Consider the following 57,671-nt stretch of genomic DNA (forward strand, 5'->3'; position numbering starts at 1 on the left):
AATACTGGATGAAGTAAAATATCCTATTGCATAAAGATTATTCAGCGAATCCACATCTATATCATAAGCTTTGTCTGTACCACTGCCACCAAAACTTCTTGCCCAGACATTATTGCCGAGAGAGTCATATTTTGCCAGAAACAAGTCAATATATCCATTATTATAGATTATATGACTATCAAACTTAATAAAAGGACTCTCAAAATACCCGGTAGTATATACACTTCCAAAGTTATCAATAGCCACATCATAAGGATAATCAGGACCAGATCCCTGAACACCCTTGAGCCATTTTTCATCCCCATTACTGTCATATTTTGCAAGAAATATATCATGAGATCCTGTATTGACCAAAGAAAATGGCTCCATGTACATGGTACTGCTTCCAAAATGCCCAGAGACATAAATATTATCCGATTGATCGATAGTCAGGCGCAGCCCCCGGTCATCATTGTCCCCGCCAGCGTCTCTGGCCCATAATACATTCCCTGATGAATCAAACTTAACCACTAACATATCATCGTAACCTTCCTCGTAATTCGTCAAAATGTAATTATCAAAGGTGATGGAATAACCATTGTAATAACCTGTCATCACAATGTTGTTTTCACTGTCAACATCAACCTGAAATCCGAATTCAATAGTTCCATCAGAACCGAAACTTCTCGCCCAGATTACCTCACCATCCGAATTTAATTTGAACAGATAAATGTCTGAGCCTCCATGATTTATAAAAACTGAGTCGCCTATTGTCAATGTTGGACTGTAAAACCTTCCGGCTGATATGATATTTCCTTCAAGATCTGTGCATAGCCCCCTCGGACGGTCTTCATTACTACCACCAACTGTGAAGCACCACTGGGGAATACCATCAGGATTTATTTTCAGAATATATGCATCCATGTTACCATTATTAAAAATGGTATCATTACCAAAATAGATTACTGGACTTGTATATTCGCCTGAAATATAAACATTGCCCAAATCATCACGTGCTATTAACCATCCAATATCACTGGTGGATCCACCAAAAGAAGAAACCCATTCATTGCAAGGAGTCTGGGCATTTAAATGAATGATCAAAATAAAGGGGAAATAGAGTAATATTTTCTTCATATCACATTGTTTTGAATAATTATAGCATCAAATATTAATATTTGTCGCGTGAAATATACAAAATAAATTGATATGATAGGTAATTTTCTAAACATTTTTTTCAAAAGATAAAACGCTCACTTTTGAGGTCCACTTTTAATGATATAATTGTACCTCTTGTAATTATGATCAGGCTAAATGTCTGTCTCAATAAAGCTACGAATAAGTTTTGTATATCTCTGGGCTTAGAGTTCTATAGAGACAATAAAAAAAAGAGGAGATAGTTTACTGACTAACTCCTCTGCATTTTATAGAAAAATAATTAACCCTGTGTGGATTAGCTTGTCAAAGTTTTACTTTTTATCCAGCACTTCATCCGATACGGTCAGTTTTTTACGTCCTTTAGCTCTTCTGGCCGATAATATTTTCCGGCCATTGACTGTCGACATCCTCTCCCTGAAGCCATGCTTGTTTTTTCTCTTCTTCTTTGATGGCTGAAATGTTCTCTTTGGCATTATCTTAAATTTTTAAGGACTGCAAAAGTAGAGTATTTTTTTGAATTGACAAATAGTATTCTGATTTTTGTTAAATCGCAGCTGGTTTTTATCGTTCTTCAAAGGATATTGATCATTGATCATTGATCACTGATCATTCTTTCCCCGGTATGTGCTTCAATGTTTCAACCAGATAATCCCAGAATTTTTGTACGGTGGTGATATTCACCTTTTCATCGGGTGAATGCGGAAAACGTATAGTAGGTCCAAAAGATATCATATCCCAGTGGGGATAGGCTCCAGCAAGAATCCCGCACTCCAGCCCGGCATGAAGGGCTTTTATCTGAGGTGTTTTCCCATATTTATTTTTATAGACATCCGACATGACTTTCAGGATGGGAGAATCAGGATTGGGTTTCCATCCAGGGTAAGTGCCATCGAATGACACATCAGCGCCGGCCAGTTCGAAGACGCTTTCGATCATATTACCAAGGTCTTCTTTGGCTGAATCCACCGAGCTGCGTATCATGCACAAAACGAGTATCCTGCCTTCTTCCATTTTAATGATGCTCATATTCGTGGAAGTCTCTACAAGGCCTTCCATGGCGTCACTCATCCTGATAACGCCATTGGGACAGGCATATAAGGCATTCAGTACCCTGGTCTGGGTGGCAGGATCAATGACGGACTTTGGCTTGTCAGCCTTCTGCAGGTCGATTTTTAAACCTGGTTCGGTAAAGGAAAGTTCTCCCTGGACTGTCTTCTCAAATTTTTTAATACAGACTTCAAATTTCCCGCAGTTGGCGACAGGCACTACCACGTACGCCCAGGCCTCGCGCGGAATGGCATTGCGGACAGATCCGCCTTCGATATGAGCAAGCTGAAGTCCGTGCATCCTGGCAGCATGCCGCAGAAAACGGACAAGTATCTTGTTGGAGTTGCCTTTTCCCAGATTGATATCCAATCCTGAATGGCCTCCTTTCAAGCCTTCTACCCTGATCTTATACGACTGCATTTCACCGGTGATCGTTGCCGGCTTATAGTTAAACCGGATATTGGCGTTGGTGCCGCCCGCGCAGCCTATATATAGTTCACCCTCATCTTCCGAATCCAGATTCAGCAGGATGTCACCCTTCAGCAGTCCAGGCTTTAAGGCAAAGGCGCCCGTCATCCCTATTTCTTCATCCATTGTGAAAAGGGCTTCTACAGGACCGTGCTTAATATCTTTTGACTCAAGAACTGTCATGGCTGCTGCCACGCCCATGCCGTTATCAGAACCCAGTGTCGTTCCCCTGGCCCTGACCCACTCGCCGTCAATATAAGCATCAATAGGATCTTTCCCGAAATCATGGACAATATCATTGTTTTTTTGAGGGACCATATCCAGATGTCCCTGCAGAATGACGCCTTTGCGGTTTTCCATGCCCGGTGTGGCAGGCTTGCGGAGGATCACGTTACCCACCTCATCGACGATGGTTTCCAGCCCCAGTTTTTCTCCAAATGCTTTCATAAACCTTATGGCTTCGCCTTCCTCTTTTGAAGGTCGCGGAATCTGTGTCAGACTGTAAAAATGCTTCCAGATAGCTTTTGGTTTAAGATTTAAAATTTCCTCACTCATGATTATTCCTCCAATATTATTATTGATTGAGCATCACCGGCATGACAAGCATCAGCATATCTTCTTCCGTATTCGGGTTATCGACGGGCAGAAGGATGCCTGCACGGTTAGGGGCCGACATTTCAAGCTTTATTTCATCCGTGTCAATATTGTTTATCATATCCTGGATAAACCTTGAATTGAACCCGATTTCCATATCCTGCCCATTGTAGCTGCATGTCAGCCGCTCCCTGGCCTCATTTGAAAAATCGACGTCCTCGGCCGATATCACCAGTTCTTTACCGGTGATTTTCAGCCGTATCTGGTGTGTAGACTGGTTGGCGAACAGGGCGACCCTTTTAATGGAATGGAGAAATGACAGCCTGTCGATGGTGAGCACATTCGGATTGTCACCCGGTATCACAGCTTCATAATTCGGGTACTTGCCATCAATGAGCCGGCAAACAAGATTTATATTCTCAAACAAAAATGCTGCATTCGTCTGATTATATTCAATTTTCACGAGGAAATCCTGGTTGGCAAGCAATGCTTTCAGCTGGTTCAAAGGTTTTTTAGGGATGATGAAGGATGCCACATCTTCCGATTTGGCATCGGTCCTCTTATATCGCACCAGCTTATGGGCATCGGTGGCGACAAAGGTGAGGTCCTCCGGTGAGAACTGGCAGAATACGCCCGACATCACCGGCCGAAGCTCGTCATTGCCTGCTGCAAATACAGTTTTTGATACAGCTTTTGCCAGCATAGCTGAATTGATCGTCAGAGAACTGGTATTTTCCAGAACCGGTAACTTCGGGAACTCGTCACTGTTATGGCCGGTGAGTTTATATTTCCCTTCACCCGCCGATATTTCAATGCCAAAATTTTCATCATTGATGCTGAAGGTGACCGGAATATCCGAAAAGGTCTTCAGTGTATCCAGAAGGATTTTGGCCGGAATGGCAACAATCCCCGGTTCTTCGGCCATTGTTGTCGGTATCGTGACAGTCATGGTCGTTTCCAGGTCCGAGGCTGTGATCACAAGGTCCTTTTCCTTGAGGTTGAACAGAAAATCATCAAGAATGGGTAATGTATTGCTTGCATTTAAGACCCCACTGATGGCCTGTAAATTCTTCAACAGAACCGTACTTGACACAATAAATTTCATACCCTTTTTTTTTGATTGTTTAATTTTGTTTATTACTGTAAAAATATAAAAAAAAATGTATTTTAAAAATTAAAATCCACTTTCAATCTGGAATTTCCTCCGGCTAACTTCTTAACACGACATATTCGCCGTTTTCATTAATCTTTATTATAGTCGACGGCTTCAGTTTATTCAGCTTATCACGGTTGACATTTACCACGTAATCAACCTTGTTAATGATCTCCTTTGAGACTTTACTGAACATCAGTGGCGCTGCTTCTCCGGCGACGTTGGCCGAAGTGGATACAATAGGTTTATTAAACAGGTTGATCAGTTGCTGGCAAAAAACATCCTTAATGATCCGTATGGCAATTGAACCATCGGCAGCCACGACGTTTTTTGCCAGATTTTTAGCCCTGGGATAGACCACAGTAAGGGGAGATTCAACGCTACTGATAAGATCCCATGCAATATCTGGAACCCTCTCAACATATTTCAACAGCTTCTCTGGTTGATCCAACAGAATGATATAACTTTTAACAGTTTGTCTTCTTTTGATCGCAAACACCTTTTCAACGGCTTTATAATTTGTGGCATCGCAACCGATACCCCAGATAGTATCGGTCGGATACAGGATGGTTCCTCCCTCTTCGAGGATCTTCACAGCTTTTAATAACTCTTCTCTCATCTTAAAAATACATCCAGTAATTGTTTATTTTCGATAGTATAGGCACATTTAAAATGGTCGAGAGGGCATTTTCTCAGGCCATGCAATCCACAGGGGCGGCAATTCAGCAGCTCCCTTGTTTCGATCACGTATGACCTGCCTGAAAGCGGGCCAAAGCCAAAAGCAGGCACTGTGGAACAGAAAATGGCGGCCACAGGAGCATCCACAGCCGATGCCAGGTGCTGCGGTGCTGAGTCATTCACAAAATTCATCACTGCATCCTTCATCATTGCTGCAGTCTGCAGAAATGTTAACCTGCCGGCCAGGGTTTCCGCATGTTCATGGCCGGAGTCCTTTATGATCTGGTCACACAAATCTTTATCCTTGCCTGAACCTATAAGGTAGACATAATATTCTGCCGGAATGACACGTAAAAATTCAATCCACTTTTTTGACGGATACTGCTTGGTGAACCATAATGAAGCCGGCGCAATGCAGACATAGGGCTGGCCTTTCAGTGAAACCGTTGATTTATAATCGTCTTCCGACGGGTAAAGCCTGGGGTATTGCTCGCCATCAGGCACTATCGTACGGATCAAACTGAGATTGCGGTCCACTTCATGGACAAAAGTCCCTCCGGGCGCGATGTCATGCTTAACGGCACGGTCAAAAAAAACAGAAAAGGGATTCTTGCCAAATCCTATCCTCACCTTTGCCTTTGAAAAGGCCGTCAGGAGCCCGCTTGAAGCAAACCTCTGCACATTGATCACATAGTCATACCGCCTTTCCCGGATCAATACGAGTAGTCTGAGAAGATGCAGGTACTTCCGGTGATCCTTATCCCATGTCAGCACCTGATGCAAAAAGGGATGCGATGACAATAACCCTTCATTCCCTTTCCTCACCAGAATGTCGATCTGTACATGAGGAAAGGAACTGTGCAAAGCTTCCGCCAACGGCGTCGTCAATATCACATCCCCGATGGATGCGGTTTGTATTACCAGAAACTGTTCCATCTCCTGTAAATTCACGTGAGGGAACAAAGTTATAATAAACTCCAGCAAAAAATAAAGCAGCGCCTATCAAAGTAATTAACCCATTACCAACAGCTCACACCTGGACATGGTAGTCGCGCAGTGCATCGTTGAGGGAGGTCTTCAGGTCGGTGGCGGCACTTCTCTTGCCGATGATCAGCGCGCAGGAGACATGGTATTCGCCGGCAGGAAATTTTTTGGGATACGAACCCGGTATGACTACTGACCGGGGCGGGATATAACCTTTATATTCGGCAGGCTCAGAACCCGTGACGTCGATGATACGCGTGGAGCCGGTGATGACGACATTGGCGCCGACAACGGCGCTGTGGCCGATATGTGATCCCTCGACGATGACTGAACGCGAACCGATGAAACAATAATCCTCAATAATGACGGGTGCGGCCTGGACAGGTTCCAGCACGCCGCCGATGCCAACGCCGCCACTTAGGTGCACATCCTTGCCGATCTGCGCGCACGACCCAACCGTAGCCCATGTATCCACCATCGTTCCGCTGTCGACCCATGCACCGATATTAATGAACGACGGCATCATGATGACGCCACGTGCAATATACGATCCGTAACGAGCAATGGCCTGCGGCACCACCCTGACGCCAAGCTTATCATATCCCCGTTTCAGTTTTATCTTATCATGAAATTCAAAAGGGCCCACTTCAACCACCTCCATCGCCTGAATGGGAAAATAGAGAATAACAGCTTTTTTAATCCATTCGTTCACCACCCATGATTGTTCCGCCCCTGCTGGCCCCGGGCCACAAGGTTCCGCCACCCGTATGGTTCCCCTGTCGAGCAGGTCTATCACAGCCCTTATGGCCGCCTGTGTGTCGTCCTCTTTTAAAAGGTGCCTGTCCAGCCAAGCCGATTCCACATACTGTTTAAGTTCATCTGTCATAAATATGAGCATTGATACATCAAAGTTAGATAAAAAATGCCTTCATCCTTTTCAGCCTGATAGTTTTTGCTATATTTGTCAGCGGTTCAAAATCGGAATATGGGAAGGATACTGGCTATTGACTTTGGGCGCAAACGTGCCGGCATAGCTGTAACCGATGAACAGCAGATCATCGCTACAGCCCTGACAACTGTTGCGGCAGCGGGCATTATGGAATTCCTGAAAAATTATCTGTCGAAAGAAAAAGTGGATTGCTTTGTCATCGGCGAACCCCGTCAGATGAACAATTTACCGTCGGAAGCTGTTACTTACATCAAACCGTTTATCAAACGGTTGCAGAAAGAGTTCCCCATGATCCCGGTAGTAGAGGTGGATGAGCGGTTTACTTCAAAGATGGCCATGCAAACAATGCTCCTGGCCGGTGCGAAAAAGAAAGACCGGCAGAACAAGGCTTTGCTCGACACCATCAGTGCCACTATCATCCTGCAGTCGTACCTGGAATCACGGGCCATGAATCAACAAAAGGACAAATCATGATTCTTCCGATTATCGCATATGGACATCCGATCTTAAGACAGGTATCCCCAAATATTGATAAAGATTACCCGGGTTTGAAAGAGCTCATCTCTGATATATTCGAGACCATGTATGATTCCAATGGAGTAGGGCTGGCAGCCCCGCAAGTCAACCGCTCCATACGCCTGATCGTTGTCGACGCCTCACCATATGCCACCGACCATCCTGAAGTTCAGGAGTTTAAAAAAGTTTTTATCAATGCCAAGATCATTAATGAATGGGGTGACGAATGGACCTTCAATGAAGGTTGTTTAAGTATCCCCGACATACGTGAAGATGTGACCAGGCATTCAAAAATCAGAATCCAGTACCAAGATGAAGATTTTAATTTTCACGATGATGAATACGAAGGTGTTGCAGCCCGCATTATTCAGCATGAATATGATCACCTCGAAGGTATTCTCTTTGTCGACCGTATCAGCTCTCTCAGGAAAACCCTTCTTAAACGAAAACTTTATGATATTTCAAAAGGGGATATTGATGTGAAATATAAAATGATATTCCCCGTTCAGAAAAAGAAAATGGTTTATAAATAATACATCTGGTATAAACATAAGACTTAAATTTATACGTCATGAAGAGACTTACGTATTTGTCCGTCCTGATAATGGTTACCGTTTTATTCTCCTGCAGCAATATGGAAAAAAGAAAGATGGAGAAGAATATCAAGGTGATGGAAGACAGCCTTTTTTCGGAAAGCAAAGGAATGATAGAGATGGATGAGACACAAAAGCTGGTAGATGCTTATCTCAGGTTTGCCGATAAATACCCTTCCGATACAAATGCTCCCGGCTACTTATTCAAGGCCGGCGATATTTCGATGAACCTGCTCGATCCCAATAAGGCCATACAGATCTTCGACCGGATAATGACCGAATACCCGCAGTTTGAAAAGCTGCCGCATTGTCTGTTTCTCAAGGGTTTTATTTATGAAAATGAGCTGAAAAATCTCGACAAGGCACGGCAGATATATCAGGAATTCCTGGTGAAATACCCCAACCATGACTTTGCCGATGACGTACAGATATCTCTTGATAACCTTGGGAAAAGCCCTGAAGATCTGATTAAACAATTCCAGGAAAAAGCTAAATCCGACTCTATCCAATGATCAATGATTGAATTCCTGCTCCACTATTTCCGCACCAAGGGACGGGGAATTTGACCAGTATCCCGATTTCACTTCGTTCATCGGGATCAATTCGACTAGCAATTTTTTCTTCACTACGTTCGAAAAAATTGAGTCTCATTGATTAAAATTGCAGGTATTCGCACAGCCTGATCACTTCGATGGCTTCCTTGATGTCATGCACTCTCAGAATATGGGCGCCTTTGAGTACAGCGACGGTGTTCAGCACCGTTGTGCCGTTCAAAGCGTCTTCCGGGCTTATTCCCAGAACCTTGTTTATCAATGACTTCCGCGACAGTCCGATCATCAGTGGCCACCCGGGTGCCAGAAACCTGTCGAGGTTGCGGAGGATCTCATAGTTATCCTCCACATCTTTGCCAAAGCCAATTCCGGGGTCTATGATAATATCACCGGCACCCATCTTCTTTAACTGACTCACCCGTTCAGTAAAATGATCCATGATCTCGGCCACCACATCCTTATAGACAGGTCTATCCTGCATGGTGAGAGGGGTACCTTTTATATGCATCAGGACATAGGGCACTTTCATTCCGGCAATGATAGCGAACATTTTCGCATCCATTGTACCGCCGGATATGTCGTTGATAATATCAGCCCCATGTTCACATGCAGACTTTGCAACTGCGGCCCTGTATGTGTCGACAGAGAGAAGGATTTCTGGAAAATGCTTACTTATGGTCTGTAAAGCCGGCAAAAGGCGTCGTAGCTCTTCATCCTCCGTTATGGCTGCTGCTCCCGGCCGTGATGAGGCAGCCCCAATATCAATGATGGCCGCCCCCTCGCCGATCATCCTTTCCGCCTGCCCGAGATAGTCTTTCTCCGTGACATAACGCCCACCATCATAGAACGAATCCGGCGTAATATTTAGTATCCCCATCACCACAGGCCGTTCGAACTTTATAACTTTACTTCTGCAATTCAACGTAAAGTTTGACGAAAAAGAATTATTTTTACGCAATACTTGTTTTGTATTCATTACCTGAGAATGAATATTTTAATCTGCTAAGTTACGACAATGGACAATAGCACATACCAGCAATTTGATCAGGTTATCGAAAAGTGCCGTGAAATTTTTCTGACCAAAATGAAAGATTACGGGATATCATGGCGGATATTGCGTACGCCGTCACTTACCGATCAGATATATATTAAGGCCAATCGTATCAGAAGCATTGACGAAAAGGGCATTCAGAAAGTGAATGAAGGGATCCTTCCGGAATTCATTGGTATTGTCAACTATTCCGTGATGGCCCTCATCCAGCTTGAACTCGGCAGTTCCGACAATCCCGGTATGGATGTGGAAGAAGTCATTGGCCTGTATGAAAAATATATCGAAAAGGCGAAGGGATTAATGCTGGATAAAAATCATGATTATGGAGAGGCATGGCGGAATATGCGCATCAGTTCCTTCACCGATATCATCATGATGAAACTGTTGCGTATTAAGCAGATAGAAGATCATGAGGGTAAAACATACATCTCCGAAGGCATTGATGCCAACTATCTGGATATCATCAATTATGGGGTTTTTGCATTGATAAAACTGAAAGAATCAAAATGACAGCACTTCGTACTATATGCCGATTCCTCATTGGGCTCGTCTTCATTTTCAGTGGTTTTGTGAAGGGGCTTGATCCAACGGGCACGATGTTCAAAATAGAGGATTACTTTATCGCCTTCGGAATGGAATGGGCCATTCCGATGGCTTTGGCATTATCCATCCTGTTATGCACCGTGGAATTCTCCATCGGCATGCTTCTTATCCTGAATGTCAGAATTAAGCTGGTCACATGGGTATTATTCCTGATGATGGCCGGATTCACTGTCATGACATTCTTCGACGCCATCTATAATCCTGTGCCGGATTGCGGCTGCTTTGGCGATGCAATCAAACTGACCAACTGGCAGACGTTTTATAAAAATGTGGTGTTGATGGTTTTTGTCCTTATCATCGTATTTACAGGAAAAAAAGCGCATTCGGTTTTCTCCGGAAGAATCCAGAATATGATGGCAAGCGGCGTTATCGTCCTGTTTGCCTGCTTCTGCATATATTCATACAACCGCCTGCCTGTCATCGACTTCCTCAACTGGAAGGTGGGTCGTGATATGGCTCCCCCTAATGCCCGCCCTGCGCAAACATATCTGGTCTATAAAAATAAGGCCTCCGGCATTACTAAGGAATACCTCACCGGTGATCTGCCCTGGCAGGATACGGTGTGGATGTCGCAGTGGGAATTTGTCGAGTCCAGAACGCAAAGTCCGGGCTCATCCGTTCATGACCTTCAACTCATCGACTCCAGTGGCGCAGATGTCACGAGAAATTTCATCGAAAATCCCGGCTTTCAGTTTCTCCTTGTCTCTTACAATCTGATCAAAGCAAACAGAAAGGCCCTGCTGAAAATGAATGCATTTTATAGACAAGCAGAACAGGACGGCCATTCTTTCATTCTAATCACCAATGCATCGGATGAGGACATCCGCAAATACCGGGAGCAATACCATCCGGAATTTGAGATATACAACGCTGATGATGTCGCCCTTAAGATGATGATCCGTTCCAATCCCGGCCTGTTACTATTAAAAGATGGCGTCGTCATTCAAAAGTGGCATTATCATTATTTTCTTGAATACGGAAAAATCAGAATAAAATATATGGAAGGCCGATGATCCGGTTCATTCTCAAACGGCTCTGGTATGGTTTACTCGTGTTGATTGGCGTTGTCACCATCATTTTCCTGCTTTTCAATGCCCTTCCCGGCGACCCAGCCCGGATGATGCTAGGCCAGAGAGCCGATATAGCATCTGTAGAAGCCATCAACAGAGACCTTGGTCTGGATAAACCATTAGCCACGCAGTTTCTGAATTTCATTAATGATCTGTCACCTGTTTCCTATCATGTGGTGAATGACCCGCATAACTACTGGTACCTGGATACACTGAAGTACACCTCATTCATTAAGATCGCCTCTGTCAAACATAAAGGAGCGGTCATCATGAAAAAGCCCTATTTACGACGGTCATACCAGACAAAAAGAGATGTCACTGAAATTCTGCTGGATGCATTTCCAAAGACATTGCTGCTGGCGACGGTATCCATTGTTTTCGCCATGGTCATCGGAATTTTCATCGGTACCCTCTGCGCCATTTATAAAAACTCGTTTTTCGATAAGGTATCACTTGTGTTTTCAGTGCTTGGCATGTCGCTGCCTTCCTTTTTCGTCGCCATACTCAATGCCTGGATATTTGCTTTTATACTGGCCAGATACACCGGATTAAACATGGTTGGCAGCCTTTACAGTGTTGATGACTTCGGACGCGGTGAATACCTTAACCTGAAAAATCTCATCCTGCCTGCGTTGACATTGGGCATCAGACCTCTGGCCATCATCGTCGAACTGACGCGAAGCTCTCTTTTGGAGGTCCTGTCGCAGGATTACATCCGAACAGCCAGGGCTAAAGGTCTGCGTTATGCACGGGTCATCACCCGCCATGCCTTGCGCAATGCAATGAATCCCGTTGTCACTGCCATATCCGGATGGTTTGCATCACTGATGGCCGGCGCTGTGTTTGTCGAATATGTCTTCGACTGGAAAGGCCTTGGCGTTGTCATCGTCGACGCTCTTGAAAAATATGATTTCCCTGTTATTATGGGTGCTGTACTTTTTATTTCGGCCGTACTGGTGATTATTAATATTTTTGTGGACATCATTTATGGGTACCTCGATCCGAGAGTTAGAGTGATATAATTGATACAGCCTCCCATACAAAAAATAACTGACGTATGAGAAAAAAAATTGTTGCCGGTAACTGGAAGATGAACAAAGATTTCAAGGATGCCGAAGCATTGTTATATGATATTTCAGATCTTCTGGCCGAGAAAAACCAACAGGGCATGGAGGTGATTGTTTGCCCACCGGCCGTGTTCCTGGAATTGGCTGTTGACATTGCCTATGAAGAACAATTTCATGTCGGCGCCCAGAATGTGAACCAGAATGAATATGGCGCCTTCACCGGAGAAATATCAGCGCCCATGCTGAAATCACTGGAAGTTGACTATTGCCTCGTCGGTCATTCCGAACGAAGAAAATATTTCAGCGAAACAGATGCCCTGCTCGCAGAGAAAATCCTTTTACTTCTGAAATGGGAAATTACGCCGGTTTTTTGCTGCGGCGAAGTGTTAGCCCAACGCAAAAAAAGAGAACATTTTAACATCGTCAAAAAACAGCTGAGTGAAGCTGTCTTCCACCTCGATAAGGAGAACTTCAGTAGACTGGTCATAGCCTATGAACCTGTATGGGCCATAGGAACAGGAGAGAATGCCACTCCGGAACAGGCTCAGGAGATGCATGCATTTATCCGGGAGCTTATTGCAAAACAATATGACAGGGATATTGCAGAAGAAATCAGCATTCTTTATGGTGGAAGCTGCAATTCTAAAAATGCAGTGGGGATCTTCTCAAAGCCTGATGTTGACGGCGGACTGATAGGCGGCGCATCACTTGAAGCTGAAGAATTTGTTAAGGTTGTTTGCTCTTACCCGACATAACCTGATATGGACTATATCGAACTCCGTCTTCTTTTTTCACCTCAGGACAATCTATCAGGGATCCTGACAGCTCAACTCATGGAGGCGGGCTTTGAAGGCTTTGAAGAAACTGCTGAAGGATTGCTGTCATACATCCCCTCTGATAAATTTGACGTCACCGCCATCAAACAACTTGCGATATTTAAAAACAAAGGCTCTGACATACATATTGATTGGAGAACAGTCGAAGAAGAAAACTGGAATGAACTCTGGGAAGCCAGCTATGATCCAGTTATTTTTCCCGGAAAATGTGCCATCAGGGCTCCTTTTCACCAAAAAACCAACGGTGTCAGGTTCGATATTATCATTGAACCTAAAATGTCGTTCGGAACAGCCCATCATGCGACGACAGCTATGATGATCACTCTTTTATTTGAATTTCCACCCAAGGATCTCACTGTGGTAGATATGGGCTGCGGCACCGGCATACTCGCCATCCTGGCATCCAGGTTTGGCGCCCGTGAAGTCACCGCCATTGATAATGATATATGGGCTTATGAAAATACCTTATCCAACATAGAAAAAAATAATGCCCCTCCGATAACCGTTTATCACGGTGATGCCACATGCCTCACAAACCGGCATTTCGATATGGTCCTGGCAAATATCAACCGGAATATATTAGTGAATGATATTCCTGCATACGCTGAAAGCCTCAATTCAAAAGGGCTGATGCTGATCAGCGGATTTTATGAAAAGGACCTCCGTGCCATCAGGGATTTGTCGGAACAACATTCATTGAATTTTGTAAAATCCATTGCCGATGGAGAATGGCTAGCTGCCGTCTTTATTAAAAACTTTTGAAAACCTGATTCATAAATTATTTATGGCAAGATTACCGAAAATACTCCTCATCCTTCTTTTATTGAATGCCGGCAATGGTCTGGTATTTTCACAGGGAATAAAGCATTTCACTGCCGATCCTGTCATTTTCCCTCAGGAAATGAAGACATTTTTTGAACAAGTAATCGGCGATAAAAGCCAGGATGTAAAAAAGGTGCTGTCGGAGTTTGAAGATGCCTGGTCATCAGGCACATATAATTCAAACCAGAAGACTCTCATCTATTACCTGTCAAATCTTATGCTTAAATCCCAGTTGAAACCCTACCCTTACTTTTATGAATATCTGCGGACTATAGTGAATTTTGCGGCCTTTCAATTTCCGGCATCCGCTTTCGATGCATTGCATTCCAGCCTGGAACCTTTGATTACCGAACCTGATACACGCAGACTTTCTGATTATCTTGAAAACATCAACATGGTGATTGAAGAGCACTGCCTTTATAACGCTGCAGGAACAACATGGAAGTTCCGCAACGCGGAATATGCCTTCAATTATGATACAGTTCCTGAACTCGCCTTTGCGAAGCTGGATCTGGCATGCTATGCCAGCCGCGACAGTATCGCTATTTTTAACACCCGGGGAATATACTATCCTACACTCGGAATATGGAAGGGCAAAGGTGGCAGGGTCACATGGGAACGGGCTGGCTTTGACCCTGACACGGTATATGCAGAACTGGATTTCTATGAGATAAGGCTTGAACATGCCAGTTATGCCGCTGAATCGGTAAAATATATCAACAAAGATTATTTCAGGCAACCTCTGTTCGGCCAGCTTGAAGATAAAGTGATGGCTAACACCACAGCAGAAAATGCCGTTTATCCGAAATTCACTTCCTATCTCAAAAGGATCCAAATCCTGAACCTCTTCGACAAAATCGATTATGATGGCGGATTTACTATGGAAGGTCATGTCGTCATCGGCTCAGGATATGAAGGAGGGGATGCGAGCGTGATCATCAAAAAAAACAGGCAGGAATTCATGATTCTCGGCTCACAGCGGTTCATGATCCTGAAAGATCGTATTCTGTCGGATGATGCATCGCTCATCATTTACTACGAAACAGATTCTATTTTTCATCCTGATCTGCGCATGAAATACATCGATTCGGAAAAGGAACTTACGCTGATGCGCGGAGAGGAAGGTTTATCCCTGAGTCCGTTTTTTGATTCTTACCATGAAATTGATATGCATTTTGAGGCTCTGACATGGAAACTTGACAAACCGACTATGGATTTTGAAAAAATTAAAAGTATTAATCCTGAAAGTAAAGCCGTCTTTGAATCGAATGATTATTATTCCGAAAACCGGTTCGAGCGGCTGAAGGGAATCGATGAAGTGAATCCGCTGATCATCATAAAAAATCTGGTCAGGAATATTCCGTCAGGTCAGTTTTATGCTGAGGATCTTTCCAATTCCATGGGAATATCTATCGACCAGGTCAGGGCGATCATTATCACCCTGGCCGGTAAAGGATTCCTCGATTATGACCCCAAAACTGAATTGGTTACGGTAAAAGACAAGCTATATAAATACATTGATTCAAAAGGTGGCAGAAGGGATTACGACGTGATACAGTTCCCATCGGATGTCAAAGACCAAAGCAATGCTACGCTGAATATCAACACTTTTGACATCACTATCAAGGGCGTCCCTCAGGTATTTCTGAGCGATTCACAACAGGTTTTCATTTTTCCGCGGGGCAATCAGATCATCCTCAGAAATAACCGGGATTTTATCTTCTCCGGCCGTATCCATGCCGGCCTCCTCGACTTTTATGCCAGCAACTGCTTCTTCAATTACGATACGTTTAAACTGAGCATGCCTGTCATCGATTCCCTGTCATTTATGGTACATGGCAGAATACCTGATAATGAAGGTATATACCCGATTGTTCCTGTCCATTCTGTCATCCGTAACCTGAATGGTACCTTATGGATTGATTACCCTCAAAATAAATCGAGTCTGAAAGATTATCCGAAATACCCCTATTTTACCAGCAAAGACATCTCTTATGTCTACTATAACGATACCCATATCGAAAATGGCATTTATGATTCAAGCAGGTTCTACTACCAGGTTGACCCTTTCACTTTCGACAGTCTGAATACCTTTAGCACGGATAATCTTGAATTTAAGGGAAAACTGGTTTCCGGCGGAATACTTCCTGAGATCGACAGTCCGTTAAAGGTGCAGGATGATTATTCTCTTGGCTTTAAGATAAATACCCCACTGTCGGGTTATCCCCTTTACGGAGGAAAAGGTCTGTTTTACGATACGATCCAGTTGAGTAACAGAGGATTAAAAGGTAATGGACGATTACAGTACCTGAATTCTAAATCAGCTTCCCGTGACTTTACCTTCTACCCAAATTCAGCGAAGGCTGTTCTTGATACCTTCAACCTATCGGAACAGTTTGCCAGGGTTGAATATCCCTCTGTCAGGGCAGGAAAAAGTGACTTATTATGGTTTCCGCATGCTGATTCGATGCTGGTTTCAAATATCGCTCCCTCCTACCTGGGCATGTATAAAGACCAGGTGAATCTGGATGGAACACTCTGCCTGACACCCGACAGGCTAAATGGGTGGGGAAAACTGCACATCATGGATGCCGATCTTGTTTCAACAGCTTTCAGTTTCAAACAACATGTAATTGATGCGGATACAACCAAATTCTCCATCAGGACACCTGATGGCAAGCAGGTCGCTTTTACCGCACTGGTAGGCAATTCCCATATGGATCTCGATGAAAGAAAAGGGTCATTCCGGACTGGCGGACAAGTCTCAAAGGTCTATTTCCCTTTCAACCAGTTTATCTGCTATATGAATGAATTCGACTGGTTTATGGACGAATCGAAAATCTTCCTGAACAATACACTGGCCGTTGACCAGGAAACTATCAACAAAATGAGTTACAGTGAGCTGATCAATACTGACTTGAAAGGATCCGACTTCATCTCACTTCATCCTGGTCAGGATTCTCTGCGATTCTTCTCTACGAAAGCTACGATGGATTTGACAAACAATATGCTCACTGCCGAAGGCGTCAGGATTCTGAAGATTGCCGATGCGGCAATTTTTCCCGGCGACAGCAGGATCATTATTGGCCCGGGGGCAGCTATCAGCCCATTAAGCATGGCAACCATCATGGCTGATACCAGTACAAAATACCACTCCGTCTATAATGCTTCTGTCAATATCCTGTCGGCTAAGAATTATCTTGCCAATGGCTATTATGATTATACCGATGAAACCGGAAAAGTGCAGCAGATCAGATTCGGGAAAATCACCGTTGATACAGCCTTTCAAACAACAGCAACAGGAAACATATCCGATTCAGCCTCTTTCCGGCTCAGCCCGCAGTTTGACTTCATTGGGCAGGCAGTTTTGCATGCCCCCCGCCAGTATCTGGCTTTCAAAGGAGGATACAGGATACGGCAGGATTGTATCTTCGACACCCTCTCCTGGGTCAGATTCACTGCTGAAATCAATCCTGATAAAGTGGTCTTGCCTGTTTCTGAGGAACTGACAGACCTTAATAACAGGAAGCTGTCGGATGGCATATTATTATCACTGGGACAAACGATTTATCCGGCTTTCTTCAGAGTCAGGGAACGGTTTAGTGATGCAGAGATCACATCATCCAAAGGATACATTTTTTATGATAAAAAACTGGAGGAATTCAAGGTTGGCAGCCTCGACAGGCTGAATAAAGTGACACGTGCAGGAAACCTCATTATCCTAAATAACAGGCTTTGCACGCTGTATGGTGATGGGATCATCAACCTTGGTCTGGATTATGGCGAAGTAAAATTGACCACTTATGGCAGCACTATCAATTACCTGATTCCGGATTCCACGATCTTCAGCCTGGTGATGGGAATTGATTTCTTTTTTGCCGATGAGCTTCTCAGCTTTATTTGCGACACGCTGCAACGTGCTAATCTCAAAGCTGTCAATATAACCAGCGAAAAATATATTAAAGCACTTACCGACATCCTTGGCACACAATCTGCCGACAAGCTGATATCAGATATAAACCTTTACGGTAGTTTAAAAAAACTACCCCAGGAACTGGAACATACCCTGTTTTTCTCCGATGTAAACATGGTATGGAATCCGGTGACACGATCTTACATCTCAGCAGGTCCTATTGGAATCGGTAATATCAAAGATAGGATCATCAACAAATATGTCGATGGCTATATCGAATTGGCAAAAAAAAGAAGCGGAGATGTACTGAACATCTATCTTAAACCATCAAACAGGTCATGGTATTATCTCAACTTTACTAACCACACTATGCAGGTTATCACTTCCGATGTTGACTTCAACAATATGCTTATCAACATGAAAGAAAAATACCGGGTGCTTGATCTGGAAGATACAAAAGAGGACTACCAATTCATTATTTCCACGTCACAGAAGGTATCGGAGTTCTTACGCAAGATGCAATCACTCGGCAAATAGACCTGACATTGATCAATATTCATACAATCGCGGCAATATTCATAGCCTACCTGGCAGGATCGATCCCAACGTCTGTATGGGTTGGCAGGCTTTTTTATGGCGTCGACATCCGTGATCATGGGAGCGGTAATGCCGGTGGCACGAATACAATCCGTGTCCTTGGCGTGAAAGCCGGTATTCCCGTTATTGTCATCGATGTCTTCAAAGGATGGTTTGCTGTGTTTCTTTCGCATTTCTTTCATGAAGGTATCACCACGACAGAACAGCTTGTCACGTTCGAGATCATACTCGGTTCTGCCGCCGTTCTTGGACATGTGTTCCCTATCTTCGCAGGATTCAGGGGAGGCAAAGGGGTGGCGACATTATTGGGCGTCGGCATAGCACTTTACCCTTGGGCCAGCCTGATCACGGCTGTGGTATTCGTCACTGTCTTCCTTCTCACCAGATGGGTCTCCCTCTCTTCTATATCAGCTGCATTAATGTTTCCGGTTATAGAAATCATCATCCTTGGCCATCATGACTATCTGTCATTGATGCTGCTTTCGATCGCCGTCGGAATCTTTATCCCCCTGTCGCACAGGAAGAATATTAAAAGACTGCTCAGGAAGGAAGAGCCGAAATTTAGGTTTAAAAAGCAGGATACATCTTAAGTGATTATTCCCGGCTGCAAACAACAACAAATTCCCGCGAATCAGGAACAAGATCTTTACCGCTAAAATCACCATAAATATGTTTAAGCGTAAGCTCAGACCGATGCACTAAATGTTCAATTTCATACCGGAAATAAAACCGCATTGGAAAGCTCCATGTTTCGGTTTTTTCATTGCCACCTTCACCAAGGATAAAAGTCATGGTCACATAACTGATCTGGTCGATCAGGTCAGCATGCATCGATATTACCCGTTTAAGGGGTTTCCCCTGATATTCTCCCTCAAAATCAACTTGTTCGGTAAGGCCCTCCAATAACATTTTCAGGCTGGGGACATACAAGTCAAAAATGAAAATACCACCAGGTTCCAGGTGGTCATAAACCTTGTTTAAGGCGGCAACCTGGTCATCAGGTTGCGTGATATGCGACAAAACACGGAAGGCGGCAAGGATGAGGTGAAATCTTTTATCGAGCTTCATATTCACCATATCCTGGACGCTGACGCGGTCATGATATTTCCGGTCAATCTTTTTCTTCAGCACATCAATCATGCTTTGGCTGATATCGATGCCATAGATGTTAGCACCTGCTGAAAGGGCTTCTGTGAAAAACCGCCCTGTCCCCACGCCTATCTCAAGGACAGGACCTCTTACCTGCAAGATCTGCTTGAGATAAAACTGCTTGTCGGCCCCTGACAATACCTTATCGTACACCACATCATAATAATGCGCCACAAAATTGGGATACTCCATAAAACAAATCGACTATTATATTGTTTAAACTAACTATATTAATACTTGCAAAGCTAATTAAAAATATCCTGTACGGGGGTAAATAATCTCTTCCCAACAGGAATTAATTATCTTTGTGCTCCTTTAATTATCAAGGAATTCAGTAATAATGAGCATAACAAAAGAACAGGTCATCGATGCACTGCGCCATGTCAATGACCCGGATCTGAAGAAAGACCTGATCACGCTGAATATGATCGACGACATCAGGATCGAAGGTGATACAGTCAGTTTCAGGCTTGTTCTCACAACGCCGGCCTGTCCGTTGAAAAACCTCATGCAAAAGAATTCCATTGAGGCGATTCACCAATATGTGGATAAGACTGCACAAGTGGAGGTGGATCTAACATCCAGGGTGACCAGCCGCCGGAAAATAACTGAAGAGATGCTTTCGGGAGTGAAAAATATTATTGCCATAGCCTCAGGAAAAGGTGGCGTCGGCAAATCGACGGTGGCGGCAAACCTCGCCGTTGCCCTGGGAAAAACAGGCGCCAGGGTCGGATTGATTGATGCCGATATTTACGGTCCTTCTATCCCTCTAATGTTTAACCTTGTCAATGAGCATCCTTCTGTTAAAGAAATAAACGGCAAAACCAAGATCATTCCTCTCGAAAAATATGGCATCAGGCTATTGTCGATCGGCTTTTTCGTTGATGCTTCACAGGCGCTGATATGGCGCGGTCCAATGGCATCCAATGCAGTGATACAGTTATTTAACGATGCAGACTGGGGTGAACTGGATTATATGCTTATCGACCTGCCACCGGGAACAGGCGACATACACCTTACTCTTGTCCAGCAGGTACCAGTAACAGGCGTGGCTATCGTCACCACCCCGCAGGAAATCGCACTGGCCGATGCAAGAAAAGCAATAAGCATGTTTAGGCAGGAAAAAATCAATGTCCCGGTTTTAGGCCTGATTGAAAACATGTCGTATTTTACACCGGCTGAACTGCCTGATAATAAATATTATATCTTTGGGAAAGAAGGCGGCAAAAGGCTGGCACAGGAGACACATGTGCCACTGCTGGGGCAAATACCTTTAGTTCAGAGCGTTTGTGAGTCGGGTGACAACGGCAGCCCTATCGTACTGGATGATTTTTCACCGGTGAGCACAGCTTTTAAAACGCTGGCAGAAAATATCGCTCAGCAGATAGCTATCAGGAATGTGTTTATTGAAACCAGCCAGAAGGTTACTATACATGGAATAGATAATTAACAGAAATACTGAAATATGATTAATGAAGCAACGAACCATGATGAGCTGACCAAGAAGGTGAAGAATGTCATTGAACAGATAAGGCCTTATTTACAGGCTGATGGAGGTGATATTCAGTTTGTCAGCCTCACTGAAGAAAATATTGTCAATGTCGAGCTTATCGGTACTTGCGGATCATGCCCCTATAGCAAGATCACATTAAAAAATGGAGTCGAGGAAGCTGTCAGACGGGTATTACCCGAGATCAGAGCCGTGGAGGCTATCGAAACCATTTAAAGTTGCTATTCCGGTAATTCTAAGCTTTTCACGAAAGGTATTTTGCCACGATGGGCATTCGACGGCCCATGCCAAAGGCCTTTGGTGACACACGCAGAATCGGCGGCGCCTGGTGCCGTTTAAATTCATTGCTGTTTACCAACCTAAGGACTGTTCGTACCATTACCTCGTCAAAACCCTGTTTTATAAGATCATCGGGCCCCTGCCGAAGTTCAATGTACTGATACAGTATCCTGTCCAGAATCTCATAATCCGGCAGTGAATCAGCATCTTTCTGATCTGGCCTAAGCTCGGCAGAAGGTGGCTTATTAATAGTGTTTTCAGGGATGACCTCATAATCTTTATTGATGTATCGTGCCAGCCCGAAAACATCGGTCTTATAAACATCACCAAGCACCGAAATACCTCCGCACATATCACCGTAAAGAGTGCCGTAGCCGACAGCAGCCTCGCTCTTGTTGGATGTATTTAGCAGAATATAACCGAACTTATTGGATAAAGCCATGAGGATAATAGCCCTGATCCTGGCTTGCATGTTTTCCTCCGTTATATCAAAAGGCAGATCTTTGAAATTTGGCTTGAGTGTTTCTTCAATACTGTTAAAAGATTCTTCGATGCCGATGATGTCAAAACTCACACCCAGGTTTTCGGCCAGCTTTATAGCATCACTTAAGGAATGATAGGATGAATAACGGGAGGGTAACATAACTCCTCTCACATTTTCCTTTCCTAATGCTCTCTGAGCCAAAACCAATGTTACAGCCGAATCGATACCCCCCGACAGTCCAAGAAGGGCTTTTTTCAGGCCTAACTTCTCAAAATAATTCCTGATCCCCATGATGAGGGCATCATGAATGAGGGCAATTTTAGATGTATCCCTCTGTTCTTTCTTCTCATCACTGACCAGATTAATTTTATATCCATCGGATGACCGGTCACACTCATATATCCTTAAATCCTCCTCAAAGTAATTCATCTCGTCTACAACTTCACCGTCGTCTCCCACCACCATCGAGCCTCCATCGAAAAGCAGCTCAGTCTGTGCGCCAACATGATTCACATAAAACAAGGGCATGTGGTATTTTTTCGCATTACCTCCCAATACCTGTTTTCTTCTCAGGGCCTGCTCATAGTGAAAGGGCGAGGCGGCAATGTTAATCATCAGATCAGGATGCTGGCCACTGAGCACCTCCATGGGCGATACGGTATAAAGGGGTGAATCGCTGATGTCCCATATATCTTCACAGATGGTCAGAGCAATCTTATGATCTTTGAAATCAATAACCTTTATATCTTTAAAAGGCTCAAAATAGCGGTATTCATCGAAAACATCATAATTCGGCAGCAGAGTTTTATGGGTCACTGCTTTCACCTTCCCGTCCTGAAGAAAATAGGCTGAGTTGTGCAGGCGTTTGCCTTTTTTATCGGGATTTATAGAAGGCGACCCCACAATGGCAGCAATGTCAGTACAAACTGAAGCTACATCCAGCACACACCGGTGACACTGTTCGATATAATCGTCAAATTCAAGGAAATCACGCGGAGGATAACCGGAAACAGCCAGCTCAGCGAAAACGACCAGATCGGCATTTTTTTCACGGGATTTCCGTATCGCCTGCTTTATCTTGGTGACATTCGAGTCAAAGTTTCCGATGTGATAATTTATCTGTGCTAAGGCAATCTTCACCTCTTATGATGTTTTCTGAGTAACCGGATGATGATGATAAGCTGCCGGATTTCCTTTAAAAAATGATGCCGACATTAAATTCAATATAGTTGAGTATAGCCCTCTCCTTGATGTTGGGGTCAACTTTATTGTTTCCGGACAAAATATTTGTCAGCCCATTGTTATAATTAAAATTGACCAGTATGGATGTGGAGTTGTTGATGAAATATTCTACTCCCGCTCCTATTACAAATGCAGCCCTGAAAAGATTGATGTTATCCGATATCTTATTTTCCTTCTCTGCAGTTTTCGTAAGTGTACCATCCTGATCAGGATATTCAAACACATCAATACCTTTTGCCGTAATCCTCACATCACCAGCCAATCCGATCTGGCCGAAAATAGCAAACTTGTCAAAATTATCCGTCCTCATCTTGATCATGACGGGTAACTGAAAATACTTGATCCGGTAATTCCTGTTAAGCACGCCGGTAGTATCGATGCCATCCATTTTATATGGAAATGACAGTTTGCCATTGTTGTATTGCAGGTTAAAGCCTGTCGACAGAAAATAATTTCCTGCCATGCTGAAATCGCTGATGAATCCCCATGAGAATCCGGCTTGTATCCCATCAGAGGAATATCCCTCGGCATCGGGATTTAACCAGTTTATATTTGGCCCCACCTTCAAGCCAAACCTGTAAGGTTTCTTTTCCTGTGACAACAAGGGTAGTGATAAGATCAATATCGCTATAGACAAGAGTCCAATTCTCTTCATGGTAGACCAGTTATTTGAAGCCCAAATTTACAAAAATTTGCTTTCGCATGTGGAATTCAATTTCAAAACATAATTTTGCGATATCAAAGTCCATATATCTCAAGCTTATGAAGATCATTCAGAATAGCCTCATAGCCACTGCTCTTATACTTGTCATTGCCTGTAACCATCAAAATAAAAGCTGGAAAGATCCGGATATTTCCGGCGTCCCTATCAGTGATGTCATGATCAAACGTTATGAAAAAGCCCTTTTCACAATCGATAAAAAACAGCTGAAAACTGAACTTTTAAAAATTGCCGGCGATTATCAGGTCTTTCTTAAAGGCGATCTGGATGACACCCTGAATCTTCTCCAGTTATCCAATTATATTACCGATCCTTTGCTGATCAGCATATATGACACAACAATAGAGAGGTATCCGGATATGAAGGATACCGAAAAGCAGCTGACAACAGCCTTCAGATACTATATATATTATTTTCCTGAAAAACCTGTACCGCATGTTTATACTTTCATTTCCGGACTGGATTACGAGATACCGGCTATCTTTCTTGACACGGCGCTGCTTATTGCCATTGACATGTACCTTGGCCAGGATTATAAGCCTTACGGAGAACTGGGGCTGCCGGCATATATGATCAGCAGGTTCAGTGAAAAGTACCTGGTTAGTGATTGTATGAATGAAATTGCAGCCAGTCTGATGCAAAATACGCCCTGTGGCAACAGCATGCTCGACCAGATGGTTTATGAAGGAAAGAGGCTGATGCTGCTCGATGCCTTCCTCCCTCAGGTGGCTGATGATATTAAAATCAAATATACACCGGAACAACTGGAATGGTGCAGGAAGAACGAAGCCAACCTGTGGAAGTTCATCATTGAGAATGAGTTACTCTATTCTACCGATATTCAGGTCATCAACAAATTTTTCGTCGACGGCCCCTTCACCCACGGATTTGAATCCTCACCGCCGCGGCTTGGAGCCTGGCTGGGCTGGCAGATCATCAGGTCCTATATGGAAAAACAGAAGGATGTGAACATGAAAACACTTCTGGATGAGGCTGATGCCCAGAAAATACTTACCACATCGAGATATAAACCCCGGCGATAGGGCTGAATTTACTAACACCAGGGTCACAATAAGTCATTTTAATGATTAATGGTAGAGATGCATCAAACACCTTTACCTTTATGTTAGTCAAGACTTATGGCAGTGCCCTGTATGGCATCAATGCAATCACCATCACCATTGAGGTGAATATTGACGACGGTATCAACTTTTTCATGGTCGGATTGCCGGATAATGCTGTCAAAGAAAGTCACCAGCGTATCGAGTCGGCATTGAAAAATATCGGCTATAAAATACCCGGGAAAAAGATCGTTATCAATATGGCTCCGGCTGATATCCGTAAAGAGGGCTCGTCGTACGACCTGACCATCGCCCTCGGCATCCTGGCAGCCTCCGGCCAGATTAAGACCGACCATATCCATGAGTATATCATCATGGGAGAGCTATCTCTCGATGGAGGCATTCACCCCATTAAAGGAGCATTACCCATAGCCATCGAAGTCAAGAAAAAGGGATTCAAGGGATTCATCCTTCCGCGACTGAATGCAAAGGAAGCAGCAATTGTGAGTGACATTGATGTATATGGCGTGGAGAATATCATCGACGTAATACATTTTTTTAATGAGGAGGCCCGTCTGGAGCCGGTAAGGGTGAATGCACGTGAGGAGTTCGCGTATAGGCTCAATGATTACGAGTTTGACTTTGCCGATGTAAAAGGACAGGAAAACATCAAACGTGCTTTGGAGATTGCCGCTGCTGGAGGGCATAACATCATTCTTATAGGCCCGCCGGGCGCCGGTAAAACCATGCTCGCCAAACGCCTGCCATCAATATTGCCACCCCTCAACCTGCATGAAGCACTGGAAACAACTAAAATTCATTCTGTGGCAGGTAAAATGGCCAGGGACTCGTCATTAATAACTGTCAGACCCTTCCGTTCACCACATCATACCATCAGTGATGCAGGCCTTGTCGGAGGTGGCACCTTCCCGCAGCCCGGTGAGATATCCCTGGCTCATAATGGCGTCCTGTTCCTTGATGAACTGCCGGAATTCAAACATTCCGCCCTTGAAGTCATGCGCCAGCCCATGGAAGATCGTGTGGTCACCATATCGCGTGCTAAATACAGCATGGATTACCCGGCCAGCTTCATGCTGGTGGCAGCCATGAACCCCTGCCCATGCGGTTATTATAACCATCCCGACAAGCCCTGTGTCTGCCCGCCGGGAATGGTGCAGAAATATATTCATAAAATATCAGGCCCCCTTATGGATAGAATAGACCTGCATGTTGAGGTCACACCTGTCCCCTTTAGAGAACTTAGCAAAGAACGAAACTCCGAAAACAGCGTTCAGATCAGAAACAGGGTTGTGGCAGCCAGAAGTATACAAGAACAAAGATATCATCAGGATAAAGGGATTTATTGCAATGCACAGATGACCTCACAGCAGATAAGAAAAATCTGTAAAATAAAAGAAGAAGGGGAACAGATACTCAAGACCGCTATGGAGAAGCTGTCTCTCTCGGCCCGGGCATATAACCGCATACTCAAGGTTTCCAGAACAATAGCCGACCTGGAGAAGTCCGACGACATTGAAGCACATCACCTGGCCGAAGCCATTCAATACCGCAGCCTGGACCGCGAAACATGGGGAATGAGCTAAAGACCTGCAATCCCGACTGCGTCGGGATTTCGCTCGGCTTCGCCTCGCTCAACCTGCAACCTGAAACTTGCAACTTGCAACTTGTATCTTTTATCACTCCAATAATATAACATTATCACAATTCTTTTTAACTTTGACATTCCATAAAAAACGAAAATATATGACTAAGGACTTCATCAAGTTTATCGACGTCACCCGCCATTATAAACTTGGAACCGAGATCGTCAAAGCCCTCAGGGGTATCACACTTGACATAGCTAAGAATGAATATGTGGCCCTCATGGGACCGTCGGGTTCCGGTAAATCGACACTGATGAATATCCTCGGATGCCTCGATACACCAACATCCGGAAGCTATTTACTCAATGGTAACGATGTCAGTAAAATGAATGATAATTCCCTGGCAGAAATACGGAATAAAGAAATTGGTTTTGTGTTTCAGACCTTCAATCTTTTGCCACGCTCCACAGCTCTCGAAAATGTCATGCTGCCTCAGATTTATGCCGGTATTAACAAAGCCAAACGGACGGAAAGAGCCACGGAGGTGCTGACAAGTGTGAACTTGAGCGATAGGATACGTCATAAACCTAATGAATTGTCAGGCGGAGAACGACAAAGAATAGCTATCGCCAGGGCGCTTGTCAACCATCCATCACTGATACTTGCCGATGAACCCACAGGAAACCTCGACACAAAGACGTCGATTGAGATTATGGGACTCCTCGAAGAAATTCACAATGCCGGTAACACCATTATGGTGGTGACCCATGAAGAATACATTGCCCGCCATGCACATCGTATCATCCGTTTAAGAGACGGCATGGTCGAGTCGGATGAAATAAATCCCGATATCATCACTATGGAGCATTATAAAACTGAAGTTACTTCATAATAAGAAATGAAAACTTTTCTCTTTTTACATTGTTTTACTGTTGAATTTCACTAATTTTCTATCCTGATTTATTGACTGTCTCACATGAATGACGGATTTAAAATATACACCAAAAAAGGCGACAAAGGAGAAACATCGCTGATTGGTGGCAAGAGAGTTCCAAAATTTCATGACCGTATTGAAGCCTATGGCACTTTAGACGAGCTGAATTGCTATATCGGTCTCATCCGCGATCAGGACACTGATATGCATACCAGGGAAATGCTCATTGAAATCCAGGACCGGCTGTTTACCGCCGAATCCCTGCTTGCTGCCGATAATCCCACCTCACTTGCATCACTGCCACACCTCTTCGAAGATGATGTGACCCTGTTGGAAAACGAAATCGACAAAATGAATGAACAGTTGCCTGCGATAAAAAATTTCATCCTTCCCGGTGGTCACATCACGGTATCGCATACCCATGTGGCCCGATGCATATGCCGCCGTGCTGAGAGGCTTACCGTAAGGCTGGCTCAGCATTTTGATGTAGATGAACTGATCATTAAATATCTCAATCGCTTGTCGGATTACCTGTTTGTCCTGGCCAGAAAATTCACACACGATTTTAAAGTCACTGAAATCCCTTGGAAGGCTAGAATGACATGACTTTCCGGCAATTTTTTAATAATTTTTCATTTTGTTCTTTGTTTTTAAAAAAAAATTACTTTTGCAAAAATTTACTTATAAAATCTCCTGAATATGTATTGGACTCTGGAATTGGCTTCAAAACTGGAAGATGCACCATGGCCTGCTACAAAAGACGAACTGGTAGATTATTGCATCAGATCAGGCGCACCTCAGGAAGTGATCGAGAACCTCCAGGAAATTGAAGATGAAGGGGAGGTATATGAAAGTATTGAGGACTTGTGGCCTGATTATCCTACTAAAGAGGATTTTTTCTTTCATGAGGACGAATACTAAATAATTGACAATTTCTAAATTTAAGGTTTAACATTAAATCCTTTCCCCTTCTGCCTTCCACTTTACCCGGTACTCTCTTCCTGTTTCTATTGTTGTTTTATCGATGTTTTCACTTTTTAACTTAAATTTGCCTGTCTTTATTAATTCGTGAAATATTAGCTGTATGTCAATGTGACATGATAATTCTAGCGGAATGATACTTGATAAAGCCGAGCTGTTCTATATTTTCTGCATAGTTATTTAAGATTTACACAATGGCGAGTTTCCTTTCAAAGTTCCTGGGCAGTAAATCGGATAGGGATATCAAAATCATCATGCCGGCAGTGCAAACGATCCGGCAGGCATATGAAGCCATCAAGGAATTGAATAATGATGAATTGCGGGCTAAAACCCTTGAATTCAGAACCAGAATTTACGATTATATCAGCGATGAAGAGAATGAAATCAAAAAATTAAAAGAAAAGGCTGAAAATAATCCTGACCTCGATACAGAAGAAAAAGAGAAACTTTACAATGCTGTCGATCAGCTTGAAAAAGACAGTTATCGCAAAACACAGGAAATCCTCGATGAAATTCTTCCCGAAGCATTTGCAGTGATGAAAGAAACTGCACGCCGGTTTAAGGAAAATGAATACATCGAAGTCACTGCCACTGACATGGACCGTGACCTGGCCTCCAGATTCGACAGCATCAACATCACCGGTCAAAAAGCCCGGTATTTTAACAAGTGGATGGCCGGCGGTAATTTGATCACATGGGATATGACACACTATGATGTCCAACTTATCGGTGGCATCGTCCTGCACCAGGGAAAAATTGCAGAAATGGCCACAGGTGAAGGGAAAACGCTGGTAGCCACCCTGCCGGTATACCTCAATGCCTTGCCAGGTAAAGGCGTTCATATTGTCACTGTTAATGATTATCTGGCAAAAAGAGACTCTGAATGGATGGGCATGCTGTATCAGTTCCATGGGCTTAAAGTGGATTGTATCGATAAACATGAACCCAATTCCAATGAACGCCGCGATGCTTATCTTGCTGACATCACCTTTGGAACAAATAACGAATTCGGCTTTGACTACCTCAGGGATAATATGACCGGCAACCCTGATGAACTCGTGCAGCGCCCGCATTATTATTCTATCGTCGACGAGGTCGACTCCGTTTTGATTGATGATGCCCGTACACCTCTTATCATTTCAGGACCAACTCCAAAAGGAGACACCCAGGAATTTGATGTACTCAAACCGAATATCCTGAAACTATATAATGCCCAGAAAACCCTTGTCACCAAGATCCTGGCTGAGGCTAAACAATTAATGCAAAGCAGCGATAATGCCGAAAATGAAAAGAAAGTCGGGGAACAGGTATTCCGGTCTTACCGTGGTCTTCCTAAAAATAAAGCCTTAATAAAGTTCCTGAGCGAAGAAGGGATCAGAACCCTGATGCAGAAAACCGAAAATTTCTATCTTCAGGAACAGGCCAAAAACATGCATATCATCGATGATGAACTGTTCTTCGTAATCGATGAACAACATAACTCCATTGACCTGACGGAAAAGGGTATTGACCTGCTGAATGAAGAATATGATGATCCGAGTTTTTTCATTATGCCGGATATCGGTGCAGAGATTGCTGAACTCGAACGTTCCAGCCTCTCCGAAGCACAACGATTGGAGCGGAAAAATGTAATGATGCAGGACTTTTCAGTCAAATCCGACCGCATCCACACGGTTAACCAACTGCTCAAAGCCTACGCTCTCTTTGAAAAGGATGTCGAATACGTTATCATGGATAATAAGATCAAGATCGTCGATGAACAAACAGGACGTATTCTTGAAGGCCGGCGGTATTCCGATGGATTGCACCAGGCTATCGAAGCAAAAGAAAATGTCAAGGTGGAAGCTGCCACCCAGACTTACGCCACAATCACACTCCAGAATTATTTCAGGATGTATAAAAAACTGGCCGGTATGACCGGAACAGCTGAAACAGAAGCTGGTGAGTTGTGGAACATCTATAAGCTCGATGTGGTGGTTATCCCCACAAACCGGCCGGTCGTCAGGGATGACAGAGAAGACATGGTTTACAAAACAAAAAGAGAAAAATTCAATGCCGTTATTGATGACATTGCGAAACTCATCAACATAGGCCGACCGGTTCTTGTTGGTACCACATCTGTTGAAACATCCGAACTGCTAAGCCGCATGCTCAAAATGAGGGGCATAAAGCATAATGTACTGAATGCCAAGCTGCATCAGAGAGAGGCACAGATTGTCCTGGAAGCCGGCCAGGCCGGTACGGTAACCATCGCCACAAATATGGCAGGACGTGGTACTGACATTAAGCTGGGGCCTGGTGTGAAAGAAGCCGGCGGCCTGGCTATCATCGGCACCGAACGCCATGAATCACGTCGTGTCGACCGCCAGTTGCGTGGCCGCTCCGGCCGTCAGGGTGACCCCGGCAGCTCCCAGTTCTTTGTCTCGCTCGAAGATGACCTCATGCGCATGTTCGGCTCCGAACGTATTGCCAAAATTATGGACCGCCTCGGCATCAAAGACGGTGAAGTCATCCAGCATCCTATGATCACCAAATCTATCGAAAGGGCACAGAAAAAAGTTGAAGAAAATAACTTCGGCATACGAAAACGACTGCTGGAATACGACGATGTGATGAACTCACAGAGAGAGGTCATCTATAAGAAACGTCGGCATGCCCTCTATGGCGAACGATTGTCAATCGATATCTCTAATATGATTTATGATGTTTGCGAAAAAATCGTCATCGATTACCAAGATGAACGCGATTTCGAAGGATTCAGCCTGGAACTCATCAAGCTTTTTGGCATCGAGTCGCCTTTTAATGAAAAAGAATTCTTCGCACTTAACGGTGAAGAGGCCACAGAAAAACTTTTCAACATAGTATATAACAATTATCAGGTCAAACGTGAAATGATAGCCACAAAGGTTTACCCTGTCATCAAAGAGGTTTATGAAACACAATCACGCTATGAGAATATTGCTATCCCGATAACCGATGGACGTAAGGTCATGCAGGTGATCGCCAACCTGAAAAAAGCTTTTGAAACAAATGGGAAAGAAGTACCCCTGTCCATAGATAAAGGCATCACACTGGCCATGATTGATGAAGCCTGGAAAGAACATCTGCGGGAGATGGATGAACTCCGGCAATCGGTACAATCGGCTACCTATGAACAGAAAGACCCTTTACTTATATACAAATTTGAATCATTCGAGCTGTTTAAAAAAATGCTCGACAAGATTAATAAGGAGAGTATCTCGTTCATTATCAAAGGCAATCTGCCTATCCAGGATACAGGGCAGGTGCGTGAAGCAGCACAGGTACGCAGCAGACCTGACATGAGCAAATTGAAGGAAGAACGTACCGACCTGTTGTCGCAGGCATACAGTAATACTCAGCAGCCACAGAAAACGGGACCCGTAAAGGTTGAGAAAAAGGTTGGACGTAATGATCCCTGCCCTTGCGGCAGCGGTAAAAAGTATAAGCATTGCCATGGCATCGGTAAATGACATCCATTCTTATTCGTATGAAAGAAAACTTGAGAAAAAATAATGTAAACCAAATTATTAATGATTAATTCCTGATTAATGAAATTCAAGCGTGTTTTACTCAAACTAAGCGGTGAATCACTGATGAGTGCCGATGAAACTGTCGATCCGGGAAAGTTGGCCGCTTATGCAAATGAAATCAAAAGCATCGCCGATAAAGGTGTGGAAGTGGGCATTGTGATCGGCGGAGGAAATATTTTCAGGGGATCGCTGGGAGAAAATGACGGCATTGACAGAGTACAGGGTGATTACATGGGCATGCTGGCTACTGTCGTCAATGGTATGGCTTTGCAATGGGCATTGGAAAAAACCGGTATCAAAGCTCATGTCCTTTCAGGCCTGAGCGTGGAAAAAGTGACTGAACGCATGAGCCGGCGAAAAGCCATTCAGTATCTTGAACATGGCGATGTAGTAATCATTTGTGGCGGCACAGGTAATCCTTTCTTCACGACCGATTCAGCTGCTGTGCTCCGTGCCCTGGAGATAAAAGCTGATGCAGTATTGAAAGGAACCCGCGTGGATGGCGTATATAACTCCGACCCGGAAAAAAATCCCGCAGCTGCGAAATTTGAACACCTGACCTTTGATGAAGCCATCAGCAAAGACTTGAAAATCATGGACCTGACAGCTTTTACCCTCTGCAGGGAAAACAACATGCTGATCATTGTCTTCAACTTCAATATACCCGGAAATCTGCTGAAAGTTTTAACAGGAGAAAATGTTGGCACTGTCATTAGTAATCACTAGTATATTATTTTTGTAGTCATCTATTAAACCGACAGCTATGACAGAAGAATGTCAGTTTTGTCTCGAAGAAGCCAGGGAAAGTATGTCCAATGCCATCGTACATCTGGAGCGCGAATTCCAGAAGATCAGGGCAGGAAAAGCGACACCCGATATGCTCGACAGCATCAGGATCGAATATTATGGCTCTGTAATGCCACTAAGCCAGGTTTCAAATATCAGCACACCCGATGCACGGCAGATCATTGTCCAGCCTTGGGATAAAAGTTTGCTGGATACCATCGACAAGGCCATCATGGCAGCAAATCTCGGCTTTAACCCCATGAACAATGGTGAAGTGCTGCGCATCATCGTTCCAACGCTGACAGAAGAACGCAGAAAGGCACTCGTAAAACAGGCACATAACGAAACCGAAGCTACAAAAGTCAGTATCCGCTCCATCCGACGCATAGCCAACGAAGATGCTAAAAAACTAAAAAATGATGGCACTCCCGAAGACGATATTGAAAAGCTGGAAGAACTCATCCAGAAAATGACCGATGATTTCATCGCTAAAGTTGATAAAGTATTGGAAGCTAAGGAAAAAGATATCATGACGGTCTGAAATTAGGATTCCGGTGAATGCATTATCCATGGAATCTTTCTAACCCTTCAAGCCCAATCCCCTGTTATAAAAATATTTTTAAAGGAATTAAACCTGTATGATTATATTCAATCTAATACTTTCAACAAAATATCTGAAATATGCCAGGAAAGTGAAAAATCTAATATTTATTCTCTGTTTTATATTTTTCGATTTTATCATTGTTCAGGCACAGCGGCCTGGTAATGCCGATTTATCTCAGCGACCCATGGGCGGTGTGATAAAGGGACAAGTCATTGAAGCGGACCTTGGTACACTGATGGAATATGTCAATATCGTACTTTTCAGGTCAAAAGATTCTGTTATGGTCTCCGGCACTGTCACTTCCGAGGATGGAAAATTTGAGCTCCCCCGCGTAACCTTCGGTATCTGCTACATTAAAATCAGCTTTATAGGTTACGACGATAAATTCATGAATGACATCCAGGTTACACCTAAACAACCAATCGTGGACCTGGGCAGGATCACTTTAAAGGCGACAGCAACAAATCTTGGTGGTGTTGAAATTGTTGCTGATAAGCAACACGTCGTTTACCAGATCGACAAAAAAATAATAAACGTCAGCCAGGATCTTATGTCACAGGGTGGTACTGCTATTGAGGCTCTGGAAAACGTGCCCTCGGTGCAGGTCGACATTGACGGCAACGTAAGCCTGAGAGGCAGCGGCAGCTTTACCCTTCTCATTGATGGCCGCCCCAGTGTCCTCGAAAACAGCGAAGCCCTGCGGCAAATACCTGCATCTTCTATCGATCGTATTGAAATTATCACAAATCCGTCTGTTAAATATGATCCCGACGGCACCGCAGGCATCATTAACGTGATCATGAAAAAAAATATCAAAGCCGGTCTGAACGGAATCCTCAACGCCTCAGTGGGAACAGGTGATAAATATAGCGCCAGCCTTCTTCTGAATTACAGGTTAAAAAAAATCAATTTCTTTGGTGGCATCGACTATAATAACTTCCATTCCACCGGAAAAGGCCATTCCACTACTGAAACCTACCTGATTGACACGACGAATTACCGGAATACCGATTCCCAAAGAAAATCAGCGAGAAAGGGCTATAATGTTAAAGGTGGCATAGATTATTTCGTCACTGATAAAAGCACTGTTTCTCTTTCAGGACGATATGGATATTATGGATCTGACATGAATAACTCATCTAACCGCTATATCTATACCCTACCTGTCACGACAGATGATTATTCCTATTCCGACAATGTATCTGAGAGAAAAGGTAATTTTTACGATGCAACGCTCAACTTCCAGCATAAATTCAAGGAAAATGGCCATACCCTGGAAGCTATGGCATTCTTCTCCAAGCGGATCGGCGATGACAATGAGACTCAGTCGGACTATACCACCGACCAAAACTGGAATATCATCGATTATAATCCCGATATCAACCGCACCTCCGAAGACGACCATTCAAATAATTTCAGGTTAAAGGCCGACTATGTAAGGCCTTTGGGCACAGCTGGGAAACTCGAAGCCGGATTTCAGAGCCGTATCGCAAAAGAAAATGCCACCTATCTCTTTCAGAATTACGATTATGTGTCAGGATCGTGGATTGATAATCCGATGTATAGCAGCCAGATGGATTTCAGGGAATCCATTCATTCTCTGTATGCGATGTTTTCGAGCAAATGGCTTGGCTTTCAGTATCAGCTTGGATTACGCGGCGAATATACTGACAGGCGGATTGAGGACATTCAATCGCCCGATCCCTATGTCCTTTCGCTATGGGATTATTTCCCTACCATCCACCTGTCGCGTGAGTTGCCACTGGAACAGCAGTTGATGCTTAGTTACAGCCGCCGTATAAACCGTCCCCATGGGTGGGATTTGGACCCCTTTCAAAACTATATGGATCCCTATAATATCCGCATGGGAAATCCTGGCTTAAAACCGGAATATATTGATTCATACGAACTGGGCTACCAGAAAAAATTCAGCGAATCGTTTGTCGCCCTGGATTCATATTACCGTATCACCAGGAACAAAATGGATGAGGTAACCACATTGCGGTCCGATGGCATTATGATTCATAAAGATGAAAACCTCAACAAGGATTATTCACTGGGAGCGGAACTGTCAGCAGATCTTGTATTAGCCAAATGGCTTGAGTTGTTTGGAAGCTTCGATATGTTCCATTACCGTCTGGTCGGAACTCTCAATGATGTGCCGGTCGATAATAAAAGTCTCACTTGGGAAGGACGCTTTAATGTCACAGTGAAGCTCAGGGGCGACCTGCGTTTTCAGCTGACAACCCGATATGAAGGACCGCAGGTGGAAGCCCAGGGTACTGAGAAAGGTTCCTTTATGGCTAACCTGGCTGTCAGGAAAGACTTCCTGCAAAGGAAACTCTCTGTTTCCTTATCTGCAAGAGACCTTTTTAAAACGGCTAAGCATGAAATGAGCACTAATGGCGTTGGCTTTTACTCACATGACCGTTTTACCCGTGAAGCCCCCGTTGTTATCCTGACCCTCAGCTATAGGATTAACAACTACAAAAAGGAGCTGGACAAACTGGAGAATGGTGAGGATAGACAGGATAGCGGTGAAGAAACAGAGTTCTAAAGTCTCTTTGTCAGGTTCTGAACCACCTCGAACTTATTTAAAAACTGCTTGGCAATAATGCGCGCCACAGTATAGGCAGGGATTGCCAGTAACATACCGATGATACCGGCAATGCTGCCGGCAAGGAGTATCACAACGAATATCTCCAGTGGGTGTGCCCGTACGCTGGTTGAGTAAATCCATGGCTGTAATACGATATCATCGATGCCCTTGACAACAATAAATGTTCCGATGATCTTCAGGAAAATGGGCATAAGTGCCGTATACTCACCGCTGTTCACGCTGGCCGTAATGCCAATCAGTACACCCAGCGCTGCGGCAATAAATGGACCCAAGTATGGAATAACATTGATCAGCCCGCCAAAAAAACCGATCAGAAAAGCATTATCCACGCCCAGAATAGTTAAAATTATGGAAAGCATCGCTACCATGCAGATCATTTCAACTGAGAGCCCTATAAAGTAACGTGACAACAATTCCCGGATGGATCTTAAAGCATTGGAAGTCTGCTCCTTATATTTTGAAGGAGTGAACAGCATCATGCCATTGTAAAACAGATGATCATCCTTTAAAAAGAAAAACGTCATGAAAACAATGGAAATAATACCGATAAATATCATTCCTGTGAGGCTTAAAATATTGGAAAAAAGGTTTGAAAAGGTGTTGAGGCTGAAAAAAGATTGTAACTGCCTGTTAAGCAATTCCTCGATAGTCTGATCAGGGGGTAGGATACGGTACCTGATCAGAATTTCCTGCAGATTATTTAAAGGCGTTTTGACACTTTCGTGAAGTTGTTCGAGGTTGATACTTGCAATGACATCCAGCTGCCTGACAACTAATGGTATAAAAAGAATAAAAAAACCGATGATGACAGATAAAATAACAATGAGGGTGATAATAGTGCTGAGCACATGAGGCAGAGTGAACCTGCCAATCTTTATCCTGTCGAGTATCCTGACAAGAGGCTGGCCGATGAAAGAGAGTATGGCTGAAATAAGTATAAAAGACACAATGGCCGAAAACCGCCAGACAAGAAAAAAAATGACTGCGATACCTAGGAGAGTGATGATAAGATTAAAAAATCTGTTCATGATGTAAAGTTATGATAAAAATCAATAAAGGCAAAACATTACCACATTACGAGGAATTTAACCTCACCCCCTTCACCCCCTCTCAGATCCCCGCGTACGCGGGGACCAAGGAGAGGGGGACGGGGGTGAGGCCAATCAAAATAATTCAGGAAGCTGCAAGGTAACCTTGAAGGCAAAGTTATCAATGGTTCTGCTAAGTGTATAAGGTCCTAACCGGTAAAAGGTTCCGAGTCCAACTGAAAAAAGCCCTACATCTAAAAGATGATTGATCAGTAATCCTGTTTCAAAATATCCATCCTCCATCGTTTTATAGTCAATACCATAATGATGGCCAGGATATTTCAGCCATCCGAAACCCATGTTAAAAGCGAATGCCGGCTCCGGATTGAAATGGTTGCCGCGGTAAAGGAGTTTACCAAAATCATGCGTGAAATATAAGGCAATATAACGATCAGAAAGGAATTCATTCAGGTGCATAGTAGCAAAACTGTTTGGGGCAAAGATGGTAAATGCCTGATAACTGCCATTACCCGAATAAAGATCACTGCAGGGAACCGGCGTGTTCACAAGACCTGCGCTGATCTGTACAGACGGTTTACCGATATATCTGATATAAAATGACTTCTGGATTTTCAAGTCAAACCGGTCGTACGCAAATTCTCCTCCAAAAAGATCTTTTAATCCTCTCGTATAATTGAACCATATTATAGGATAATCCGTACCGAGAGATACCCTGGCGCGGGTACTTTTTAAAAACTTCTCCTTATATGCATAGCGGAATCCTATGGATAGTTGTGTGAAATTGAACTGATTGGTCATATTTACAAGGGATTCACCTGCAATACCATAATAATACCCATAACCTGACTTTTTATAAGCTGTACCGAATGACAGGCACATCTTCATGTATTGCAACGCTCGGAATTCAACCGTTGCCTCCTTTACTTCCATCCTGTCCATTTTCATCACCAAAAAATCACGGAGATTTTCATATCTGAACTTACGATAATCATCAAAGAACCGTGTTCCGCCACTTTCAGCCACATCGTTAATATATCGTATGCCGAATTCCAGCTCACGATTGCGGCTCACCAACCAACTGATATCCCCTCCATACTTGGCTGTTTTATCCCTGAATGCATACCCCCAGTAACCACCAAACTTAATATGACGAGAGACCTGCTGATTGGTATGTGCTCCCAGCCCAAAATAAAAGCCCTCAACGTCGTTGTACCTGAAAAATTTATTGACGTCAATGTCAAGAAATTTATAAGGTATTTTATTCGTCATGAGTGTCTCTATAGTCTTGGCAATTCTATCGAACTCCATTGCATCTCCGATGCTGTCAATATAACGGTAAGTTTCTTTGTCCCTAACTGAAAGACTGTCAATGCGATAATCCTTCCAGAATGTCTCCGGCTGTTTGAATGCGATGGGATCTACATCCACTTCAATGCTGCTGAACTGTCTTTTGATTAAATCCGGATTGAGAAGGATATCGCGGATATAACTCTTCCCTATTCCGACAACATGATAGGAGCTGCTGTCAGCATTCACTCCCACAAAGTTCAGAATAATATCCGTATTGAGTTGTACTGGGAACCAATGTGAATTATCGGCCAGTTCATACATTTGCTGAATCTTCATACCGATACCACGTTCTTCCCTGGCAGGCTCTGCAATGACATTTTCTATGGCCCAGCCGTTCGTATTTATATAGAGAAGCCCTTTGAGTCCGTCAAAATTGGTACTCTTATATGGACGGTACGAAATCACATAAGTAGTATCCCGGCTGTTTTCATGAAAAAGAGTATCAGCCAGGTCAAAGAAATATTTATTGATGCTACCCCTGCTTATGGGATTTACATAGTTCTTATCTGAAATTTTTATGAGTTCCTTGTAAAAAGATGTGGACTGCATCTGGGAAATAAGAAATACAAACATCGGATCTTTAAATCCTGATACACGTGAAGCGACGACCTTCTCATAATTTCTGTCGGGATACAGGAATTTACGCTCCGAAACGGTTTCCATCAGAAATAAATTCTTCTCCCTGAAAAACTTCTGTGTTTTGATAAAACCTGAATCAGGACGCAGTGTATCCGGCTTAGAAATAGTATCAACATCAGCAGTAAAGTACATCTTATCATAGGATGTATAAGAAAACGACTGCATTTTCTCCGGGTCATTCCTGTCACGGTTATCGATGGCATTGAGGATGATACGGTGTGCAGGATTTATTCCCGGAAAGATTTCCACGGCCGCCAGGTCAATGATACCGGGAGTGAGCCGGATTAGAAGAGGCTCAGAATAACCGGTCACTGGAAATGCCAGGGTTTTATAACCGACATAACTAAATATCAGTATGCTAATGGGCTGATTATTTGACACTCTGAATTTCCCGTCGATATCGGTCACAGTGCCGCTACGGCTATCGTTGACAACAACATTAACAAAAGCGAGAGGCTGTCGCGTGGCACTGTCAATGACTTTGCCAGCCAAATTATAGGTCTGGGATGACGTAAGATAGGGAAAGAAAAACGCCGTCAGAAAAATCAGCTTTCGGAAAGTGATTCTCATTCCCTTTGTAAACTGTTAGAAATCTGAGTGTAAAAATAGTCTTCGAGTTCCTTCAGGGTGTTCTCATCCTTCACGATATCCTTGACAATAATGCCCTTATCGAGGATGATTATACGGTCGCATACCTCGGTTACATGGTTCAGATCATGACTTGATATGAGCATGGTGATGTCGCGCTGCTTTTTGAGTTCCTTCAGAAGGATCTTTAGTCTGATTTGGGTTGTCGGATCCAGGTTGTTGAAGGGTTCATCCAGTACCAGGATTTCCGGCTCAGCCATCAGGGCAGCAGCTATACCAACCTTTTTCTGATTTCCGTGCGACAGGTCACGGATATATTTCTTTTTACCGGTAATCTCTTCATTAAAAAATTCATTGAAATTGTTATAAAATTCTGTCATATCACCATCCGACAATCCATTGACTTTGCCGATGAATTCAAAATACTCTTCCGGTGTCAGGAAATCAATGAGAAATCCTTCATCGAGGTAGGAACCCGTATAAACTTTCCAGGCATCCTCACGCGCGACGTTCCGGCCATTGGATAATACATACCCGTTGTTAGCGCGAATAAGGTCAAGAACCAACCGGAAGAAGGTTGTTTTCCCTGCCCCGTTATTGCCTACAAGCCCGAAACTCTCCCCTTTCCGGATGACCAGACCGGGTATATTCAGTACGGTCTCACCATTGTAAACCTTGGTTAAATCTTTTACTTCGATCATAATATGACTATTTAATAATTTTATGAATTCACACTGAAATATTTCATTTAATAAGGATCAGCATAAGGATCTATTTTTCCCTGAATCCTTCAGCCATGATGTACTTCCGTTTCTCCAGGTTATTGACAATCAGTTTTAATAATGATTTGTGAAAAGCCAGTCCGGCAACGCCCAGGATGCCTAAAAACAAAATTCCTGCATAAGGGTATCCCGCCAGTCGGAATGGTAGAACCAACAAAACAGGTAAAAGAAAACCCGGTAAAATGGCCAGCCAGTTCATGGCACTTATACCCTGGTAATTGAAGGCCGATGGCCTCGACAGATCTATCCTCTTCTTATTGAATGTGGCCATGTATAATAATATAAATGACAGAAATCCAATATTATACAAATAAAGGGCGAAATTGACAAGTATTATTTTCCAGCCAAAAAAAGCATACGGCAGTGTGACAATAAAACATATTGTACAAAGCATGACCGAGATCATGAATTTGATCCTTATATATTTAATAAAATCTATATTGTTGGTAAGGATAGCATCGAAATAACAACTCTCCCATCCGAAAGCATAGTTGATATAACTGAGCATCATGCCGCCTGTCATGAAAAAGCCGACAAATATCAGGAATGCAAAGCCATCGCGATATATTGGCTGGGGATAGAAGAAAAGCCCGTAAAGTACAAACAACGGAAAGAGATAGATAATCGTCCTTGTCCGCTTATTACGCCACATCAGCTTTATTTCCAGGGCTATCATTTCACCGGTCAGGCCCAGCGTTTTAAAATACCGGAGGTTTGTTAAGGCATCTACATTCCCGTCTTTATGCGTCTGTAGTTCTTCAGCAAATAACTTCGCCCTTAGGAAAGCATAATAATTGACATAAGATAAGATCATCAGGAAGACAGGAATAACAGCCATCACAGGATGGCTGCATAGATAATTAAACATCCGGCCTGATAAAGCCGACAATGAAATGACATGAAAGTAATCGAGAGCTATGGCCAAGGCCAGTATCAGTGCTACATACCCGATAATTCCCGGCTTATTGCCGATCTGACGTTTCAGATAAGAAGCGAAAAAATTATTGAATAATACCAGGCTTATCACCGATATCAGCCAAATCCAGGAAATGCCTGAGGAATATACCTGGGGAATGACCTTAAATGCAAAAGGAATGAAAATAAAAAGAGGCAAGATATTAAAGATGCTGAGTTTGGTTTTTAGCACGGCATAGTGCACGATAGCCGGCTTTTTTACCGGCATGTGCAGGTAGGCCTCAAATGAAAACGCCGAAAGCTGCTGGATAAAAAAACGGACAACCAGATCTGACAGAAAATAATACAGCAGGATCCCATTGAACAGGGTGACAGGATTTTTATCCGGCGCAATGTCACTGAGGATCTTATCGATCAGTATTCCTACCAGGAAAAGCTCAAGGAAAATAATAAACAGGAAGAAGCCCAGAATGACATTGGTCAATACATTTTTCTGCCAAATCGATGACCTGGTAGCCTGCTTCCACTGATGGCGGATGAACCATTTGAACATACAGATAATAGTATTAAATGAACAAGGGGATGGTCAACATTAGTTAGGGGAGCAATTTATGACTTTTTTTGGAAATATGGCTTATTCTCTTACATCAAGTTTAAATCCTGTCCCATGAACATTAAGTATGGATATCCTGGGATCGCCTTTAAAGTATTTTCGCAGTTTTGTGATAAATACATCCATACTCCTGCCTATGAAATAATCATCGTCACCCCAAACCATTATCAATGCCTGTTCGCGGGTAAGGACTTTATTCTTATTGATACACAGCAGTTTTAAAAGGGCTGTTTCCTTTCGTGTGAGTTTTTTTTCGAAGTTATCACTTTTCAGTAACAGATTGTGGGGATCAAAGGTATATTTCCCGATCGTGAATACTTCTTCACTGTCAGGCATGGAGTTTTCCTTTGCAGTACAACGGCGGAGGATAGCTTCAATCCGCAGGCTCAGCTCCTCGCTGCTGAAAGGCTTTGTGATATAATCATCGCAACCCGATTTAAAGCCGATAATACGGTCTTCTTTAAGTGCTTTTGCCGTAAGAAAAATAATCGGTACAGCCTCATTTCTTTCCCTGATTTCATTTGCAAGGGTGAAACCGTCCTTTTTAGGCATCATCACATCGAGAATGCAAAGATCAATCTTATGAGCCCGGAATGATATATATCCTTCTTCACCATCTCTGGCCAGAACTGTTGAATATCCGAGCATCTCAAGATAATCTCCGAGGACAGTGCTCAGGTTGGGATCATCCTCAACAAGCAATATACGAATCCCTGACTTATTATTCTTCATCCTGACCTGGTTTTTCGTTTATGTGGTTAAACGGAAAATAAAGATCGAACCGGCTGCCCTTTCCAATTTCACTTTTCAGGTCAACGCGGCCTCCATGGGCTTCCACCATCGTCTTCACATAATATAATCCAAGACCGAAGCCTTTTACGTCATGAATGTTCCCTGTAGGTACCCGGTAGAACCGCTTGAAAATATTTTTCTGGTTCTCAGCCATGATACCAATCCCCTTGTCTTCAACAGATATTAAAATACCATTATTGACGTTACATGTCGATATCGAAATATATGGCGATTCCGGAGAATACTTGTTCGCATTATCAATGACATTGTTTATGATATTGATGAAATGGATGCGGTCAGCCATGAGGACGTATTTGGAGGCCTCCAGGTCCATTCTGATCTTACCTTTCCGTTCCTTCATCACCAGGCAGAGATTCTTGACAATGCTTTGTATCGTTTTATGAACGTCTATCTCTCTGAACTTTAACTTAAAATCACTCTTGTCAAGAACGGCAATGTTCAGAACCTGCTCCACCTGGTTTTTTAGACGCAGGTTCTCATCAAAAATGACATGAGCATACCTCCTGGTTTTGTCAGGATACTGAATCACTTCAGGCTTTAAAAGCATTTCACTGGCCAGCGAGATCGTTGATATCGGGGTTTTAAATTCATGTGTCATGTTATTCACAAAATCCGATTTCATCTGCGATAATTTCTTCTGCCTGAATAACGAAAAAATCGAAAAAGAAAAGGCAAAAACTAATATAATCAGGAAAACGATCGATAAAATTAACCAGGGAATAATTCTGCTGAGAATCAATCCACGCTGGTTGAAAAAATAAATCCCAAGTAAATAATTACCTCCTTTGCACACACAGGCCAGAGATACCACATGAGATGTGCTGATGATTTCATCAGTATAATTCTCATATGTTCCCATGATGAAATTACCCGTTGAATACTGAAACACGCCATAGACATAATCCTTACCAATCATCATTGTACAGAATTCATCCTTGATCAGGGAATCCAGTAATGGGGCGTCGACAACATCATATATATTTGCACGTCCGGGGAAACAGGCAGGGAGATCTGAATTGATGTTGGCTTGCTCCGTTATCTGCTTATGGCTGAGAAGCTGGGCGACAACACTTTTCAATGAAATGATCACCCGGCTGTTAAATTGTTCCTCCTTCAGCTTATAGGCATTGTCAATCCAGAACAACTGCGTGATGATCACTCCAATAAGGGAAACAGAAGCAACAAGTATAATGACCAGTATTGTTCTCTTTTTCATGCACCAAAATTACGGCTAATGATCAGTGAATAAGAGTTATTTAACAAATTTTTAACAGTATTTAACGCTTTATTAACACAGGTGTATTCAAACCTTTGCTAAGTTTGCTCCGTAAAAAACGAAAACTTATTTATTAACCTTAAAATATAGTCACAATGAAAAAACTTTTGATCAGTTTAACCTTAGCCGCCTTCTTGACATCAGGAATAGTTGGTGTATACAAGGCAGAAGCTCAGTCAACACCTCAGAAACCCAAGACTGAAAAGATTCAGACTGAAAAGGATGCAAAACAGGTAACAAATCAACAGGCACCCGCTGCTCCCCAGGGAACAGCCACCCCAACAACAAACGATGCTATCAAAACCTCCACTGGCGTAAAAGGTTGCCCGATGCAGAAAAGCTGCGAACCAAAAGCTGGTTGCTGCCCAAAAACTAAAAGCTGTTGTCCAAAAGATAAAACCGGTTGTGTATCGAAAAATCCTGGCAAGAAATAATAAGCATTTCATATAACTTTTTATACCCCGGCATTCACCGGGGTTTTTTATTTTTGTAAATCAAACTCTATGAAATATTTCTGAAATGATCACAGTTGAGACTATTTACGAAGGAAATTTAAGGACAAGGGCTAAACATACCCTGTCGGGTGAGATAATAATTACCGACGCTCCTGTTGACAACCAGGGCAAAGGCGAAGCATTTTCACCAACAGACTTGCTGGCTGCTGCACTTGGCAGTTGTATGCTGACCATTATCGGCATTGCTGCCAGCAGATATAACTTCTCCATTGACGGAACACAAATTTCCATTACAAAAATTATGGCCACAAATCCCAGAAGAGTCGGCGAAGTCATCATTGATTTCCATTTCCCGGATAACGGCTATTCCGAAAAAAATAAAACCATCATCAGGAATGCTGCTTTAAAATGTCCTGTTTCCCTGAGCCTTCATCCTGATGTCAGGCAAACTATAAATTTTAATTTTTGACAGCCATGGAATTACATATTCCACTTGGTGCCAAAAGAAAACAGCACGTTACTGTCAGGATGAAGGATACTGCATTCCGCTATGGATCAGGGCTTGTTGACGTCTACGCTACACCGGCAATGATCGCATTAATGGAAAATACTGCCCAGCTAAGTGTGAAACCCTATCTCCCCGAGGGTCATATAACCGTCGGAACAGCCATCGATATCAGGCATCATAAAGCAACTCCCGTTGGTATGAAAGTAACCTGTGAATCGGTACTAACGGCGGTGGAAGGGAAAAAACTAACTTTCAGCGTCACCGCCTGGGATGAGAAAGGGCTTATCGGATCCGGAAGCCATTCACGATATATTGTTAATACTGAAGAATTTCTCAACAGACTCAGATGACTTCAATACAGGCCTATAAAATGATCGCCAAAACTTTCGCCGGACTCGAACCGGTTCTGGCTGCCGAACTAAAAGAACTCGGAGCAGAAAATATTGAAATCCTCTCCCGCGCTGTCAGCTTTTCCGGCGACAAAGCATTAATGTACAAGTCAAATCTTTGGTGCAGGACAGCTCTCCATATCCTGCAACCCATCGCTTCTTTCCCGGTTATGGATGACCGGCAATTATATGATAAGATCAGTGATATACCCTGGTGGGAGTATTTCGGTCTGCAACAAACATTCAGCATCGACGCAGTTTTAAGCCAGTCAAATATCAGCCACTCACAGTACGCAGTGCAAAAGACAAAAGATGCTATCGTCGATCAATTCCGGAAAAAATATGATCAGCGTCCCAGTGTAAGTAAAGATGATCCTGATATGTATATCAGCATTCATATCAGCAGGAATTTTTGCACAGTGTCACTGGATAGTTCAGGTGAATCCCTATATAAAAGGGGATATCGAAACAGGGGCTGGCTGGCACCTGTTAATGAAGCGCTGGCTGCAGGTCTGATACTTCTTAGCGGATGGAATAAAAACACCTGCTTTCTTGATCCTATGTGCGGCTCGGGAACAATACCCATCGAAGCCGCTCTTATCGCACTTAATATACCGCCAGGTGCGTTTCGTAAAAATTTTGGATTTGAAAAATGGAAGGATTTTGATCCTGCTCTCTGGACCACAGTTAAAAAGGAATCCGAACTGCTCCGTACACCAATCACTCATACCATCATCGGCTCGGATATTTCCGGGCTGATGATTAGGCTGGCATCACAGAATATTAAAAGTGCAGGGCTGGAGCAGGTTATCAAACTTGAAAACAAAGATTTTGAATCGTTTACCCCTCCATGTGAAAATGGCATGATGATTACCAATCCCCCCTATGGCGGACGTATTGGCGTGGATGATATTACTTCCTTATACAAACGATTCGGAGATACATTAAAAAGATCATTTGCCGGATTCACAGCATGGGTGATCAGCGCTGATAAAAATGCCATGAAATCCATTGGACTCAAGCCGTCAAAAAAATACACCGTATATAACGGTCCGCTTGAGTGTATTTTCGCTAAATTTGAACTCTATAAAGGAAGTAAAAAAGTAAATAATCAGTCACATGGCCAGGATTAATAAAATCGGAATATTGTCTTCTGGGGGTGATGCACCAGGAATGAATGCAGCTATCAGAGCCACAGTGAGGCATGCCCTGTTCAATAATATTGAAGTTGTCGGAATTTACCGGGGATACGAAGGACTCATTGATAAACAGTTTCAGACTCTAAACCGTAATTCGGTTTCCAATATTATCCATCTAGGCGGCACTATCCTGAAAACTGCACGCAGTGAGAGATTCATGACTGAAGAGGGCATGGATAAAGCCTATCAGAACCTTGTTGATGCAAAGATCGACGCACTGGTGGCCATCGGTGGTGATGGCACCTTCAGGGGTGCTAACATTCTCGGATCAAAGTATGAATATCCGATTGTCGGATTACCTGGCACCATTGATAATGATCTATTTGGTACCGATTTCACCATCGGCCATGATACCGCTGTCAACACCGTCATACAGGCTGTGGATAAAATCAGGGATACCGCTACTTCACATAACAGGCTTTTCTTTGTTGAGGTAATGGGGCGTGACTCTGGATTCATCGCCCTGCGCAGCGGACTGGCTTCGGGAGCAGAATTTATCCTTGTACCGGAAACCAAGACATACATCGATTACATGGTACGGATGTTGAAAAACGACTGGAAAAAAAATAAAACCTCCGGAATCATCATTGTGGCCGAAGGTGATGATGCAGGTGGAGCCTATGGTGTCGCAAAACAGATAGAAGAAAAGTTTCCGGAATTTGAAACGCGTGTCACTATCCTCGGCCATATCCAGCGGGGAGGATCCCCTACTGCCAATGACCGCATCCTCTCCACCCTGCTCGGATATGAGGCAGTCATTGCTTTACTCGCCGGAGAAAGCGGCATCATGATTGGTATGATCGATAAAAAAATCGTCCTCACACCATTATCTCAGGCCGTCAAACAGCATCCCGAGCTTGACCATCACCTGCTTGAAATCGCCAGGATAGTATCGTTGTAAATAATCTTCACCCTTTGCGAAAAGGAATGCTATGTTTGTTGATGTCATTCTGCCATTGCCGGTGCCGGGACTGTTCACGTACAGTGTTCCACCTGAATTAGATGATCAGGTTGAATCCGGTAAAAGGGTTGTCGTTCAGTTTGGCAAACATAAGATTTACTCCGGATTGATACACACAGTGCATTCGGTACCACCAAAAGACATCCATCCAAAAGAAATTCTTTCAGTACCCGACAGTATACCACTGGTGAATCCTATCCAGATCGCATTCTGGGAGTGGATGGCATCCTATTACATGTCAACACTCGGTGAAGTGATGACTGCCAGCCTGCCCTCAGCTCTCAAACTGTCCAGTGAATCTAAAATCGTCATCAACCCCTCATTCACCGGCGATATTTCCCTCCTGAATGAAAAGGAATACCTCGTCGCACTGGCACTTCAGAACCAGGAGGAACTCACCATCACAGATGTCTCAATGATTGTCCGGCAGGGGAAGGTTATTCCGCTTATAAAAAATCTTATTGAAAAACAGGTCATCAGTATCAGAGAAGAGCTGGTGGAACAGTACAGGCCGAAAATAGAGAACTTTGTCAGGCTTACAGATAAATTCAGAGATGACACCGCACTGAATAAGCTATTTGATGAGCTGAATAAAAGGGCCTTTAAACAGCTGGAATTACTGGTCTCCTATATTAAACTTTCTTCCGGGGGGAGGGCGGGATTTGATGATATCCGGCGTATCGACTTGCTAAAAAGCGTCAAAGCTTCTGCTTCCCAGTTAGACTCCCTCATTAAGAAAAAAATTTTCGAGACTATCGAAAAAAAAACCAGCAGGCTCGGTGAATTCCAATCCAACCTCACCGCTGATACTATCACACTCACTGACCATCAGCGTAAAGCCTTTGATCAGATTAAAGAGACCTTCCGGCATAAAGATATCGTTCTGTTACACGGTATCACATCCAGTGGTAAAACCGAGATGTATATCAAGCTCATCCAGGAGTACCTCGATGCAGGTAAACAGGTGCTGTATCTCCTTCCTGAAATTACGCTGACAACCCAGATTATCAGCAGGCTGCGAAAGTATTTCGGCAGCAAAATCGGTGTGTACCATTCACGTTACAATGAAAACGAAAGGGTGGAAATATGGAATGCGGTAGTGAAAAACTGCCTTTCAAAGCCTGTAAATCAAAATCACCAGGTCATTCTCGGAGCCCGGTCGGCATTATTCCTTCCTTATGACAACCTCGGGTTGGTGATCATCGATGAAGAGCATGATACATCCTATAAGCAACAGGACCCTGCACCACGTTACCAGGCTAGGGATTCTGCCCTCTACCTGGCACGGCTTCATGGTGCCAAAACCTTGCTGGGCTCAGCAACCCCATCTGTCGAAAGCTATCATAATGCCCTGAGTGAGAAATACGGCCTCGTTGAACTGACTGAACGGTATGGAGGTATACAGCTTCCCGAAATCAGCGTGGTAGATATCAAAGCTGAAACACGGCGTAAACAGATGCAGTCCATCTTCTCCCAATTCCTGCTCGATCACATCCATCATGCTTTGCTCAACCATGAACAGGCTATTCTTTTCCAGAACAGACGCGGATTCTCCCTCAGGATAGAATGCGATACCTGTAACTGGGTGCCACAATGTAAAAACTGCGACGTCACACTCATCTATCATAAGAAAAGTAACCACCTCCGCTGCCATTATTGCGGTTATACGATGTATGTGCCGGGCAAATGTCCGCTATGCAAAAATACCCGTCTGATCATGCAGGGATTCGGCACCGAGAAGGTGGAAGAAGAACTTGCGGTTTTCTTTCCCGATGCCGCTATCACCCGTATGGACCTTGATACAACAAAAACAAGGTACGCTCACCAGCGCATCATCAATGACCTGGAAGCCAGAAAGATCGACATTCTGGTCGGCACACAGATGGTCACCAAGGGACTAGACTTCGACAATGTCAACATGGTGTGCATACTCAATGCCGATAATATGCTTACTTTTCCTGATTTCAGGGCTCATGAACGGAGTTTCCAGATGATGGCACAGGTCAGCGGAAGATCAGGCAGGAAAAATAAACGCGGCAAGGTCATCATCCAGACTGCCAATCCGCAACACCCGGTGATAAAAGATGTTGTCGAGAACGATTACCTCTCCATGTACAACCGGGAGATCATGCAGCGGCAAAAATTCAAGTACCCGCCCTTTTACAGGCTGGTGCTGGTAAAACTTCAGCATCGCGACCTGAATCTGCTCAATAAGGCTGCTGAAGTACTGGCCGCCCAACTCAGGCAACGCTTTCCAAAACGGATACTGGGACCGGAATATCCGCTCATATCAAGAATCAAGAACCTTTACATCAAACAGGTCATGATAAAAATCGAACGGACTGAGTCAGCTTCAGCTATGAAAACAGAGATCAGTAAATTAATTGATAAATTTCAGACTGCACTGGAATATAAACCTGTCAGGGTGATTATCAATGTCGACCCCATTTAATAAACCCAGGAATAAATTCCTGGGCCAGTTATTTGGACTAATTATCATAACCACCAATCTGAGCCAATCATTATCACATTGACTAATTAACTAATTGACTAACTGACTAATTACCCTTTACTCCTCCTCCTCCACCATAATAAACACATCCTCACTATCCTTCTTCATCAGATACTTCTCCCTGGCAAACTTTTCTATGTCTCCAGTGTCAGTTTGAAGATCAATGGTTTCCTTCTTGTTCTTTTCAATCTCCTGAAGATAGTATATCTTTTGTTGCTGCAAAGCCCTGAGTTTTTTCCTTGCCTCTATGCGGGATAAAATATTGTTATTATCGAAGAATATTAGCCATACCAGGAAGGCCACAGTGACAAGGAAGAATTTATTTTTTAGTATTTTTAGGAGGATTTTGAACATCGCTGACGATTTGATCAGCACAAATTTAAATCAATAATAAAGAGATTTTATCCGAAACGATTTTAAAAATCAACAATGTTTTAGTTTATAACCCCAACCTCTCGCTTATACCTTTCATCGCTTCTAAACTCACAGCAACAAACTCCTCCAGCGTCAATCCGATCGTCTCACATTCATAAATCTTTTCCCTGTTCACCGATGCCGCAAATGCCTTCTCCTTCACGCGCTTGGTCACAGAACTTACCTTTACACTAGCCAGCTTTTTATCAGGATAAACAAGCGCTGTGGCAACAATCAATCCGGTGATCGTCTCTCCTGCTGCCAGTGCATACTGGAATTGTGTAGTGCGTTCGATGCCTGTAGCCATCTCGTTATGAAGTTTTATGGCCTCGACAATATCAGGATCAACATTAAGCCCTGTCAGTATCCTTGCCGTCTCAAGCCCGTGACGCAAAGGATCGGCATTTACAACCTCTACATCCAGGTCATGCAATAATCCGGCAAGACCCCACTTTTCTTCATCTTGGTTTAGTCGCACAGCTAAAGCCCGCAACACCGCTTCGGAAGCATAACAATGGTTCAGCATTCGCTCATTTTTAATGTATTGCCTGAGCAATTCATTGGCTTGTTCTCTATTCATTATCATTGCAAATGGTATTGATTTGTTCCTGTGTTAGTTTTCCGTTGACCCATGTGGGATCAAATGTTGCACCATAGCGCTTATAAAAATCCATTGCCGGCTTGTTCCAGTCCAGCACTTGCCACATTAACCGCCGGGTCTTCAGTTCATGAGCCCTACGGATGACAGCATCAAACAGCTTTGTGCCGATCCCCTGGCGACGGAACTCCTGTTTTACGATAATATCTTCAAGGTACAGGCATAATCCTCTCCATGTAGAATAGCTTAAAAAATAAAATGCTATGCCCATGATCTGGCCATCTGATTCAGCCAGTATCACTTCAAATATAGGATTCGGGCCAAAGCCATCTCGCCTGAGTTCTTCAAGTGAAATTGTGACGTCATGAGGAGTTTTCTCATAATCTGCCAGTTCATGAATCATTTTCAGAACCTCAGGCAGATCGCCTTCATTGGCTTTACGTATGACCAAACTCATGCCTTTTGAATACACCAAGAAAGTAAAACTTACAGTCAGTGAATATCGATCCGATGCAATATATACAACATATGCTGCAAAAACGGCGTTATTTCTGCCATATACTCCTTCACCGCTTTCACGCTGCCGGGTATGGCGAATACCAGGCTCAGTCCCATAACCCCTGCCACGCTCCGGCTGAGAAAAGCAGTGGGTTTTTCCTGCCCATATTTGAAACGTATCCTATCCATGATCCCGGGAATCTCCTTATCCAGCACTTTCAGCACAACATCTGTGGTGATATCCCGTGGGCCAATACCTGTGCCTCCTGTCGTGAAAATGAAGTCAATCCTTGAGTCGCGGGCACCCAAGAGGATATTGTGAAGCTTCCTGGCATCGTCGGGAATGATAATCCTGTCTATTTCAAATTGGCGGTGCTGTTTTGAAAAGTATTCTTCCATCACTCTTTCAACTTCCGGTCCGCTCCTGTCCTCATATTCTCCGCTGCTGGCCCTGTCGCTGAGAGTGATGACCAGTACCTTGTAAACCTTCGGCCTGTATTCGATATAATCTCCTGGCCGTACTTTTCCATGATGCATCACTCGTGCAAATACACCTTCTGCCGGCATGATACATTTGCCGACTTCTTTAAAAATCGCACAGGAAATGCCGTGACACTCCTTCCCTATTTGGGTTACTTCAAGTTCCGCTGACCCGACAATAAGCCTGTCAAGCGGTGAAACCTTTGACCAGTCGAGACCTTCGGTAGTGATATTCTCTGCAAACTCACCATACTGTATCTTCCTTTCGGCAGTCTGTTCGAATTTTGCAATACTTTCCACACCAAGTAAACTCACTTGGCGATGCCATGTACCGGCATGTGCATCATGAATGATACCCAGATCATCAATGGTGATTTCATCTACAGGTTTTTTAATGGTACCTTTTTCTTTCGAGATATTGACCGATAAAACCTTCATTTCATTATGAATAGCTGACTCCATTTGTATCCCGCTTTGTTTTAAACTCTTTTGGAAATCTTATCCAGTGATAAATATTATAAAGTGCTGATGCCAGCAGCGATAAGCCCAATGCAACATAGAACTCACCAAGATAATCAGGCGGAAGAAATGAGCCCCTGACCACAATAATTCCCAGTGTGATCATACAAGCCATGATGATATAACCCCTGATGTTAAAAAAAGAAAAGACACAGGGCCTGTCCGGTTTAAGTGATAAAATCCGTCTTCTATGCTTTCTCACCACATAAAAAAATACTAACCGGAAAAAAAACAGAAAGCCAACAAAGCCAATGAGGATCTTGATCCAGTAATGAAATGGATTCATCTCCAGCTTAATGATTCCTATGCGCAATACCCTGAAGGCTGCATACCCCCATAACAGACCCACTACTATGAGAAGCGTCCTTCGGGTTACTCCCGGCTTAAATTTCTGTATTAAATCCATTGTATTCAATAATCCCTTTCTCCCCTGATAATCATATTTATATACTTATTAGTTCCAGCTTCAAGCCTTCGTCTTACTCACCAGATGAATTCCCTCAATAATCATATCTTTATTCACAGACTTACACATATCATAAACTGTCAGCAATGATATATTCACTGCGGTCAGAGCTTCCATCTCCACGCCTGTTTTGCCAATGCAATGTACTTCACTGATTATTCTCACCCCTCCATCCTCGACAGAAGCTTTAACAGTAATATGAGTAATTTGCAATGGATGGCATAAAGGTATCAGTTCGCTGGCTTTCTTGGCACCCTGTATGCCTGCAATCTCAGCGACAGTCAGTACATCACCTTTTCTGATGGTGTTTTCCCTGATTCTTTCGATTGCATCTTTGTTAATCCTGATGAAACCTTCAGCTTTAGCGATCCGAAGCTGGTCTGGTTTATGACTAACATCCACCATATTGGCCTTGCCATCTTTATCGACATGACTAAACTCTTCCATAATCTTTAATTTTTCATTTTTTATTCTTCATCCTTCATCAATTATCCACCCGTATTATAAAACGTCCCGGACATGCTCATCGTTCCTCTTTCAGGTTTAACACTGACGGCCATTTCAATAGCTTTTTGAGGTCCAAGCTCTCTGACGTCAAATTCTAAATCGGAGAACAGGCAGGGTTTGATCCTGCCATTGGCCGTCAACCGCAACCGGTTGCATACGCTGCAATTGCCACCATCACCTCCCTCGACAACCGAAAACTTACCATTTGAAAGATCCATCTTGTGAATAAAACGTACCTGCAGCTCATTCGCCCGGCAAAAAGATTCAACATCTCTGGCATCTTTCTCATCAGAAGATTTGATAACGACACAATTTATTTTAATAGGATAAAGCCCTGCCGACCTGGCTGCCAGTATCCCTTTTAACACCTGTTCAATATCGCCGCCCCTTGTTGTTTGCCTGTACTTAACAGGATCGACCGTATCCAGGCTGATATTCACTCTTTGTAGTCCGGCTTCTGCCAGTGGTTGGGCGAACCTGTCGAGGAGTTGCCCGTTTGTGGTCATCGAAAGATCTGTAACACCTTGAATTTCAGATACCATCCTGATGAAATCGACGATATCCCTACGTACTAGGGGTTCACCACCGGTGATCCGTATCTTGTCAATACCTAGTCGCACAGCTACTTTTACTACTTCTATGATCTCCTCATACCTCACTATCTCGTCATGCACCAGACTTTTAACCCCCTCTTCCGGCATACAATACCAGCAACGCAGATTACACCTGTCGGTCACTGATATCCTCAGGTAGCTGATTTGTCTATTATACCGGTCGAACACTGACGATATCTCCCTTTTTTATTATTGTTTCACCAATATTCATCGTGATTATCCCATCAGCATAAGCATAGGCATGAATGTGTGCCGAGCCATGATAGTCCACAGGCATCACAAATCCCTCATCATTTATCCTGACCGGCAAAATAGTTTTACGCTTGGATTTTGACCTTGAATAGTCTGTTCCCATTGGGAGTTTCAATGAAACCGGACGGAAATCGTATCCCATGATCTTGTAAAGCAATGGCTTAACCAGAATTTCAAAAATAACAAATGAAGATACCGGGTTACCGGGTAAACCGAATAATAGCTTTTTGCCGCGCACACCAAACAGGGTGGGTCGTCCGGGCTGAATGGCAATACTTTTAAATTTTATTTCAAAGGCCATCTCATTCAGCACTTCGGGAACATAATCGTATTCTCCCATCGACACGCCGCCGGAAAGAATGACCACATCATCATCCAGAAATGCCCTGGAAATAAGACTGAATGTCGAATCCTTATCATCTCTTGCAATACCTAAATAATGAGCTGTCACACCCATGCCGGCAAGCTGTGCTGCGATCTGTGATGCATTGCTGTTCCTTATCTGCGAGAGGCCAGGCTTCTGCCCAGGCTCTACCAGCTCATCACCGGTGCTGATAATGCCTACACCAGGACTTTGATATACAAGAGGAGATATGCATCCGACCGAAGCCATCACAGCAATTTCCTGTGGTCTTATAAATGTTCCCCTTTTCAAAACAATATCGCCTTCACGCAGATCCTCTGCCTGGTAACAGATATTTACATTCGTTTTTGCACTGGTGAACCTGACATGACCATCATTAGTCACAACTGTATCTTCGACCATAATGACCACATCCGCCCCTTGCGGCACCATGGCTCCGGTCATGATCCTGGAGCATTCCCCCTGCCTGATATGCTGTTCAGGAAATTTTCCTGCCGGTAAGATTTCAATGACCTTCAAATCCTTATCCAGGTCCTGCTTACGACAGGCATAGCCATCCACAGCCGCCTTGTCGAAGGGAGGCATGGCCATATCCGAAATGATGTCTTCAGCCAATATCCTGCCAGAAGAATCAAGATGACCGATCCTATGAGTACCCGCTAAAAAAGCAGCTCCCAGAATAATATCATAAGCCTCTTCGAAGGTGACCATCAAAACAAATTAAATTTGGTCCGATTTTATGTCAGACTTGTTTAGTTGTTTTCTGAAAAAATTATAGATCTCTAATTGTGACCTGATCCTGCCATGATAATCTGATCTCTTATATTGGTTCGGATGATCAGCGCTGATGATCCGTGCTTTGCAATTATCCCTTAGCTGTATCTGCAGCATGGTCATCATCTCTTTCTGGATAGTTTTATCATTTACCGGACATACCACCTCGATACGGTGATCAAAATTCCGGGGCATCCAATCGGCTGATGAAATAAAATATTTCGGGTCATTATTGTTGCAAAATACACACATCCTTGTATGCTCCAGAAATTTGTCGACAATGCTGATGGCTTCAATGTTTTCACTTAATCCCGGTATACCGGGAACAAGCACACAGATTCCCCGGGCAATGATTTGTATTTTAACACCTGCCTGGCTTGCCTGGTATAGTTTCAAAGCGATTTTTTCATCCACTATGCTGTTCAGCTTTATGATAGCCCATGCATCCTTTCCCCTGCGTTTATTCCGTATTTCATTATTCAGCAGGCGCATAAAGAAATCCCTGATATTAAATGGCGCTACAACGAGGCTGTCAAATTTTGGTGGATGATATCTGCTTTCAAAAACCCTGAAAACATTATTGACGTCATTCACAATTTTCAGGTCAGCTGTCAGTAGGCTATCATCGGCATAAACCCTCGCAGTAGATTCATTGAAGTTACCCGTACTGACATTGGCATAGCTGATCTCATGGCCTCCTTCCATCCGTTTAATAAGGATCAGTTTACAATGCACTTTAAAACCAGGAATGGTTTGAATGATCCGTACACCTTCATCTTTTAATTTATTGGTCCAGAAAATATTGGCTTCCTCATCAAAGCGAGCCTGAATTTCAAGGAAAACACTCACATCCTTGCCATTTCGTGCAGCGTTGATAAGGGCATTCATCACACTGGAATCCTGGGCTACACGGTAAAAGGTCATCTTGATGGATGTCACCTTTGGATCAATGGATGCCTCACGTAAAAGATCAATGATGTATTGAAAGGAATGGTAAGGATAGTGCAGCATGATATCCTTCTGCCTGATGCTTTCAAGGATGCTTTTATTTGCCGGAAGATCTCTGTGCGGTAAAGAAGGTGTTGGCGAAAAATACAGATGGGAAGGACCAATCTCTGGAAAAAACATGAAGTCCTTAAAATTATGGTACCTTCCGCCCTTTCTCAGGTTATCCATTTGAGTAATATCCAGCACATCGGTCAGCTTCTTGAGAAGCTTCGGAGGAATGGTAGCTTCATATACAAAACGAACTGGGGCTCCCTTTTGTCGCTGTTTTACACTTTCACTCAGAATCTCTATAAAACTCTTGGAAACATCATTGTCTATGTCAAGTTCCGCATCACGGGTGAACTTTATCGTATATGCCGAAAAACGGTCATAACCAAAAATGGAAAAAATATCCGACAGGCAATATCTGATCACATCATCCAGAACAATAATGAAGTTCTTCTTTCCTTTTGATGGCAAAATGATAAAACGGGGCAAAATATCAGTCGGAACCTTGATGATAGCCTGGGTGTCCTTTATGCCGGCATGGCTGCTCTTTAAATCAATGATCAGGTAAAGTGACTTGTCGACAAGGGCCGTTTGGTGATTGACATTATCCAGCATGATTGGGAATAGCTGGGCGCGGACATTCTCCTGGAAGTACTTCTTCACGAAATCACCCTGTGACGGATCTAATTGTTTTTCGCTGATAATGAAAATGTCTTCTTTTGCCAGTTGTTTTGCGAGATCTATATAGGTCCTGTTAAAGATCTTCTCCTGTTCGAGTGCTATTTTATGGACCTGCTTAAGAATGCGGCGTGGGTCAGAGTCCAGTTTGTAATCTTTCCTTTTCAGATTCACCATGCGTCGGAGTGTACCCACACGCACCCTGAAAAATTCATCACGGTTATTGGAGAAGATACCCAGAAATTTGAGCCGCTCAAACAATGGCATGGACTTATCCATGGCCTCCTGCAACACTCTTTCGTTGAAA

53 protein-coding genes (1 of these 53 running past the window's edge) are annotated in these 57,671 nt (G+C 43.5%); 27 read left to right on the forward strand and 26 right to left on the reverse strand.

What is annotated here, in order from left to right:
• From NT175_14185 to NT175_14215, 7 genes are all read right to left on the reverse strand, one after another.
• On the reverse strand, positions 1 to 1,116 hold a 1,116-nt coding region (locus tag NT175_14185), incomplete at its 3' end, for a hypothetical protein (protein MCX6235841.1).
• A 332-nt stretch (positions 1,117 to 1,448) separates the two neighbouring features.
• Positions 1,449 to 1,610, reverse strand: coding sequence for a 50S ribosomal protein L34 (gene rpmH / locus NT175_14190; GenBank protein ID MCX6235842.1), 162 nt, complete (start codon positions 1,608 to 1,610; stop codon positions 1,449 to 1,451).
• A 133-nt stretch (positions 1,611 to 1,743) separates the two neighbouring features.
• Positions 1,744 to 3,207, reverse strand: a complete 1,464-nt coding sequence (locus NT175_14195; protein ID MCX6235843.1) for an aminoacyl-histidine dipeptidase — start codon at positions 3,205 to 3,207, stop codon at positions 1,744 to 1,746.
• A 19-nt stretch (positions 3,208 to 3,226) separates the two neighbouring features.
• Complete coding sequence (dnaN, locus tag NT175_14200) at positions 3,227 to 4,351, reverse strand: DNA polymerase III subunit beta (GenBank protein ID MCX6235844.1); 1,125 nt, start codon at positions 4,349 to 4,351, stop codon at positions 3,227 to 3,229.
• 103 nt (positions 4,352 to 4,454) lie between these two features.
• Entirely contained in the window at positions 4,455 to 5,018 is a 564-nt protein-coding gene (locus NT175_14205) for an L-threonylcarbamoyladenylate synthase (protein ID MCX6235845.1), read from the reverse strand.
• The gene (locus tag NT175_14210) at positions 5,015 to 6,013 is read right to left on the reverse strand and encodes a glycosyltransferase family 9 protein (protein ID MCX6235846.1); all 999 of its coding nucleotides are present in this window, start codon (positions 6,011 to 6,013) and stop codon (positions 5,015 to 5,017) included. Before NT175_14210 ends, NT175_14205 begins: the two co-directional genes overlap by 4 nt.
• Positions 6,014 to 6,107: 94 nt before the next feature.
• A complete protein-coding gene (locus NT175_14215; protein MCX6235847.1) occupies positions 6,108 to 6,947 on the reverse strand; it encodes a 2,3,4,5-tetrahydropyridine-2,6-dicarboxylate N-succinyltransferase in 840 nt (279 codons plus the stop codon).
• A 99-nt stretch (positions 6,948 to 7,046) separates the two neighbouring features.
• Between NT175_14215 and ruvX the strand changes: the two genes are divergently transcribed.
• Genes ruvX through NT175_14230 form a run of 3 tightly spaced genes read left to right on the forward strand, consistent with a single transcriptional unit; the run spans position 7,047 to position 8,631 of the window.
• Entirely contained in the window at positions 7,047 to 7,484 is a 438-nt protein-coding gene (ruvX, locus tag NT175_14220) for a Holliday junction resolvase RuvX (GenBank protein ID MCX6235848.1), read from the forward strand.
• Complete coding sequence (def, locus tag NT175_14225; protein MCX6235849.1) at positions 7,481 to 8,059, forward strand: peptide deformylase; 579 nt, start codon at positions 7,481 to 7,483, stop codon at positions 8,057 to 8,059. Before ruvX ends, def begins: the two co-directional genes overlap by 4 nt.
• Before the next feature lie 38 nt (positions 8,060 to 8,097).
• On the forward strand, positions 8,098 to 8,631 hold the full coding sequence (locus tag NT175_14230; protein ID MCX6235850.1) for a tetratricopeptide repeat protein: 534 nt from the start codon (positions 8,098 to 8,100) through the stop codon (positions 8,629 to 8,631).
• 142 nt (positions 8,632 to 8,773) lie between these two features.
• Here the strand turns inward: NT175_14230 and folP are convergent, their stop codons facing one another.
• The gene (folP, locus tag NT175_14235; GenBank protein MCX6235851.1) at positions 8,774 to 9,646 is read right to left on the reverse strand and encodes a dihydropteroate synthase; all 873 of its coding nucleotides are present in this window, start codon (positions 9,644 to 9,646) and stop codon (positions 8,774 to 8,776) included.
• Between the two features lie 39 nt (positions 9,647 to 9,685).
• On the opposite strand from folP, the gene NT175_14240 reads away from it, so the two are divergent.
• The 7 genes from NT175_14240 to plsY are packed head-to-tail and all read left to right on the forward strand — an operon-like array spanning position 9,686 to position 19,219.
• Positions 9,686 to 10,231, forward strand: coding sequence for a DUF1599 domain-containing protein (locus NT175_14240; GenBank protein ID MCX6235852.1), 546 nt, complete (start codon positions 9,686 to 9,688; stop codon positions 10,229 to 10,231).
• The gene (locus tag NT175_14245) at positions 10,228 to 11,337 is read left to right on the forward strand and encodes a DoxX family protein (GenBank protein ID MCX6235853.1); all 1,110 of its coding nucleotides are present in this window, start codon (positions 10,228 to 10,230) and stop codon (positions 11,335 to 11,337) included. Before NT175_14240 ends, NT175_14245 begins: the two co-directional genes overlap by 4 nt.
• Positions 11,334 to 12,416, forward strand: coding sequence for an ABC transporter permease (locus NT175_14250; protein MCX6235854.1), 1,083 nt, complete (start codon positions 11,334 to 11,336; stop codon positions 12,414 to 12,416). Before NT175_14245 ends, NT175_14250 begins: the two co-directional genes overlap by 4 nt.
• Before the next feature lie 35 nt (positions 12,417 to 12,451).
• Positions 12,452 to 13,216, forward strand: a complete 765-nt coding sequence (gene tpiA / locus NT175_14255; GenBank protein MCX6235855.1) for a triose-phosphate isomerase — start codon at positions 12,452 to 12,454, stop codon at positions 13,214 to 13,216.
• 6 nt (positions 13,217 to 13,222) lie between these two features.
• A complete protein-coding gene (gene prmA / locus NT175_14260) occupies positions 13,223 to 14,059 on the forward strand; it encodes a 50S ribosomal protein L11 methyltransferase (GenBank protein MCX6235856.1) in 837 nt (278 codons plus the stop codon).
• A 22-nt stretch (positions 14,060 to 14,081) separates the two neighbouring features.
• Positions 14,082 to 18,569 (forward strand): hypothetical protein, encoded by a 4,488-nt coding sequence (locus NT175_14265; GenBank protein MCX6235857.1) that lies wholly within the window; start codon positions 14,082 to 14,084, stop codon positions 18,567 to 18,569.
• A gap of 8 nt (positions 18,570 to 18,577) precedes the next feature.
• A complete protein-coding gene (plsY, locus tag NT175_14270; protein ID MCX6235858.1) occupies positions 18,578 to 19,219 on the forward strand; it encodes a glycerol-3-phosphate 1-O-acyltransferase PlsY in 642 nt (213 codons plus the stop codon).
• Positions 19,220 to 19,223: 4 nt separating this feature from the next.
• On the opposite strand, the gene NT175_14275 is transcribed toward plsY, so the two are convergent.
• A complete protein-coding gene (locus NT175_14275) occupies positions 19,224 to 19,970 on the reverse strand; it encodes a class I SAM-dependent methyltransferase (protein MCX6235859.1) in 747 nt (248 codons plus the stop codon).
• 148 nt (positions 19,971 to 20,118) lie between these two features.
• Here NT175_14275 and NT175_14280 point away from each other — a divergent pair, with 148 nt between their 5' ends.
• Complete coding sequence (locus NT175_14280) at positions 20,119 to 21,228, forward strand: Mrp/NBP35 family ATP-binding protein (protein ID MCX6235860.1); 1,110 nt, start codon at positions 20,119 to 20,121, stop codon at positions 21,226 to 21,228.
• Between the two features lie 15 nt (positions 21,229 to 21,243).
• The gene (locus tag NT175_14285) at positions 21,244 to 21,504 is read left to right on the forward strand and encodes a NifU family protein (GenBank protein MCX6235861.1); all 261 of its coding nucleotides are present in this window, start codon (positions 21,244 to 21,246) and stop codon (positions 21,502 to 21,504) included.
• 28 nt (positions 21,505 to 21,532) lie between these two features.
• Here NT175_14285 and NT175_14290 read toward each other — a convergent pair whose 3' ends face one another.
• Positions 21,533 to 23,191, reverse strand: a complete 1,659-nt coding sequence (locus tag NT175_14290) for an NAD+ synthase (GenBank protein ID MCX6235862.1) — start codon at positions 23,189 to 23,191, stop codon at positions 21,533 to 21,535.
• 55 nt (positions 23,192 to 23,246) lie between these two features.
• Entirely contained in the window at positions 23,247 to 23,948 is a 702-nt protein-coding gene (locus tag NT175_14295; protein ID MCX6235863.1) for a porin family protein, read from the reverse strand.
• Positions 23,949 to 23,995: 47 nt separating this feature from the next.
• Between NT175_14295 and NT175_14300 the strand changes: the two genes are divergently transcribed.
• From NT175_14300 to NT175_14340, 9 genes are all read left to right on the forward strand, one after another.
• Positions 23,996 to 25,057: a hypothetical protein gene (locus tag NT175_14300; protein ID MCX6235864.1), complete on the forward strand. Its 1,062-nt coding sequence runs from the start codon at positions 23,996 to 23,998 to the stop codon at positions 25,055 to 25,057.
• Positions 25,058 to 25,137: 80 nt separating this feature from the next.
• The gene (locus NT175_14305) at positions 25,138 to 26,679 is read left to right on the forward strand and encodes a YifB family Mg chelatase-like AAA ATPase (protein MCX6235865.1); all 1,542 of its coding nucleotides are present in this window, start codon (positions 25,138 to 25,140) and stop codon (positions 26,677 to 26,679) included.
• A 160-nt stretch (positions 26,680 to 26,839) separates the two neighbouring features.
• The gene (locus tag NT175_14310) at positions 26,840 to 27,571 is read left to right on the forward strand and encodes an ABC transporter ATP-binding protein (protein ID MCX6235866.1); all 732 of its coding nucleotides are present in this window, start codon (positions 26,840 to 26,842) and stop codon (positions 27,569 to 27,571) included.
• An 84-nt stretch (positions 27,572 to 27,655) separates the two neighbouring features.
• Complete coding sequence (locus NT175_14315; protein ID MCX6235867.1) at positions 27,656 to 28,219, forward strand: cob(I)yrinic acid a,c-diamide adenosyltransferase; 564 nt, start codon at positions 27,656 to 27,658, stop codon at positions 28,217 to 28,219.
• Positions 28,220 to 28,312: 93 nt separating this feature from the next.
• Entirely contained in the window at positions 28,313 to 28,534 is a 222-nt protein-coding gene (locus tag NT175_14320; protein MCX6235868.1) for a DUF2795 domain-containing protein, read from the forward strand.
• 254 nt (positions 28,535 to 28,788) lie between these two features.
• Positions 28,789 to 32,085, forward strand: a complete 3,297-nt coding sequence (gene secA / locus NT175_14325) for a preprotein translocase subunit SecA (protein ID MCX6235869.1) — start codon at positions 28,789 to 28,791, stop codon at positions 32,083 to 32,085.
• A gap of 78 nt (positions 32,086 to 32,163) precedes the next feature.
• Positions 32,164 to 32,871 carry a UMP kinase gene (gene pyrH / locus NT175_14330; protein ID MCX6235870.1) on the forward strand — a complete coding sequence of 236 codons (708 nt, stop codon included), beginning with the start codon at positions 32,164 to 32,166 and terminating at the stop codon, positions 32,869 to 32,871.
• A 37-nt stretch (positions 32,872 to 32,908) separates the two neighbouring features.
• Entirely contained in the window at positions 32,909 to 33,472 is a 564-nt protein-coding gene (frr, locus tag NT175_14335; protein MCX6235871.1) for a ribosome recycling factor, read from the forward strand.
• A 97-nt stretch (positions 33,473 to 33,569) separates the two neighbouring features.
• Positions 33,570 to 36,092 carry a TonB-dependent receptor gene (locus NT175_14340; protein ID MCX6235872.1) on the forward strand — a complete coding sequence of 841 codons (2,523 nt, stop codon included), beginning with the start codon at positions 33,570 to 33,572 and terminating at the stop codon, positions 36,090 to 36,092.
• Here NT175_14340 and NT175_14345 read toward each other — a convergent pair.
• The 6 genes from NT175_14345 to NT175_14370 all read right to left on the reverse strand — a co-directional run bounded on the left by NT175_14345 (position 36,089) and on the right by NT175_14370 (position 44,120).
• Positions 36,089 to 37,183, reverse strand: a complete 1,095-nt coding sequence (locus tag NT175_14345) for an AI-2E family transporter (GenBank protein MCX6235873.1) — start codon at positions 37,181 to 37,183, stop codon at positions 36,089 to 36,091. The genes NT175_14340 and NT175_14345 overlap by 4 nt on opposite strands.
• Positions 37,184 to 37,318: 135 nt before the next feature.
• On the reverse strand, positions 37,319 to 39,763 hold the full coding sequence (locus NT175_14350; GenBank protein MCX6235874.1) for a DUF5686 family protein: 2,445 nt from the start codon (positions 39,761 to 39,763) through the stop codon (positions 37,319 to 37,321).
• Positions 39,760 to 40,482, reverse strand: a complete 723-nt coding sequence (locus tag NT175_14355; GenBank protein ID MCX6235875.1) for an ABC transporter ATP-binding protein — start codon at positions 40,480 to 40,482, stop codon at positions 39,760 to 39,762. The genes NT175_14350 and NT175_14355 overlap by 4 nt, the downstream gene beginning before the upstream one ends.
• Before the next feature lie 70 nt (positions 40,483 to 40,552).
• Positions 40,553 to 42,031: a DUF5687 family protein gene (locus NT175_14360; GenBank protein ID MCX6235876.1), complete on the reverse strand. Its 1,479-nt coding sequence runs from the start codon at positions 42,029 to 42,031 to the stop codon at positions 40,553 to 40,555.
• Positions 42,032 to 42,112: 81 nt separating this feature from the next.
• Positions 42,113 to 42,823, reverse strand: a complete 711-nt coding sequence (locus NT175_14365; GenBank protein ID MCX6235877.1) for a response regulator transcription factor — start codon at positions 42,821 to 42,823, stop codon at positions 42,113 to 42,115.
• On the reverse strand, positions 42,813 to 44,120 hold the full coding sequence (locus NT175_14370; GenBank protein MCX6235878.1) for a HAMP domain-containing sensor histidine kinase: 1,308 nt from the start codon (positions 44,118 to 44,120) through the stop codon (positions 42,813 to 42,815). The genes NT175_14365 and NT175_14370 overlap by 11 nt, the downstream gene beginning before the upstream one ends.
• Positions 44,121 to 44,275: 155 nt before the next feature.
• On the opposite strand from NT175_14370, the gene NT175_14375 reads away from it, so the two are divergent.
• The 6 genes from NT175_14375 to priA all read left to right on the forward strand — a co-directional run bounded on the left by NT175_14375 (position 44,276) and on the right by priA (position 50,144).
• Positions 44,276 to 44,614, forward strand: coding sequence for a hypothetical protein (locus NT175_14375; protein ID MCX6235879.1), 339 nt, complete (start codon positions 44,276 to 44,278; stop codon positions 44,612 to 44,614).
• Positions 44,615 to 44,699: 85 nt separating this feature from the next.
• Entirely contained in the window at positions 44,700 to 45,104 is a 405-nt protein-coding gene (locus tag NT175_14380; GenBank protein MCX6235880.1) for an OsmC family protein, read from the forward strand.
• Positions 45,105 to 45,109: 5 nt separating this feature from the next.
• Positions 45,110 to 45,493 carry a thioesterase family protein gene (locus tag NT175_14385; GenBank protein ID MCX6235881.1) on the forward strand — a complete coding sequence of 128 codons (384 nt, stop codon included), beginning with the start codon at positions 45,110 to 45,112 and terminating at the stop codon, positions 45,491 to 45,493.
• Positions 45,490 to 46,665 carry a THUMP domain-containing protein gene (locus NT175_14390; protein MCX6235882.1) on the forward strand — a complete coding sequence of 392 codons (1,176 nt, stop codon included), beginning with the start codon at positions 45,490 to 45,492 and terminating at the stop codon, positions 46,663 to 46,665. The genes NT175_14385 and NT175_14390 overlap by 4 nt, the downstream gene beginning before the upstream one ends.
• Positions 46,652 to 47,632, forward strand: a complete 981-nt coding sequence (gene pfkA, locus NT175_14395; protein MCX6235883.1) for a 6-phosphofructokinase — start codon at positions 46,652 to 46,654, stop codon at positions 47,630 to 47,632. Before NT175_14390 ends, pfkA begins: the two co-directional genes overlap by 14 nt.
• 31 nt (positions 47,633 to 47,663) lie before the next feature.
• Positions 47,664 to 50,144 (forward strand): primosomal protein N', encoded by a 2,481-nt coding sequence (gene priA / locus NT175_14400; protein MCX6235884.1) that lies wholly within the window; start codon positions 47,664 to 47,666, stop codon positions 50,142 to 50,144.
• Between the two features lie 117 nt (positions 50,145 to 50,261).
• Here priA and NT175_14405 read toward each other — a convergent pair whose 3' ends face one another.
• The 9 genes from NT175_14405 to ppk1 form a co-directional block, all read right to left on the reverse strand.
• Entirely contained in the window at positions 50,262 to 50,558 is a 297-nt protein-coding gene (locus NT175_14405; protein MCX6235885.1) for a septum formation initiator family protein, read from the reverse strand.
• Between the two features lie 85 nt (positions 50,559 to 50,643).
• Positions 50,644 to 51,198 carry an HD domain-containing protein gene (locus tag NT175_14410; GenBank protein MCX6235886.1) on the reverse strand — a complete coding sequence of 185 codons (555 nt, stop codon included), beginning with the start codon at positions 51,196 to 51,198 and terminating at the stop codon, positions 50,644 to 50,646.
• Positions 51,191 to 51,673 carry a GNAT family N-acetyltransferase gene (locus NT175_14415; protein MCX6235887.1) on the reverse strand — a complete coding sequence of 161 codons (483 nt, stop codon included), beginning with the start codon at positions 51,671 to 51,673 and terminating at the stop codon, positions 51,191 to 51,193. The genes NT175_14410 and NT175_14415 overlap by 8 nt, the downstream gene beginning before the upstream one ends.
• Positions 51,674 to 51,708: 35 nt before the next feature.
• Complete coding sequence (locus NT175_14420) at positions 51,709 to 52,656, reverse strand: molybdopterin-binding protein (GenBank protein MCX6235888.1); 948 nt, start codon at positions 52,654 to 52,656, stop codon at positions 51,709 to 51,711.
• On the reverse strand, positions 52,637 to 53,119 hold the full coding sequence (locus tag NT175_14425) for a hypothetical protein (GenBank protein MCX6235889.1): 483 nt from the start codon (positions 53,117 to 53,119) through the stop codon (positions 52,637 to 52,639). The genes NT175_14420 and NT175_14425 overlap by 20 nt, the downstream gene beginning before the upstream one ends.
• Before the next feature lie 60 nt (positions 53,120 to 53,179).
• Positions 53,180 to 53,626: a cyclic pyranopterin monophosphate synthase MoaC gene (gene moaC, locus NT175_14430; protein ID MCX6235890.1), complete on the reverse strand. Its 447-nt coding sequence runs from the start codon at positions 53,624 to 53,626 to the stop codon at positions 53,180 to 53,182.
• Positions 53,627 to 53,667: 41 nt separating this feature from the next.
• Positions 53,668 to 54,468 carry a radical SAM protein gene (locus NT175_14435; GenBank protein ID MCX6235891.1) on the reverse strand — a complete coding sequence of 267 codons (801 nt, stop codon included), beginning with the start codon at positions 54,466 to 54,468 and terminating at the stop codon, positions 53,668 to 53,670.
• A complete protein-coding gene (locus NT175_14440) occupies positions 54,452 to 55,627 on the reverse strand; it encodes a molybdopterin molybdotransferase MoeA (protein MCX6235892.1) in 1,176 nt (391 codons plus the stop codon). Before NT175_14440 ends, NT175_14435 begins: the two co-directional genes overlap by 17 nt.
• Before the next feature lie 9 nt (positions 55,628 to 55,636).
• Positions 55,637 to 57,671, reverse strand: the 3' portion of a protein-coding gene (ppk1, locus tag NT175_14445) for a polyphosphate kinase 1 (protein ID MCX6235893.1). The gene runs 50 nt beyond the window's last position; only the last 2,035 of its 2,085 coding nucleotides appear in the window; its start codon lies beyond the right edge, outside the window; its stop codon occupies positions 55,637 to 55,639.

The sequence above is a fragment of the Bacteroidota bacterium genome (assembly GCA_026391695.1).
Lineage (GTDB): Bacteria > Bacteroidota > Bacteroidia > Bacteroidales > JAGONC01 > JAPLDP01.

What these genes read in the sequence shown, in the direction of transcription:
- NT175_14305 (MCX6235865.1), top strand. Translation starts at nt 25,138, where the DNA reads ATGTTAGTCAAGACTTATGGCAGTGCCCTGTATGGCATCAATGCAATC.
- ruvX (MCX6235848.1), top strand. Translation starts at nt 7,047, where the DNA reads ATGGGAAGGATACTGGCTATTGACTTTGGGCGCAAACGTGCCGGCATA.
- moaC (MCX6235890.1), bottom strand. Translation starts at nt 53,626, where the DNA reads ATGGAAGAGTTTAGTCATGTCGATAAAGATGGCAAGGCCAATATGGTG.
- NT175_14385 (MCX6235881.1), top strand. Translation starts at nt 45,110, where the DNA reads ATGGAATTACATATTCCACTTGGTGCCAAAAGAAAACAGCACGTTACT.
- NT175_14245 (MCX6235853.1), top strand. Translation starts at nt 10,228, where the DNA reads ATGACAGCACTTCGTACTATATGCCGATTCCTCATTGGGCTCGTCTTC.
- NT175_14320 (MCX6235868.1), top strand. Translation starts at nt 28,313, where the DNA reads ATGTATTGGACTCTGGAATTGGCTTCAAAACTGGAAGATGCACCATGG.
- NT175_14300 (MCX6235864.1), top strand. Translation starts at nt 23,996, where the DNA reads ATGTGGAATTCAATTTCAAAACATAATTTTGCGATATCAAAGTCCATA.
- priA (MCX6235884.1), top strand. Translation starts at nt 47,664, where the DNA reads ATGTTTGTTGATGTCATTCTGCCATTGCCGGTGCCGGGACTGTTCACG.
- NT175_14410 (MCX6235886.1), bottom strand. Translation starts at nt 51,198, where the DNA reads ATGAATAGAGAACAAGCCAATGAATTGCTCAGGCAATACATTAAAAAT.
- NT175_14215 (MCX6235847.1), bottom strand. Translation starts at nt 6,947, where the DNA reads ATGACAGATGAACTTAAACAGTATGTGGAATCGGCTTGGCTGGACAGG.
- NT175_14405 (MCX6235885.1), bottom strand. Translation starts at nt 50,558, where the DNA reads ATGTTCAAAATCCTCCTAAAAATACTAAAAAATAAATTCTTCCTTGTC.
- NT175_14240 (MCX6235852.1), top strand. Translation starts at nt 9,686, where the DNA reads ATGGACAATAGCACATACCAGCAATTTGATCAGGTTATCGAAAAGTGC.
- folP (MCX6235851.1), bottom strand. Translation starts at nt 9,646, where the DNA reads ATGAATACAAAACAAGTATTGCGTAAAAATAATTCTTTTTCGTCAAAC.
- NT175_14230 (MCX6235850.1), top strand. Translation starts at nt 8,098, where the DNA reads ATGAAGAGACTTACGTATTTGTCCGTCCTGATAATGGTTACCGTTTTA.
- NT175_14350 (MCX6235874.1), bottom strand. Translation starts at nt 39,763, where the DNA reads ATGAGAATCACTTTCCGAAAGCTGATTTTTCTGACGGCGTTTTTCTTT.
- NT175_14205 (MCX6235845.1), bottom strand. Translation starts at nt 5,018, where the DNA reads ATGAGAGAAGAGTTATTAAAAGCTGTGAAGATCCTCGAAGAGGGAGGA.
- prmA (MCX6235856.1), top strand. Translation starts at nt 13,223, where the DNA reads ATGGACTATATCGAACTCCGTCTTCTTTTTTCACCTCAGGACAATCTA.
- NT175_14415 (MCX6235887.1), bottom strand. Translation starts at nt 51,673, where the DNA reads ATGAGTTTGGTCATACGTAAAGCCAATGAAGGCGATCTGCCTGAGGTT.
- NT175_14280 (MCX6235860.1), top strand. Translation starts at nt 20,119, where the DNA reads ATGAGCATAACAAAAGAACAGGTCATCGATGCACTGCGCCATGTCAAT.
- NT175_14295 (MCX6235863.1), bottom strand. Translation starts at nt 23,948, where the DNA reads ATGAAGAGAATTGGACTCTTGTCTATAGCGATATTGATCTTATCACTA.
- NT175_14375 (MCX6235879.1), top strand. Translation starts at nt 44,276, where the DNA reads ATGAAAAAACTTTTGATCAGTTTAACCTTAGCCGCCTTCTTGACATCA.
- def (MCX6235849.1), top strand. Translation starts at nt 7,481, where the DNA reads ATGATTCTTCCGATTATCGCATATGGACATCCGATCTTAAGACAGGTA.
- NT175_14310 (MCX6235866.1), top strand. Translation starts at nt 26,840, where the DNA reads ATGACTAAGGACTTCATCAAGTTTATCGACGTCACCCGCCATTATAAA.
- NT175_14315 (MCX6235867.1), top strand. Translation starts at nt 27,656, where the DNA reads ATGAATGACGGATTTAAAATATACACCAAAAAAGGCGACAAAGGAGAA.
- secA (MCX6235869.1), top strand. Translation starts at nt 28,789, where the DNA reads ATGGCGAGTTTCCTTTCAAAGTTCCTGGGCAGTAAATCGGATAGGGAT.
- NT175_14345 (MCX6235873.1), bottom strand. Translation starts at nt 37,183, where the DNA reads ATGAACAGATTTTTTAATCTTATCATCACTCTCCTAGGTATCGCAGTC.
- NT175_14420 (MCX6235888.1), bottom strand. Translation starts at nt 52,656, where the DNA reads ATGGAGTCAGCTATTCATAATGAAATGAAGGTTTTATCGGTCAATATC.
- NT175_14250 (MCX6235854.1), top strand. Translation starts at nt 11,334, where the DNA reads ATGATCCGGTTCATTCTCAAACGGCTCTGGTATGGTTTACTCGTGTTG.
- NT175_14195 (MCX6235843.1), bottom strand. Translation starts at nt 3,207, where the DNA reads ATGAGTGAGGAAATTTTAAATCTTAAACCAAAAGCTATCTGGAAGCAT.
- NT175_14390 (MCX6235882.1), top strand. Translation starts at nt 45,490, where the DNA reads ATGACTTCAATACAGGCCTATAAAATGATCGCCAAAACTTTCGCCGGA.
- rpmH (MCX6235842.1), bottom strand. Translation starts at nt 1,610, where the DNA reads ATGCCAAAGAGAACATTTCAGCCATCAAAGAAGAAGAGAAAAAACAAG.
- NT175_14360 (MCX6235876.1), bottom strand. Translation starts at nt 42,031, where the DNA reads ATGTTCAAATGGTTCATCCGCCATCAGTGGAAGCAGGCTACCAGGTCA.
- NT175_14425 (MCX6235889.1), bottom strand. Translation starts at nt 53,119, where the DNA reads ATGGATTTAATACAGAAATTTAAGCCGGGAGTAACCCGAAGGACGCTT.
- tpiA (MCX6235855.1), top strand. Translation starts at nt 12,452, where the DNA reads ATGAGAAAAAAAATTGTTGCCGGTAACTGGAAGATGAACAAAGATTTC.
- NT175_14285 (MCX6235861.1), top strand. Translation starts at nt 21,244, where the DNA reads ATGATTAATGAAGCAACGAACCATGATGAGCTGACCAAGAAGGTGAAG.
- NT175_14370 (MCX6235878.1), bottom strand. Translation starts at nt 44,120, where the DNA reads ATGAAAAAGAGAACAATACTGGTCATTATACTTGTTGCTTCTGTTTCC.
- NT175_14365 (MCX6235877.1), bottom strand. Translation starts at nt 42,823, where the DNA reads ATGAAGAATAATAAGTCAGGGATTCGTATATTGCTTGTTGAGGATGAT.
- NT175_14380 (MCX6235880.1), top strand. Translation starts at nt 44,700, where the DNA reads ATGATCACAGTTGAGACTATTTACGAAGGAAATTTAAGGACAAGGGCT.
- dnaN (MCX6235844.1), bottom strand. Translation starts at nt 4,351, where the DNA reads ATGAAATTTATTGTGTCAAGTACGGTTCTGTTGAAGAATTTACAGGCC.
- NT175_14355 (MCX6235875.1), bottom strand. Translation starts at nt 40,482, where the DNA reads ATGATCGAAGTAAAAGATTTAACCAAGGTTTACAATGGTGAGACCGTA.
- NT175_14440 (MCX6235892.1), bottom strand. Translation starts at nt 55,627, where the DNA reads ATGGTCACCTTCGAAGAGGCTTATGATATTATTCTGGGAGCTGCTTTT.
- pfkA (MCX6235883.1), top strand. Translation starts at nt 46,652, where the DNA reads ATGGCCAGGATTAATAAAATCGGAATATTGTCTTCTGGGGGTGATGCA.
- NT175_14210 (MCX6235846.1), bottom strand. Translation starts at nt 6,013, where the DNA reads ATGGAACAGTTTCTGGTAATACAAACCGCATCCATCGGGGATGTGATA.
- pyrH (MCX6235870.1), top strand. Translation starts at nt 32,164, where the DNA reads ATGAAATTCAAGCGTGTTTTACTCAAACTAAGCGGTGAATCACTGATG.
- frr (MCX6235871.1), top strand. Translation starts at nt 32,909, where the DNA reads ATGACAGAAGAATGTCAGTTTTGTCTCGAAGAAGCCAGGGAAAGTATG.
- NT175_14275 (MCX6235859.1), bottom strand. Translation starts at nt 19,970, where the DNA reads ATGGAGTATCCCAATTTTGTGGCGCATTATTATGATGTGGTGTACGAT.
- NT175_14340 (MCX6235872.1), top strand. Translation starts at nt 33,570, where the DNA reads ATGATTATATTCAATCTAATACTTTCAACAAAATATCTGAAATATGCC.
- NT175_14265 (MCX6235857.1), top strand. Translation starts at nt 14,082, where the DNA reads ATGGCAAGATTACCGAAAATACTCCTCATCCTTCTTTTATTGAATGCC.